This window comes from Paenibacillus sp. Z6-24 (genome assembly GCF_054161335.1).
The window spans coordinates 2,245,088-2,302,758 of the sequence record NZ_CP096398.1 but is presented as its reverse complement, the minus strand read 5'-3'; the positions used below and the strand labels follow the sequence as shown (position 1 = coordinate 2,302,758).

48 protein-coding genes (2 of these 48 running past the window's edge) are annotated in these 57,671 nt (G+C 48.0%); 8 read left to right on the top strand and 40 right to left on the bottom strand.

Annotation, left to right across the window (positions count from 1 at the left end; genetic code table 11):
- From M1D61_RS10150 to M1D61_RS10080, 15 genes are all read right to left on the bottom strand, one after another.
- Positions 1-143, bottom strand: partial view of a beta-mannosidase gene (locus M1D61_RS10150; protein ID WP_458122226.1) — the beginning only. The gene continues 2,554 nt to the left of window position 1, outside the view; 143 of the gene's 2,697 nt are visible here — the first part of the coding sequence; it begins with the start codon at positions 141-143; the stop codon falls past the left edge of the window.
- 168 nt (positions 144-311) lie between these two features.
- Positions 312-1,994 (bottom strand): helix-turn-helix domain-containing protein, encoded by a 1,683-nt coding sequence (locus M1D61_RS10145; RefSeq protein ID WP_458122225.1) that lies wholly within the window; start codon positions 1,992-1,994, stop codon positions 312-314.
- A complete protein-coding gene (locus M1D61_RS10140) occupies positions 1,972-3,774 on the bottom strand; it encodes a cache domain-containing sensor histidine kinase (protein WP_458122224.1) in 1,803 nt (600 codons plus the stop codon). Before M1D61_RS10140 ends, M1D61_RS10145 begins: the two co-directional genes overlap by 23 nt.
- 91 nt (positions 3,775-3,865) lie before the next feature.
- A complete protein-coding gene (locus tag M1D61_RS10135) occupies positions 3,866-4,744 on the bottom strand; it encodes a carbohydrate ABC transporter permease (RefSeq protein WP_458122223.1) in 879 nt (292 codons plus the stop codon).
- Between the two features lie 84 nt (positions 4,745-4,828).
- On the bottom strand, positions 4,829-5,707 hold the full coding sequence (locus M1D61_RS10130; protein WP_458122222.1) for a carbohydrate ABC transporter permease: 879 nt from the start codon (positions 5,705-5,707) through the stop codon (positions 4,829-4,831).
- A gap of 45 nt (positions 5,708-5,752) precedes the next feature.
- Positions 5,753-7,066 (bottom strand): extracellular solute-binding protein, encoded by a 1,314-nt coding sequence (locus M1D61_RS10125; protein ID WP_458122471.1) that lies wholly within the window; start codon positions 7,064-7,066, stop codon positions 5,753-5,755.
- A gap of 91 nt (positions 7,067-7,157) precedes the next feature.
- Positions 7,158-7,304, bottom strand: coding sequence for a hypothetical protein (locus M1D61_RS10120; RefSeq protein ID WP_458122221.1), 147 nt, complete (start codon positions 7,302-7,304; stop codon positions 7,158-7,160).
- A 226-nt stretch (positions 7,305-7,530) separates the two neighbouring features.
- The gene (locus tag M1D61_RS10115) at positions 7,531-8,304 is read right to left on the bottom strand and encodes a DUF4247 domain-containing protein (protein WP_458122220.1); all 774 of its coding nucleotides are present in this window, start codon (positions 8,302-8,304) and stop codon (positions 7,531-7,533) included.
- Positions 8,305-8,316: 12 nt separating this feature from the next.
- A complete protein-coding gene (locus tag M1D61_RS10110; protein ID WP_458122219.1) occupies positions 8,317-8,832 on the bottom strand; it encodes a DUF4178 domain-containing protein in 516 nt (171 codons plus the stop codon).
- Between the two features lie 44 nt (positions 8,833-8,876).
- Positions 8,877-9,281 (bottom strand): DUF350 domain-containing protein, encoded by a 405-nt coding sequence (locus tag M1D61_RS10105; RefSeq protein ID WP_458122470.1) that lies wholly within the window; start codon positions 9,279-9,281, stop codon positions 8,877-8,879.
- A gap of 187 nt (positions 9,282-9,468) precedes the next feature.
- Entirely contained in the window at positions 9,469-10,140 is a 672-nt protein-coding gene (locus M1D61_RS10100; protein ID WP_458122218.1) for a PspA/IM30 family protein, read from the bottom strand.
- Positions 10,141-10,455: 315 nt separating this feature from the next.
- On the bottom strand, positions 10,456-12,147 hold the full coding sequence (locus M1D61_RS10095) for a copper amine oxidase N-terminal domain-containing protein (RefSeq protein WP_458122217.1): 1,692 nt from the start codon (positions 12,145-12,147) through the stop codon (positions 10,456-10,458).
- A 290-nt stretch (positions 12,148-12,437) separates the two neighbouring features.
- Positions 12,438-13,466: an NADH:flavin oxidoreductase/NADH oxidase gene (locus M1D61_RS10090; RefSeq protein ID WP_458122469.1), complete on the bottom strand. Its 1,029-nt coding sequence runs from the start codon at positions 13,464-13,466 to the stop codon at positions 12,438-12,440.
- Between the two features lie 512 nt (positions 13,467-13,978).
- Positions 13,979-14,701, bottom strand: a complete 723-nt coding sequence (locus M1D61_RS10085; protein ID WP_458122216.1) for an amino acid ABC transporter ATP-binding protein — start codon at positions 14,699-14,701, stop codon at positions 13,979-13,981.
- Positions 14,688-16,145 (bottom strand): ABC transporter substrate-binding protein/permease, encoded by a 1,458-nt coding sequence (locus M1D61_RS10080; RefSeq protein ID WP_458122215.1) that lies wholly within the window; start codon positions 16,143-16,145, stop codon positions 14,688-14,690. Before M1D61_RS10080 ends, M1D61_RS10085 begins: the two co-directional genes overlap by 14 nt.
- Positions 16,146-16,459: 314 nt before the next feature.
- On the opposite strand from M1D61_RS10080, the gene M1D61_RS10075 reads away from it, so the two are divergent.
- Both M1D61_RS10075 and M1D61_RS10070 read left to right on the top strand, forming a co-directional pair.
- Complete coding sequence (locus tag M1D61_RS10075; RefSeq protein ID WP_458122214.1) at positions 16,460-17,650, top strand: M20 family metallopeptidase; 1,191 nt, start codon at positions 16,460-16,462, stop codon at positions 17,648-17,650.
- 52 nt (positions 17,651-17,702) lie between these two features.
- On the top strand, positions 17,703-18,761 hold the full coding sequence (locus tag M1D61_RS10070) for a hypothetical protein (RefSeq protein ID WP_458122213.1): 1,059 nt from the start codon (positions 17,703-17,705) through the stop codon (positions 18,759-18,761).
- A 504-nt stretch (positions 18,762-19,265) separates the two neighbouring features.
- Here M1D61_RS10070 and M1D61_RS10065 read toward each other — a convergent pair.
- Together M1D61_RS10065 and M1D61_RS10060 are read right to left on the bottom strand one after the other, a co-directional pair.
- The gene (locus M1D61_RS10065; protein ID WP_458122212.1) at positions 19,266-19,763 is read right to left on the bottom strand and encodes a hypothetical protein; all 498 of its coding nucleotides are present in this window, start codon (positions 19,761-19,763) and stop codon (positions 19,266-19,268) included.
- A 426-nt stretch (positions 19,764-20,189) separates the two neighbouring features.
- On the bottom strand, positions 20,190-20,492 hold the full coding sequence (locus M1D61_RS10060; RefSeq protein WP_458122211.1) for a hypothetical protein: 303 nt from the start codon (positions 20,490-20,492) through the stop codon (positions 20,190-20,192).
- Positions 20,493-21,659: 1,167 nt separating this feature from the next.
- On the opposite strand from M1D61_RS10060, the gene M1D61_RS10055 reads away from it, so the two are divergent.
- Complete coding sequence (locus tag M1D61_RS10055) at positions 21,660-22,889, top strand: MFS transporter (protein WP_458122210.1); 1,230 nt, start codon at positions 21,660-21,662, stop codon at positions 22,887-22,889.
- A 51-nt stretch (positions 22,890-22,940) separates the two neighbouring features.
- Here M1D61_RS10055 and M1D61_RS10050 read toward each other — a convergent pair whose 3' ends face one another.
- From M1D61_RS10050 to glgB, 4 genes are all read right to left on the bottom strand, one after another.
- Entirely contained in the window at positions 22,941-23,360 is a 420-nt protein-coding gene (locus tag M1D61_RS10050) for a hypothetical protein (RefSeq protein ID WP_458122209.1), read from the bottom strand.
- A gap of 380 nt (positions 23,361-23,740) precedes the next feature.
- On the bottom strand, positions 23,741-26,491 hold the full coding sequence (locus tag M1D61_RS10045) for a PAS domain S-box protein (RefSeq protein ID WP_458122208.1): 2,751 nt from the start codon (positions 26,489-26,491) through the stop codon (positions 23,741-23,743).
- Positions 26,492-26,825: 334 nt separating this feature from the next.
- Positions 26,826-28,259, bottom strand: coding sequence for a glycogen synthase GlgA (gene glgA / locus M1D61_RS10040; protein ID WP_458122207.1), 1,434 nt, complete (start codon positions 28,257-28,259; stop codon positions 26,826-26,828).
- Between the two features lie 58 nt (positions 28,260-28,317).
- Positions 28,318-30,237: a 1,4-alpha-glucan branching protein GlgB gene (gene glgB / locus M1D61_RS10035; RefSeq protein ID WP_458122206.1), complete on the bottom strand. Its 1,920-nt coding sequence runs from the start codon at positions 30,235-30,237 to the stop codon at positions 28,318-28,320.
- A 273-nt stretch (positions 30,238-30,510) separates the two neighbouring features.
- Here glgB and M1D61_RS10030 point away from each other — a divergent pair, with 273 nt between their 5' ends.
- On the top strand, positions 30,511-31,722 hold the full coding sequence (locus M1D61_RS10030) for a glucose-1-phosphate adenylyltransferase (protein ID WP_458122205.1): 1,212 nt from the start codon (positions 30,511-30,513) through the stop codon (positions 31,720-31,722).
- Positions 31,723-31,908: 186 nt separating this feature from the next.
- Here the strand turns inward: M1D61_RS10030 and M1D61_RS10025 are convergent, their stop codons facing one another.
- From M1D61_RS10025 to M1D61_RS10000, 6 genes are all read right to left on the bottom strand, one after another.
- Complete coding sequence (locus tag M1D61_RS10025; protein WP_458122204.1) at positions 31,909-32,976, bottom strand: GNAT family N-acetyltransferase; 1,068 nt, start codon at positions 32,974-32,976, stop codon at positions 31,909-31,911.
- Positions 32,977-33,001: 25 nt separating this feature from the next.
- A complete protein-coding gene (locus M1D61_RS10020) occupies positions 33,002-34,378 on the bottom strand; it encodes a HAMP domain-containing sensor histidine kinase (RefSeq protein WP_458122203.1) in 1,377 nt (458 codons plus the stop codon).
- Positions 34,378-35,076, bottom strand: coding sequence for a response regulator transcription factor (locus tag M1D61_RS10015; RefSeq protein ID WP_017812419.1), 699 nt, complete (start codon positions 35,074-35,076; stop codon positions 34,378-34,380). Before M1D61_RS10015 ends, M1D61_RS10020 begins: the two co-directional genes overlap by 1 nt.
- A gap of 29 nt (positions 35,077-35,105) precedes the next feature.
- Positions 35,106-36,356 (bottom strand): hypothetical protein, encoded by a 1,251-nt coding sequence (locus M1D61_RS10010; protein ID WP_458122202.1) that lies wholly within the window; start codon positions 36,354-36,356, stop codon positions 35,106-35,108.
- Positions 36,357-36,406: 50 nt separating this feature from the next.
- Complete coding sequence (locus tag M1D61_RS10005) at positions 36,407-37,132, bottom strand: phosphonate ABC transporter ATP-binding protein (RefSeq protein WP_458122468.1); 726 nt, start codon at positions 37,130-37,132, stop codon at positions 36,407-36,409.
- 213 nt (positions 37,133-37,345) lie between these two features.
- Positions 37,346-38,497 (bottom strand): MFS transporter, encoded by a 1,152-nt coding sequence (locus M1D61_RS10000; RefSeq protein WP_458122467.1) that lies wholly within the window; start codon positions 38,495-38,497, stop codon positions 37,346-37,348.
- 301 nt (positions 38,498-38,798) lie between these two features.
- Here M1D61_RS10000 and M1D61_RS09995 point away from each other — a divergent pair, with 301 nt between their 5' ends.
- Both M1D61_RS09995 and M1D61_RS09990 read left to right on the top strand, forming a co-directional pair.
- A complete protein-coding gene (locus tag M1D61_RS09995) occupies positions 38,799-39,716 on the top strand; it encodes an ArsR/SmtB family transcription factor (RefSeq protein WP_458122201.1) in 918 nt (305 codons plus the stop codon).
- Positions 39,717-39,728: 12 nt separating this feature from the next.
- A complete protein-coding gene (locus M1D61_RS09990) occupies positions 39,729-40,496 on the top strand; it encodes an HAD family hydrolase (protein ID WP_458122200.1) in 768 nt (255 codons plus the stop codon).
- Between the two features lie 50 nt (positions 40,497-40,546).
- On the opposite strand, the gene M1D61_RS09985 is transcribed toward M1D61_RS09990, so the two are convergent.
- The 9 genes from M1D61_RS09985 to pdhA all read right to left on the bottom strand — a co-directional run bounded on the left by M1D61_RS09985 (position 40,547) and on the right by pdhA (position 53,261).
- A complete protein-coding gene (locus M1D61_RS09985; protein WP_458122199.1) occupies positions 40,547-42,865 on the bottom strand; it encodes a DNA topoisomerase 3 in 2,319 nt (772 codons plus the stop codon).
- A gap of 694 nt (positions 42,866-43,559) precedes the next feature.
- Complete coding sequence (locus M1D61_RS09980; RefSeq protein WP_458122198.1) at positions 43,560-45,047, bottom strand: glutamate synthase subunit beta; 1,488 nt, start codon at positions 45,045-45,047, stop codon at positions 43,560-43,562.
- A 583-nt stretch (positions 45,048-45,630) separates the two neighbouring features.
- Entirely contained in the window at positions 45,631-46,119 is a 489-nt protein-coding gene (locus M1D61_RS09975; protein WP_458122197.1) for a dihydrofolate reductase, read from the bottom strand.
- Positions 46,120-46,451: 332 nt separating this feature from the next.
- The gene (gene thyA, locus M1D61_RS09970; protein ID WP_458122196.1) at positions 46,452-47,246 is read right to left on the bottom strand and encodes a thymidylate synthase; all 795 of its coding nucleotides are present in this window, start codon (positions 47,244-47,246) and stop codon (positions 46,452-46,454) included.
- Between the two features lie 323 nt (positions 47,247-47,569).
- Positions 47,570-47,719, bottom strand: a complete 150-nt coding sequence (rpmG, locus tag M1D61_RS09965; RefSeq protein WP_081604078.1) for a 50S ribosomal protein L33 — start codon at positions 47,717-47,719, stop codon at positions 47,570-47,572.
- 381 nt (positions 47,720-48,100) lie between these two features.
- Positions 48,101-49,525 (bottom strand): dihydrolipoyl dehydrogenase, encoded by a 1,425-nt coding sequence (gene lpdA / locus M1D61_RS09960; protein WP_458122195.1) that lies wholly within the window; start codon positions 49,523-49,525, stop codon positions 48,101-48,103.
- Between the two features lie 4 nt (positions 49,526-49,529).
- Positions 49,530-50,888, bottom strand: a complete 1,359-nt coding sequence (locus tag M1D61_RS09955; protein ID WP_458122194.1) for a dihydrolipoamide acetyltransferase family protein — start codon at positions 50,886-50,888, stop codon at positions 49,530-49,532.
- A gap of 241 nt (positions 50,889-51,129) precedes the next feature.
- Positions 51,130-52,107 carry an alpha-ketoacid dehydrogenase subunit beta gene (locus tag M1D61_RS09950; RefSeq protein WP_458122193.1) on the bottom strand — a complete coding sequence of 326 codons (978 nt, stop codon included), beginning with the start codon at positions 52,105-52,107 and terminating at the stop codon, positions 51,130-51,132.
- Between the two features lie 86 nt (positions 52,108-52,193).
- Positions 52,194-53,261, bottom strand: coding sequence for a pyruvate dehydrogenase (acetyl-transferring) E1 component subunit alpha (gene pdhA / locus M1D61_RS09945; RefSeq protein WP_458122192.1), 1,068 nt, complete (start codon positions 53,259-53,261; stop codon positions 52,194-52,196).
- Positions 53,262-53,511: 250 nt separating this feature from the next.
- On the opposite strand from pdhA, the gene M1D61_RS09940 reads away from it, so the two are divergent.
- Together M1D61_RS09940 and M1D61_RS09935 are read left to right on the top strand one after the other, a co-directional pair.
- Positions 53,512-54,240 carry an alpha/beta hydrolase gene (locus tag M1D61_RS09940; RefSeq protein WP_458122191.1) on the top strand — a complete coding sequence of 243 codons (729 nt, stop codon included), beginning with the start codon at positions 53,512-53,514 and terminating at the stop codon, positions 54,238-54,240.
- Between the two features lie 269 nt (positions 54,241-54,509).
- Positions 54,510-55,157: a thiamine diphosphokinase gene (locus M1D61_RS09935; RefSeq protein WP_458122190.1), complete on the top strand. Its 648-nt coding sequence runs from the start codon at positions 54,510-54,512 to the stop codon at positions 55,155-55,157.
- Between the two features lie 208 nt (positions 55,158-55,365).
- Here the strand turns inward: M1D61_RS09935 and M1D61_RS09930 are convergent, their stop codons facing one another.
- The 4 genes from M1D61_RS09930 to thiO all read right to left on the bottom strand — a co-directional run.
- The gene (locus M1D61_RS09930) at positions 55,366-56,430 is read right to left on the bottom strand and encodes a MoeB/ThiF family adenylyltransferase (protein ID WP_458122466.1); all 1,065 of its coding nucleotides are present in this window, start codon (positions 56,428-56,430) and stop codon (positions 55,366-55,368) included.
- Between the two features lie 71 nt (positions 56,431-56,501).
- Positions 56,502-57,269 (bottom strand): HisA/HisF-related TIM barrel protein, encoded by a 768-nt coding sequence (locus M1D61_RS09925; protein WP_458122189.1) that lies wholly within the window; start codon positions 57,267-57,269, stop codon positions 56,502-56,504.
- A gap of 1 nt (position 57,270) precedes the next feature.
- Positions 57,271-57,474, bottom strand: a complete 204-nt coding sequence (thiS, locus tag M1D61_RS09920; RefSeq protein ID WP_458122188.1) for a sulfur carrier protein ThiS — start codon at positions 57,472-57,474, stop codon at positions 57,271-57,273.
- A protein-coding gene (gene thiO / locus M1D61_RS09915) for a glycine oxidase ThiO (protein ID WP_458122187.1) crosses the window boundary here: on the bottom strand, positions 57,465-57,671 show its 3' portion. Its footprint extends 1,020 nt past the window's final position; the window shows 207 of its 1,227 coding nt (coding positions 1,021-1,227); its start codon lies off the right edge, out of view; it ends in the stop codon at positions 57,465-57,467. The genes thiS and thiO overlap by 10 nt, the downstream gene beginning before the upstream one ends.

Sequence of the window (57,671 nt, the reverse complement as noted above, 5' to 3'; positions counted from 1 at the left end):
GTGATCCAGTAGCGGTCATCCAGTCCCGGTGCAGATACGTCAACCGCTTTCATTTCTCCCGGCCGATAATGCTGAATTCTCCATGTTCCATCCAGGCTGAGGCATGATGAATCCAGATAGGTTGATGCATTGATGCTGTCCATGATGATTTACTCCCTCCTGTACTTTCAGGCATTCAGTAATGTTCACCGATATATATTACGCGTATTCCCGTTGTAGAGGAATTGTATAAATTAACGAAAAAGCTCCATCATTTTACATATTTATTGTACAGATTGGTGGATTACGTAGACAGGGTGAATCGGCAATCCCTATAGCAGCGGATAACAGGAATCGGGCGGTGGATGGCTCACCTGCACCAAGCAGCGCTCCCGGTATTCGGTCGGTGTACAGCCGCTGTACTTTTTGAACAGTCTGCTAAAGTACTTCACATCCTCATAGCCGATCTGCCCGGCGATTTCAGCTACTTTGGCCGGGGAAATCGTGAGTAGCTCGGCTGCATATTCCATTCTCCGTTTCCCTACCCAGTCACTGTAAGTCAGACCGGTCTCTTTTTTGAAAATCTCACTCAGGTGGCTGGCATGCAAATGCACATGCCGGGCAGCTGCGGCGAGGCTGATATCTCCGCCAAGATTTTCTTCGATGTACATCAGGGCTTTTTGCACATGCATGCGCGGCCCTTCACCGCAGCGGGTATGGTAAGTCCGCGAGATCCGGTGCAGCTGCTGGAACAGTTCTTCCTTCATGTATTCACCCGACTGCCAGACGATACTGCTGGCAGGTTCGACAGGCGAGGCGGCAGCTGCGGCGGTATACATACTGCTCATCGCACGTTCCAACCAGCGGTTCGCACTGAGCAGCACGGACTGCAGCGCACTTTGAACCGACTGCGGAGTGGCTTCTTCTTGATAGATCAAGTGGTCAATCCAGCGGTCCACCCAGCCTCTCAGTGCTATCGTATCTTCCCTCAGCAGAATCGAAGCCAGCAGCCGTTCTTCCTCATGGCTGCAGACCGTCTGACCACCCTGTCGGCCGGCAATCTGTTCATAAGTCCATAAGGTAGAACCCGGCAGCAGCGGATAATAATTGCAGGCTTCCAGCGCCTCCCGATAGGATGCATGCAGCTGCCGGGTTAACTGCACTGGCTGGCCCAGCGCAGCTGTAACTCTGCATTTGAGCAGATGCTCCATGCGCCGGGTTATACTTTGCCATTCGTGCAGATGGTCTGTTCCGGCCGCCGGCACAGGGACGAGTACAACGATGTGCTGCTGATACATACAGGCGGGGAGTCCCAACATATCCTGCAGCATATTATGAATGGCAAACAGCAGCAGTGCATGGTGGGTTCTATCCTGGCCCCATCCTTCAGCCTGTAAAATAACGATCTGCCAGCGTTCCGCCTCTGCCGGACTCCATCTATGCGGAATATGAAGAGTATGAGCATGATGGGAAGTATCGGGAATCCTCTGGACTGTACCTTGATTCAGCTGCAGCAGCTGCCCGAACCAGTCTTCATCCATATCCGCCTTTTGCTTATCCGTTCCTTCAATAATCCAGTGGCGGAACAGCTGCTCGGCGGTCTGCTGATGAATCTCCCGTTCCTGATGAAGGGTGGACAACCGCTGCTCGATACTGCGTTTGACCCCAAGTACCGTCTTGATAATGTCTTCCGGCGGACTGGTTTTGAGCAGGTAATCGGCCACATGCTGACGGATCGCCTGCTGGGCATAGCCAAAGTCATCATAGCCGGATAAAATAATGACTTCCAGCTCCGGTAAAAGTATCCGAGCTTCCTCTGCCAGTTCCAGTCCGGTCTTGCCGGTCATTCGAATATCTGTCAGTAGAATATGCGGCTGGTCCCGTGCCATACGCTCCAGTGCCTCTTCTGCCGATCCTGCGGGCTCCAACAGTTCAAGTCCCAGTTCGTGCCAGGGAATCACCGAAGCCAGCCCTGTACGAATAATCACTTCATCATCCACAATCAAGATTCTCACGGTATCCCTCCTTCAGTGGAATCGCAAATGATACTTTGGTTCCGGCCTGCGGGCGACTCTCAATATGCAGACAGGCTTCCTTGCCATAATGCAGCAGCAGCCGTTCATTGACATTGCGCAGTCCATACCCGGCATCCGGTTCGGTGCGCTGGGGTCCTTCTGCAGAATGGATCGTCCGGCTTAGCATGTCACGCAGCTGATACAGCCGTTCCGGGTCCATACCTGTGCCATCGTCCAGCACCATGAACCGGATCCAGCCGCTTTCCTGCTCCAGATGAATGGTGATCGTACCGGGCCCTTCCTTTTTCTGAATGCCATGGATAAGCGCATTTTCCACCAAAGGCTGCAGCAGCAGCTTGAGCATCGTATGGCTGTAAAGGCGCTGGTCCACCGCCCAGCTCATCCGTACTTTATCCGGAAAGCGGATTTCTTGTACCTGCATATAGTTGCGGATATGGTTCAACTCCTGCTCGACCGAGCAGTAGTCTTTGCCCTGATTCAGACTGAGCCTCAGAAAATCACTAAGTCCCTGCACCATCGCTCCGATTTTCTTTTCCCCGGACATGAGGGCAATCCAGTGAATGGAAGAAAGCGTATTGTACATGAAATGGGGATGAATCTGCGCCTCCAGCGCCCGCAGATCAGCTTCTTTCTTGCGGGCTTCATTGCGTATCAGCTGCTGTTTGAGCTGCGCAATATGGGCGCCGAACCGGTGATAGCTTCGACTGAGCCTGCCAATCTCATCATGCGATTCAATCGAAAAAGCGGGCAGCGGATAAGCCGGATCACTGTGATAGAGCAGCCGGGTCAGATGGCGCAGAGGCTGAACGACGCGGCTGACGACGATCCAGATCAGTACTGCACTGACCAGCACTGACACCAGGACGACGATAAGCGTCAGCTGCAAAATGAATCGGTTCTGCGCGGTATACTGATCTGAAGGAATCATCATGACCAGCGTCCAGCCGCTCTCGTGATTATGCTGGTACATCACGGTCTGCTCCGCTTCTCCCTCCCCGTAGGATAGCGAACCGTCCGCTCTATGGCCGGACCTTATAATCTGCTGCATCAACCCGGGGTAGCTATTATTCAGCGGCATCGACAGCCTTGACTTGTCATTGGTGGATAGAATATGCCCCTGATCATTAACCAGCCATACCTGTCCATGCCCGTCTCCGATTCTCGGCAGCACCGACCAGTACTGGGCCAGTACCTTTTCATTAAGACTAATCGAGAGCCAGCCGAGCGTCTGATAATCATGCGTACTGCGCAGTGGGCGAATAAATGTAATGACCGGCTGCTGACCGGAAGCGTTCTGCACCTCGTAGACACCTGTCCACTGCTTATGCTTCACTTCATTGATATTTACCTGGGTATACAGCTCTGAATGGTACAGGGAAGATGTCGATAAGGTGCTGTTCAGCTGCGGCGCATAGATCGTAATATCGGCAATGTATTTTTTGGAGGCGGCCAGATTGGTAAGTAGTCCGATGATTTCACTACGGATCATGCTGTCTTCCTGTGGACTGCTCATGTAACGCTGAATTTCCCGCTGGCTGATCATGAACAGCGATACATTTTCCACATCCTGAATCATAAACGCCAGATTGTTGTTCATCTGTGTCAGCGTGTCCATGCCTGACAGCCGGGCTTTATCTTCTGTAATATGTGTAGAAATCGCAAAAGCAAAAACGCCGAGCAGCAGCAGCGGCACAATCATGGACAGTATAATGATGACAGACAGCTTGCGCTGTAGTGATGACTGCATCCAACGTCTCATTATGATTCCTCCCTGCCTGATGATGCTCGGCTGTTGTATATGAGTTTGGTTATCAATTATTTAGTATATCGATTTCCTATTTGATGCCGCATTATCCTTTTACCGCTCCGGCGGTCATTCCTTTCATTACCTGCTCCTGGAATACCAGGTACAAAATAATGGTCGGCAGTACGGACAGTACCATCGCCGCCAGCGTCAGTCCATAATCGGTCTGATAACCGTCCGAGAAGTTGGCGATACTGAGCGGAAGCGTTTTCAGACTTGTTTTGCTGATAAAGACCAGCGCAAATGAAAAATCATTCCATGCATGCAGGAAACTCAGTATGGTAACGGTCGATAGCGCCGGTAGGGACATCGGCAGAATAATCCGGAAAAACAATCCCCACAGCCCTGTACCATCGATAAAGGAAGCTTCCTCAATCTCGCGCGGAAAAGACATCAAGTACGCGGATAGTACGAAAATCGCTGTCGGCAGGGCAAATGCCGTATACGGCAAAATGAGTGCCCAGTACGTATTCAACAGCGATATCTGCTTCATCAGAATAAACAGCGGCACCAGTGTGCTGTGAATCGGAATCAGCATCCCGACGACAAAGAAAGCAAATACCGCGCCTTTGAGCCGGAATTGAAAGCGGGCCAGAATAAAAGAAGCCAGCGCTCCAATAAATAAAGTCAATACGAGCGAACCGATCGATACGATCAATGAATTGGCAAATGCGGTGTCCAGCTTGGCCGTCTCCCACGCCCGGCTGAAGTTCGCCACATTCCACTGGGCCGGCAATCCAAACGGATGGCTGTAAAAATCTTCATTGCTTTTGAATGCACTCACAATCAACCAGAAAAACGGATACAAGGTAAAAATACCATAAACCATCAGAATCGTCCAAAAAATAATATGTTTTCCTCTGCCAAGCAGAATCGATATTCCCGATGCCTGGCGATGAGAACCGGCTGTCGCTGTCTGATTCATCACATGCCCTCCTTCCGGATACGTTTTCTGTTTGCTGCTAACAAGCCTACTCCACTCCATCTGCCTGTACGATTTGCAGATCGATCAGGAATTCCGGCTTTTTCTGCTGGTTAGCCACTGGCTCGTTCCGATCAGCAGCAGACTGATCAGCACAATCATCGTCGAGATTGCACTCCCATATCCATAACGATACGAGGTAAACGTCGAATTATACATGTAGGTAGCCAGCAGTTCTGTCGCATGTGCCGGACCTCCGCGGGTCATAATATACACCAGATCAAATGATTTCAGACTTCCCGAGATGCACAGAATGATCGCCACCTGCACAGTCGTCCAGATAATCGGCAGGGAGATATACACCAGCCGCCGCCAGCCAATCGCTCCATCCAGCTCGGCGGCATCATGAATCTCACCCGGTATATTTTGCAGTGCCGAACTGAAAATGATCAGATACAATCCGACAAAGCTCCAGATCAGCGGCGGAATCAGCGAGTAAACCGCGATTCCTGCATCCGACAGCCAGTTCAGCTTCCAGCCGGACAGCCCGATCGCATCCAGCAGAAAATTCAAAATCCCGATCTGCGGATGATAAATATACTGCCACACCATACCGATGACGACAGTGGACATGACCATCGGCAAGAAAATCGCCGAACGCAGAAATCGCTGCATCCACGTGTTTTTGTGCAAAATAACCGCCAGTGCCAGCGCAATCGGTACCTGACCGAACACGGCTGCCAGCACGAAAATGATATTGTTTTTCAGCGAACGCCAGAATGTGGAATCCTGAATAATCTCCGTATAGTTGGCCAGGCCGATATACTGCTTGTCCCCAAATCCGGACCAGTTAAAAAATCCATAATACGCCGACCAGACGACCGGCACAAATACAAACAGACCATAGATTAGCAGCGCCGGTGCCAATCCGAACATAATAAACTTGCGGCTGCTCATCGCATTCATAGCACCACTCCTCTCCTGTCAATCCGAGCCTGCTGCCGAAAAAATCTACTTGCCCAGCGCTCCTGCCTGTGCATTCTGAATTTTGGCAGCAATGTCCTGCGGGCTGCCGCCCATCATCAGTTCCTGCAGACCGTTGTTGGTCACTTCAACGGCTGCCGAGCTGAGCTTGGAATCATACACCGGACTGATTTTCGTTTTCTGGATCAGATCATACAGCTCCACGAACAGTGGATGGGCTTTGCTCTTGTCCAGATCCAGCTTGTAACTGACGAGTGTGCTGCTGTCGAGTGTAGCTTGCTGACCCTCGGGACCGGAAAGGGCATACAGCAGCTCCAACGCTGCTTCTTTTTGCTTGCCTTCGAGCTTTTTGTTCATCCCCATCCCGGTGCCGACTACACCTGCCGTCGATTGAGCTTCGCCTTTGCCGCCCGGTACAGGTGGAAGGATCGTCACATGCGTCTGATCCAGTACTTCAGCGGGGGCATTATTCACCAGGTTCGCCAGCGCCCAGCCTCCGTTAATGACCATGGCACTTTTGCCCTGGAAATAAAGCTGCATCATCTGTGTCTCATCGATACTGTCGAATCCGCTCTGAAAAGCGTTCGCTTTGCCAAGATCCTGCATGACCGTTAATGCCTGTACAAACTGCGGATCGGTAAAGGATGCACCATTTTGCTCGGCTGCCTTGAGGAACCAGTCCGTTCCGGTTACCCGGTCACCAATTGTACTGAAAATGGTAGACTGGGCAACCCAGTTGGCCTTGTTGCCAAGTGCAATCGGAATCACACCGTTCTGGTTAAACGTATCAATCGCCTTCATCAGCTCATCCCATGTCTCCGGCACTTTGACATTATACTGATCAAAAATCGCCTGATTGTAAAACAGCAATGACGATGGCGCCAGGTTCATCGGCACCGAGTAAATCTGCTCGTTCACCGTGTATCCATCCAGTGCGTTGGGGATAAAGTTATTTTTCCATTCCGGCTTGCTGTCCAGATATTCATTAATCGGCTGGATCAGATCGCCTTTGACAAATTCCTTGGTCATGGCATCCGGCCACATGACGAACAGATCCGGCATCTCATCTGCGGCCGCCGCGGTGCGCAGGCGGGTCTTCAGCCCATCTGTAGGCAGCGGCTCGTCCTCCAGTTCAATCTCCGGGTGAGCCGTACGGAAATCATCCAGCAGCTTGCGCATGGCGATTGATTTGGCATCCTGTCCGGTCCAGTTGTGCCATACAGTCAGTGAGACCGGGTCTCCTTCGGTACCGGCTCCCTGTGCATCGTCTCCTCCTCCGCAGCCCGATAGCAACAGCGCCAGTAATAGAATGGACATCATTAATGCAGTGATTTTTCTCATCATGCTCCTCCTCTGATGGTTGGAATATTCACAGTTTAATGGAAACGCTATCATTTTATAAGGTGAATCTGTTCGGTATGAGGGTAGACGATCATCGGGTATACATAAAGTTTAGCATCAGCATCAGCATCAGCATCAGCATCAGCATCAGCATCAGCATCAGCATCAGCATCAGCATCAGCATCAGCATCAGCATCAGCATCAGCATCAGCATCAGCATCAGCATCAGCATCAGCATCAGCATCAGCCGATTATACGGGCAGATCTTGGAATGTCTATACCCAAATAAAAAAAGCCATCCGGCTGCACTTATTGTGCTCTGCCGGATGGCCTGATCTTCTTTATCCTGCTTTACAGTCTATACAGGTTTACACTCTCCTATACAGGCTGAATCCTATACTGTATATGCAGCTATAGCATTTATACCTTATATTGTGTACTTTATATTCTGTTCTTCATTCTTCCTACCTTCGCCCACGCTTGCGTATCTTGCCCGAACCAAAACTGGATTTGGGTGCGCTGCCCCGTGACGGAGAGAAGAATCCGCCATCCGAGCGATTGGATGAGCCGCCACGGTTAATCGTTCCGCTGGAAGAAGGGGAACCGCGGCTTGGCGTATTGCTGTCATACTGGGATCGTTTGGACGTCGACGAGTTGCCCCGTTTGAAAACGGACCCCGATTTATTCACCGTCATCGGCGGTGCCTGCTGGATATCCTGCACGGTCGGCTTTTTGTACTGCGTCTGCGGCGGATAAACTTTTTGGCTCGCATAACCACGGTAATGACCACCGCCATACCCACCATATCCACCAAATCCGCCCAACGAACCGAACAGCTGATTGATCAGGGTCGCTGTCAAATACCCCTGCAAAAAGCTGGAGTCATAATTGCGGCGTACATATTCCTTGGAATCGACTTCAATAATCGTATCTTCCGGTTTGTTCGGATCCTGCTGTACCTGAATCAGCTCATTCTCATAGACGAGAAACATCCGCTGCGGGTCTTCAACCGACATATTTTGCGGTGTACGCTGATCGGACAGCTGCTCGGCCACTACCGGTACGGTCTGACCGGCTGCCCGGTAGACGTACGAGGTGGAACCGCCATCCCTGCTAACCGACTCCAGCGGATAATTCAGCTTGGAGTTGTTCGAGCCGATTCCACAGCCGGAGAGCAGCGAAGTCACCAGGCTGAGCACAAGTATAATTTTGACAAGCCATGATGCGCGTGATTTCATTGGATTTCGCTCCTAACTGGCACGGATGACACGAACATCCCCGTTAAGTACAAATTCACCTTCATACAATGTAAATCGCCCGCCCTGCCACTCGATCCGCAGCGGCTTGCGATCATCCGACTGGTACTGCCATACATGCTGCTCGCCGTTCTGTACTCCCGGCAGTACCGGCGTACGTCCGCTGGCCAGCACACTGCCATGATACTGTTCATCCATGTAATAGTCCGTTCCGTCCATCTCGATATGTGTGGGCACTTCATTCGGATTCTCCAGACCACCATCGATCGGCTGATACAGCGTATACCGCAGCTTTTCCTGAAGTTCCACGTGAAGGTACATTATATTTGTTCCATCCTGCAGGGTCAGCATGACCGCATTACGTGCGCGGTTACGGGCCGTTCCGACGACCTCATATGTAACCAGCGAGACTTCACAGATATCTCCTGTCTGTAGATCCAGCGGTCCCTTTTCGGGCTTTGGAGGTTCCGGCTTGGAGACCAGATTCGTAATTCGTTTCCATAATCCCATAACATGTAACTTCCTTTCCTTGCCCGGCATGTTTATCCAGAAATTTAAAGCGAGGCCGAGATGATAAATGCGCCTACCAGCTGCAGTGCACCGCCGAGCAAACCATGACTGACCATGCCCTGACGTGTTCCTTCATCCAGATCCAAGTCTGCTATTTTTTTAAACAGCAGACGGGCAACCTGCTCCAGAATAAGCAGAATGACAAAGGAAACCACGGAGACAAGCACCGCCTCCCACAGACTCCAAGACGTATTGATCGATACTGACAAAATGTATCCCTGTGCAAACAGCTTCATCGCCAGCCGGATCGCTACTGCCGTATTACCTGCTTTGATTTCGGCGATATCCTTATATTTGGTAAAAAGTGAATCCAGATACATGAGCGCAAACAGTACCACTGCTCCTACGCCTGTCCATACCAGAATCTGCAATACAATATCCCAGCTCATCATTCGCCATCCTCCACTGATTTAGCATCATCGATTATTGAAACGTATACACCTATTATTCTGCCGAACTGCCGATTTGCCCGAAACAAAAACGAAGGAAGAACTGAATGTGCTGTTCTTGCCTTCGTTTCGGTCCTGCATTACATCTCTTTCATCAGGCAGTTCCTGATTAATCCAAAAGACAGGATTAGGATTTGCTTTCGTACTGTTTCATCAGGGCTGCCAGTTCATCTTCAACCTCTTTATTTGTTCCGAGCGCATCAATCTCGTCGTCGAGTGATTTGCCTTTGTTGTTCATTTCGTTACTGGCTTCCGCTCTGGCTTCCATCTGCAGCATTTTCTCTTCCATACGGCTGAGACCTGCAGTAGCGGAATCTGCGCTGAATCCGTTCATCGTTTTGTTGATTTCAGTCTGGGCTTTGGCTGCATTGTAACGGGCAACCAGCGTCTCGCGTTTGTTTTTCATGTCGCTCAGCTGTTTGCGCATCTCATCGAGCTTGCCGCGCAGATTATCGGCTGCCGCTTTATTCTGATCGTAATTGGCTTTGTATTCATCACGCTTCGCTTCAGCGTTTTTCTTTTCTTCCAGTGCGCGGCGGGCCAGATCCACATTCTGGTTCTGGGCGGCAATATGTGCTTGTTCTTCACGCTTTTTCACCAGTGCATCCTGTTCTTCATACAACTGCTTAAATCGCTTCTCAATCGCAATTTGGGAAGCAACAGCCTTCTCGGCATCTTCCAGATCGGCTGCCATATCGCGAATATACTGGTCAGTCATTTTGATCGGGTCTTCCGCCTTCTCGATCAGAGCATATACATTGGACAGAGTAAGATCACGCAGACGTTTGAAAATAGACATAAATTAGTTCCCTCCACTTGAATAATAATATAGTTATCGTAATACGATATAGCTGCTGCTGCAAGTATGACTGCAGCAAGCGTTGTTACTAACTGGTATTACGAAGAAATGTACATAAAGTTTCAAAGCGGCAGCAGTCCGATCATTCTCCGATGCTGATCCGTTTATTGTATCAATAACCCATATTGGGCTTTTATACGCAGCTTGCTATGCATCTTCCTTGTCAAAACAGCAAATTTTATATGCAAAAAGCCCCGCCGCCGCAGCGACAGGGCCGATTTCTGTTATGGAATTGTATAAGGAGGAGATATCGATTTACATCGATTTGGTCAGTGTGATGGAACCGTCATTATTATTCCATTTTACATCCCAGCCGAGCAGTTCGGTAATTGAGCGCAGCGGAACGAGAGTTCTGCCATCTTTGTTTATCATGGCATTTGCGGACAGCTTCATGTTTTTGCCATTAACTACAACGGTATCTTTGTCAATCCAGAATTTCATCGTATTGGAACCGGCCATCACGGTCACTTCGTTAGCTGATTTGTTCCAGCTTACTTTGGCACCGATCCCTTCGCCCAGGTAGCGCAATGGAATATACGTTGTACCATTCATTACCATCGGTTCGGTATCCATCATGGTTGTTTTGTTATCGATCTTTAGGGAGCTGCTGTTCAGCTTCATCCAGATGGTCATCATGCTGCTGCCCGAAGCGGCCGGCATGGAAGCCTGCGGCTGCTCTGCAGATAGCTGTGGAGCTGCTGGCTGTGCTGCTGTTGGAGTGGCAGGCTGAGCAGCAGCCACCATGAACTTATCCGGGTTCTGTTTGACGATGGCTCCACCCAATGCTTCGCCGATGCCAAACATCGCTTTGTAGCCTTCACGGTCAGCCTGATAGGCAGCTGCATAGTTTTTGACAGCATAGTTGTCAATCACTTTTTGTACTTGCTCTTCATGGGTCATCAATGCTTGTTCAGCGGCTGTCGCTGGCAGGTTATTCGCTGTTGCTGTGCCGAGGAAAGCGGCGAATTCCTTGGTAAAATCGGTAATCCGGCTTTTCACCATATCCAGTGCGGGCTTGTCGCCTTTTTTGAGAGCATCGACATAATCGCTCTGGGCTTTGATGTGGTTGGTTACCCAGATTTTCTCAAACTGGTCAGCTCCGGCATTGCCATAGATGGAAGCGATCGCTGCTTTGAAATCGGCCGTGTTGCCGGCTTCGGCATCAATCAGTGCCTGGGAGTCGGCTTTGCCGTCATATTGCTTTTGCATTTGCAGTACAGACAGGGCAAAATGCTCTGCTGCCAGATGATTCAGTGCGGAACGCAGATCGGCAGCCGGTGTGTCCACCGTTCCATTTTCGAACATCGATGGATTCTGGGATACGATTGCGCCGGACAATGCCTTGCTGATCGTGAACATCGTATTCAGGCCTTCACGGTATTCGGTATAGGCCCCCTGGTAATCACCGGCTACGTATTTCTCGAATACATCCTGTACTTCATCTTCATGCAGGCGGATAGCCTGTTCGGCTGCCTGCTCGGGAAGCTTGCCGCCGGTCGCTTTAGACAGGAATTCCGCGAATTCATCGACAAATCCCTGTACATTGGCTTCCGCCTGCTTGACGGCTTCCTGGTTGTTCATTCTGGTCGCTTTGACCAGGTCATCTGTGTATTTGTTATGGGCGCGGAATATACGCCCGAACTCGGCAGCCGCTTGTTTGCCGTAGATAGATTCGATCGCAGGCTGCATATCGACTGCATTCTGGTCAAGTGCATCGTAGGCTTCCTTGGCATCCGGCGCGCCCTCATATGCTTTGGTCATTGCAGTGACAGCCAGTGCAAAATGTTCGGATAACAGATAATCCAGTCCTGCACGTAAATCAGCTGCTTTGGTACTTACGGTAGGGGTCATCGATGGGGCGGATATATTGTCTGCTGCGAATGCTCCTGCTGCCGGGATGAGCAGGGATAACGATAGTACAGGTGCGATAATTTTTTTCATCTTCATAAATAAGCTCCTTTGTAAGTTGGATTGGTATTGACCATGCTTACTCCTATCAACGCGGGGAGATTATTTCTGGATCACTTTATTTTTAAAATTTTATTCATTACCTGCTGGTTCAAACTGTAAAACAAACCTGAATCCTGATCACAGCAGGCTTTGAAGCGGTCTGAATCATCTGCTGTAGAGCCAAAATCAAATGATGATCCGCAAGATTAAAATGCAGTAAAAAATCCATTATTTTCCGTTAGATAGAAAATAATGGCTTTTATTACTTTTGTATTTTAGTTCTCTGCTTAATGACGATATCCCCGCAGATACTGCACAGGTACATCCACTTCTGCGTGTAGCGCTTTGGCTGCATGAACAGCCCAGTATGGGTCACGCAGCATTGCGCGTCCGATTGCTACCAGATCGGCCTGATCTTTTTCCAGTACCTGCTCGGCATCTTCGTACTCATCCAGAATACCGACAGCAATAACCGGCATATCCAGTGCCTGCTTGAGCTGAGCGGCCAGTTCCACCTGATAACCGGGTCCTACCTTCATACCGCCGGAACCTACAGGGCCTTCACCACCGGAGGACACGTGCATAATATCTACACCGGCATCACAATAGCGGCGGCAGACTTCGGTAATATAGTCTACATCATAGCCGCCATCCACATATTCACGGGCAGAGACGCGCATAATAACCGGCATGTCTGCAGGTACTACTTCACGTACCGCCTGAACGACCCGCTCGCCGAACAGCGGCAGATCCTGACCGTATTCATCTTCGCGCTGATTGACGAGCGGCGAATGGAACTGATGGATCAGATAACCGTGGGCACCGTGAATCTCTACCGTATCAAAGCCTGCTTCGACCGCGCAGCGCGCGCCTTCACGATAAGCGATGATCATTTCTTCCACTTCGGCAGTTGTCAGCGCACGCGGCTCTTTGTAACCTTCGCCATCATAGCGTACTGCGGATGGAGCTACCGGCGGATTGGCATCTTCCGCTTTGCGGCCGGCATGACCGAGCTGGATCCCAATTTTGGTTCCATAGCTGTGAACAGCGTCTACGATCTGGCGGTAAGCCGGAATGAAGCGATCATCCCAGATACCGGTATCCTGGTCGGTAATGCGTCCATCCGGGTGTACAGCTGTCATTTCCACAATGATCAGACCGGTGCCGCCAACAGCGCGGCTAATATAATGAACATGGTGCCAATCGTTCGGCATGCCGTCCTTAGTATCTACAGAATACTGACACATCGGCGGCATGACGACACGATTTTTAAGCTCCAGGTTTTTGAGTTTGTACGGGGTAAATAATTTGGCCATCATTAATTCCTCCAATAGAAGATATATGTTATGCAACTAAATCAACAGTTATGATTATATAGCATATTACGAAATATAACAAAGTTTTCATAGGAAAAGTTATCCGATACAGCAGAATAAATAGTATCCCCTCTCTTCTGTACCCATCTGCCGGACAACGTACTCATTTATGAATATGCTAAAGACAGAAAATGAACTGTTCTATCACTTATTCATTTATGCAGGGAAATATGCACTCTTATATAGAAAAGCAATAACTTGATGCTTACCTGATATGCTTTTGCCCATCCATTCATCTGTCTGTTTGTCTCAAAGTATACAAAAAAGCATATGACCTCCAGTAGTTGTTATTCGACCGGAGATCATATGCTTTACTGTATATCTGGGCAATTCACCACTATTGTGCTTTAACCTGTCACCTGTTATTTCATATATCATTCTCTGCCTATTGGATGAAGAAATAATATATGCCGGGCTGCTCTGTAGGAGCACACCGGCATATGATTTACATGTTACAGCACTTTGCTCAGGAAATCCTGGGTACGCGGGTGACTCGGAGCTCCAAATACCTGCTCCGGCGGTCCCTGTTCCACGATCTGCCCGCCGTCCATAAAGATGATGCGATCGCCCACTTCACGGGCAAAGCCCATCTCATGCGTCACGATTACCATCGTCATGCCTTCATGAGCGAGCTTCTGCATAACTTCCAGCACTTCCCCGACCATCTCGGGATCGAGCGCCGAAGTCGGCTCATCGAACAGCATCACATGCGGCTGCATCGCCAGCGCACGCGCAATCGCGATACGCTGCTTTTGTCCGCCGGACAGCTGGTTTGGATACGTATCCCGTTTGTCTTCCAGACCTACCGTGTGCAGCAGTTCCATGGCGATCTTTTCCGCGTCTGCCGGGCTGGTCTTTTTGACCTTGATCGGAGCGAGCGTTAGATTCTGCAGGATTGTTTTGTGAGGAAACAGATTAAAATGCTGGAATACCATGCCCATCTTTTTGCGGGCATTATCGATATCATATTTACGCTGGGTGATCAGCTCATCTTCGAAATAAATCTCCCCGGCGGTAGGCTGCTCCAGCAGATTCAGGCAGCGCAGGAATGTACTTTTGCCCGAGCCGCTCGGTCCAATGACCACGACTACCTCACCTTTGGCGATATCGACATCGATTCCGGTCAGCACTTCATTTTTACCAAATGACTTTTTGAGTCCTTTAACGTTTATCACTTACACTCCATCTCCTTTCCAGCATTCCAAGCAGCTTGGAAAGCACGAACGTCATGATAAAGTAAATAGCTGCCGCGATCAGCAGCGGGTTGAGCGCCGAATAGGTGATACTCCGTACGGCCTGCGCCTGGAACATCAGATCGGCGACCCCGATAAAGGAGACGATCGACGACTCCTTGATAATAACGACGAATTCATTACCGATAGCAGGCAGTACACTTTTGACCGCCTGTGGAATAATAATGCTGCGCATCGTCATCCCGTGGGACATTCCGAGTGAACGTGCCGCCTCCATCTGCCCACGATCCACACCCTGAATACCGGCACGGAAAATCTCCGCCAGATAGGCCGAGCTGTTAATGGATAGTGTAATAATACCCGATTCCAGTACGGTAAATTCAATATGGAACGTCTGGGCGATACCATAGTGGATAATTAACAGCTGTACGAGCATCGGCGTACCGCGCAGAATCTCTGTATAAGTCACTGCGATCCAGCGCAGCACTCCCATATTCGACAGGCGGAACAGGGAAATGACCAGACCGATCAGGAAGCCGAACAATACTCCGGCTGCAGACAGCAGCAGAGTGTACTGAATCCCTTTGGCATAGTACTGGCGGTAATCCCAGAAGATGGTGAAAATATTGTTGGACTTTTGCTGTTCACCGGAGTTCAGTGCGGTTGCATCCTGAACGAACTTTTTCACCTGATCACCCTGCTTCAACTGGGCGAGCGTACCATTGATATGACCGAGCAGCTCGGCATTGCCTTTTTTCACGGCAATCGCCATCTCGGTATCGCTATCCGGAATGGTAGCAGATGTAATTGCCAGATCCGAATGGTTGGCTACCTGCCCTTCAGCTACAGGTCCTTCCATAACGGCGGCATCAACACGACCGGATTCAAGAGATAATACGATATCTGCGATGCGGTCTACCGAAGTCAGTTTGGCACCTTTGATATCCTTGGCAATGCCTTCCTGGATTGAGCCTTTCTGTACACCGATCGACGCGCCCTGCAGGCTGTCTACAGATGTATATTTATCCTTGTCTTCCACACGGGTCATGATGACCTGGCGGGAAATGTAATACGATTCGGAAAAATCAACATTTTGACGACGTTCTTCTGTCGGTGTCATACCGGAGATGATCATATCGATCCGGCCGCTGTCCAGTGCCGGCAGCAGACTGTCAAATGGAATGTCCTGAATTTGCAAGGTGGCTCCCATATCGGCAGCAATTCGCTTGGCAATCTCTACATCCGACCCGACAATCTGGTCCTTGCCATCTATATTTTTGTGAAATTCGTATGGCGGAAAGTCTGCGCTCAGACCGACCGTGATTACGTTCTGGTTGTCCTGTGCCGCAGAAGCCAGCGGGATCACTGTAAAGAACAACATGAGCATGCTCAGGCAGCATGCAAACCATGGTTTTAGTGCTTTCAACCTTCTATCTCCTTTACTCTGTCAAATTAATTTGGTATTTCCAAGTGTATTTTATGCCTTACTCGCATATCACTCAACCGGGTTATTATAAATGAAATTGTATGATTATTCAATCATTTTATGTACATTACATTCATTTTTATAAGATAACGGTTTCATATATAGGTTGGCTGCATGCTATACTCAGATTATAGCCAACATGGCATATTGATCCGATATAATGAATGATGCCCCCGAGTCGGTTCACCTGCCATTTGACGGATGACCCTTGTTGGTGCAAGCTATACCATTATACATAAAAGGAGTATACATCCATGAACCCTACCCAACTCAAACCCAGAATCAGCGAGCATATCCAGCAGCACGCCGAAGCTTTCAAAGCCGTCTCCACCTATATTGGGCAGAATCCCGAACTCGGTAATGAAGAATACAAAGCTTCCGCCCGGCTCAAGCAGGAACTGGAGTCGCACGGATTCCGGATCGAAGCTCCCATCCTCGGGATCGAGACCGCATTTATCGCTACGTATACGTCTGCCAAGCCTGGCCCGGTCGCTGCCTTTATGTGTGAATATGATGCACTGCCCGAGATCGGTCATGCCTGCGGCCACCATCTCATCTGCATGATGAGCGCAGGCGCAGCGATTGGTCTCAAGTCGGTTATCGACGAGATCGGCGGTACGATCCGTGTCTATGGCACACCAGCCGAAGAAACGCGCGGTGCCAAAGTACCGATGGCAGCGGCCGGTCTGTTCGATGATTGTGACTTTGCCATGATGGCCCATCCGTATTATGCGTACGAGGAATCCGGAATATCCCTGGCAATGGATGCCCTGCAGTTTGAATATTTCGGCAAATCCGCGCATGCCGCAGCCAGTCCGCAGCATGGTATCAATGCACTAGATGCCATTTTGCAGCTGTTTAACGGCATCAATGCGATGCGTCAGCAGACACGCAGCGATACACGCATCCACGGTATTATCAATCATGGCGGCGTCGCAGCCAATGTGATTCCGGATTATGCTTCCGCCCAGTTCTATATCCGTTCCGGCAGCCGCAGCTATACCAATGAACTGGTGGAACGGGTCAAGCAGGTCGCCCAGGGCGCAGCCATGCAGACCGGATGCCGACTGGAAATCTCCAACTATGAGTATTCCTATGATGAGCTGGTGACCAACCAGGCACTATCCGAGACATTTACCCACAATCTGCTTAATCATGGAATCCGCCGGGAAGATATCCATTCCGGCAAAGATGCAGGTTCACTGGATCTGGGCAATGTATCGGTACGCTGTCCGGCGATTCATCCGTATGTGCAGATCACGGATGAGAAGCATGAACTGCACAGTATCGGCTTCCGCGACCGGGCGCAGGAGCCTCAGGCGCTGGAAGCGATGGTATTCGCCGCCACCCTGCTCGCCGAGACCGCATTTGACGTGATCACCCAGCCCGAACTGCTGGCACGCATCCGGGCGGAATTTGAGTCCAAAGTAGCTGCTTCAGTATAGTATGAGTCGTATAATAGATGGGTAAGGGTGCATCAAGACTGGAGGTTTGCATATGACAATACTATTTTTTTTGCTGCTGGCTGTGCTGGTCATTCTGTTTGTGCGTTCGAGAAATAACCGAGCTGCCGGCCGTACAGGCAGAGTCAATGAGCGCTTTTTTCGAAAGGTTGGATTGCCTCCGGTGCATATCGTTCCCGAAGGTCATCCCTGCGAGCCGCTTGCCCGTAGACTGGAGCAATCGCTGCCATCCGATTATGAGCATCAGCTTCGGCAGCGTGTATTAACCGAACATCCTGAGCTGAGTGAAGAGGAGTGGGCCTGGCGCTGGATCGAGATGAAGCGTTATCTGCTGATGTGTGCATTGTTTCGTCAGATGCCAATGTTCAGTTCCAGAGTAGATGATATCTGGCATGAGATGCTGATGTTCACGAGAGAGTACCAGCAGTTCTGTGACCACTTTTACGGATATATGCTTCACCATTCTCCGCATGGGGGATCGCTGTTCCAGCCGGATCAGCGGGCTCTGTTCGATTGGGCATATGGAGAGCTGTTCCCGATCACACGCGGGAATGCCTATGTATGGGGAGGATTTTTCCAGTATCCGCTGGATAAGGATATGATGAATAATCTGCTGGCATTTAACCCGCATCAGGCCGAATATTCACTGTTTAACAGGGCTGCCTATACGAATATCCCAGAAGCCCGTGACGGGATTGATTATCTGGTTCAGCAGTTCCGTACGCACAGTCAGGCAGTGCTGGATCGTAGACCGCCCCGTTCGCGCACGGATCGTTCACGCCGGGACAGCAGCAGTGACAGTGCCTATCTGCCGACCTATACGGATAGCTATGGACTTGGTACGGCGAGTGCTGCTGCAGTCTATTACTCCCATGACAATCCATGGAATTTCAGTTCCATGATGAATTCCCATCTTCCACCAGATGTACAGCAGCAGCATAACAACTCTGGATCTTCCTGTGGTACCGGGTATTCAGCAACGAATGATACGTACGGGCATCATGGGCATGATCACTCTTCGGGAAGTTCGTGCAGCGGGGACAGCTCCTGCAGCAGTGGTGGTAGTTCCTGCGGAGGTGGAGGCGGTGACTAGCCGCTGCTGATGTCGTATGTATCATTTTTGTATTCGGAAAACTTTCAGGAAATGAAAATAACAAAAACAGGTCAATTATCGTATTAAACCAAGATAATTGACCTGTTTAGTATTACCTACGTACACATAATTATTTAATGTCAGTGGATTACTAATTTGTCCTTCATACGTATCTTCATTCAGAAAGCGTCTCTGAGCAGGATTGCAGTATCTAGTTTTTAAATAATCCAATCCTACTTCTGCATCTTATGTCTCACCGGCATACTTGAACTCGTTCGCTACCGCTTCTTTTTGCTGAGTTAAATTGCCCTCATCTTCATACTAATAGCTGATCATAAGACTACTATCAGTTCTTATCATCTGGACTACATAACCATGTCTATTATAAAAATCATAATAATCTTTTTAGTTAGTCAGGTCTTTCTTCGCTAATATGCGAATGATTCTAAATTTAAAGAACTAAAGAACCTCAAAGATAAAAATTTATCTCTGAGGTTCAAGCTATTATTGCAAAAGGATTCTCATCATACTTTTAACATCAATTTCATCTTTAGTAATCTCTACTAAACAATTATCTTTATCATATGCAGACTCAAAACCGATTTTAATTTTAGGAATATTAAATTTGATTTTTAAATTAATAAGGAAATGCAGCAATTTTGTTATTCTTATGCTTATTTCTGACTTTTCACCCTTATATAATTCTTTTTCCGAAAAATTAAATGTAATATCTCCTAAAATTTCATCAAAAGAAAATATCATAATTACATCATGCACTTCATATCCCAGTTCTATACTATAAAGAAGTATATTCCCTGTCCCAAGCGGAGAAAGCAATTCTTGAAAACTTTTAACTTGATAAAATTCAATATCTTTATTACTCTCTTTATCAAAAAAATGCGATGATTTCACTGGCAGTTTATTTAAACTCAACTCTTTAAAAATCAAATTATCTAATTGATCTTTGTTAAAATCCTCTAAAATTATTTCTAGATTTTCCATATTATCCCCCCTCTTTTATTGATCTATAAAACCTTTAAACGTCCCGTTTTGATTAAGACGTACACCTCTACCATCAGGTAATTTTTTATCTAAAAAAGTGACTACTCGCACATATGTATAAACATTCATACAAGGTATGATTATCAATCTGCCTTTCCACCGTATCTTCATTTAAAATTATCCAATATTCGAACCATGATACCTTATAGAATTAGTTAGAGCAAAATTGTTGAATACTACTTTTTACTTTAGAAATTTGTATAGTCATTCAACATATTGTGACTGTCCATTTTAATAAAGGTTTGTAGACACATACTGAAAATTGTAATTTGCTAAAATTAAAAAATAACTTTACTTTTACACTAATTCATATTACCTAACAAGCTTTTAATCCCTATTCAAGAAATACATTATCCACAAATGAATTCATATGTTTTCATAAACTAGCTCTATAAATCTTTGTAACATTTCTTCTATTTTTTCTTTATTCTTAATTTGTTCTGTTTCTTTTGGAAACTCCCACTCATCATCTTTTATTAAACTAATCACAAAACTTTTGTTGCTGTCATACCAGCCTATATCAATAATGTACTTATTATTAAAATATGACAATGATAACATATCTTCACTAAGAAAATATTCATCTTCTTGCAGAGAAGACTTATAGTCTATTTTTCCAAAATAATTAAAATTAATTTTTCCATCTTTAAAATCAAATTTTTCCAACATATTAAGCTCCTTTACTTTAAATATTTTTATAACGCTGCTCTGCAATGATGACTATGTATTTCTCCAACAAAGTTCTTTTTCACTCGCCTATATTTAGTTTTAGAGCCATCACTTTCCCCTATAACATCTTTAAATTCCATTACTTTAAAGTCCTCTCTATTTTTTTGTGGGTGTACCCTATTCTTATGCATAATGTTCAGCAGCTTCAATATCGACTTCTGGTTTATATTTTGCTGCACCACCGTTCTTCATAACATCGACAAACATTTCTCCACCCTGACTTACTACTTTAACGTCAGGTAGAGATCCTACTAGTATAAGCGATTTTTGCACTTCAGATCCATTGGGATCAAATAAGAATGGTACATCATTAGCAAAAAGCTGGTAATCACTATATAAAATACTGACTCCCGATGTGAAGTTTAAATAAAAATTAATCGCTGCTTTTGCAAAAATACTCTATCCACTTTAAGTAAAAGTAGACCCTGCTCAGCAACCAGATACTACTTGACATTCCATATGTTCTGTAGGATCAATGTATATCAAAGGGTTATTACTTAAATACGTTTATATGTTTGTAGTCAATGAATTATCAATCTGCTCTTCCACCGTAGGTTGGTACACATAGGCCTTTTTAGCTGGAATTGGATTTATGATATTCCTATAATCTCCTTGCTCTACCTGCTTATTGAGTAAGTTGCCGTTTTTATCGTAAGAATAAGTTGTTTTCTGGGTTGTGGTGTACATCGTGGTTAATCTTCCATTTTCGTTATATTGATAGGTACACTGGTTTGCTGCAAATATTATGAATGTTAGTAAAATAATACAAGAGATACTTAGCATTAAACTAATTTTGGGATAGGGTAAGTAATTATACTTACTTTTTCATTCTCATCGCTATTATTTTACATGTTTGAAATATTTTTTAAATTAAATTGTAATAATGATATTTAATATTTCATTTCCATAGGATAAACAGTATAAAAAGACCTTATGGTACAATAAGATCAATGTTGTAAATTGAAGGAAAATTGAGGCTAAAGAAGAACAGCTTTTAATCCATACAGCCAAGCAATAATTATCATAGTAAAAGGGGCAAAACGCTGAATTGGAACCCCTTCTATCCGATCTACCATTTTACTTACATAACGGAGGAACTAACACACCATGAGACGCACTTTTTTTCCGCGCCTGCAGGGCAATAGCCGGGGCTGCCTTGCTTTTGAACCATTTTTCCTGATTCCTTACAGTATGGTAATGACGTACGCCACCCTGTATATGTACGAACTGGGTGTCAGTGAGACCGCGATTGGCTGGATTACGACACTGAGTCTGATCGTCCAGGTGTTTTCCTCTTTTATCAGCGGTTATCTGACCGACCGGATGGGCCGCAAAAAGGCGGTTCTGTATTTTGATCTATTGAGCTGGAGTCTGGCGGCCATACTATGGGCAGTCTCGCAAAATGTCTGGTTCTTCGTTGCTGCAGCACTGGTCAATGGATTCCAGCGGGTGCCTTCGACCGCCTTTTACTGTCTAGTCGTGGAAGACACACGCCCTGCCGACCGTACATATGTATTTACTCTACTGCAGATTATTAGTGTGATTGGCGGTCTGTTCGCTCCGCTCGGCGGTCTGCTGGTGTATGCCTACGGCCTCGTGCCGGGGACGAGAATTATGTATGTGATTGCCTTTCTGCTAATGACGTTTCAGTTTGTCGGGCGGCATCTGACAACCCGGGAGACCGAGATGGGCTACCGGAAAATGAAAGAAACCCGCGAACTTGGCCTCGGCAAAAGTCTGCTCGACTATGCCGGCGCCATCAAGGAGATTACTGCAAGCAAAACGCTGCTGCTGATCTTCAGCGTATACGTACTGTTTAACTTTCAGACGACGCTTAAGACGACTTATCTGTCGCTCTATATGGCCGATTATCTGCATGTGGACAGTGATCTGATCTCGCTCGTACCTGCGGTCTCTTCGGTCGTTATGCTGCTCGTACTCTGGCTGCTGACACCGCGTATTCCGGAAAAGGCGATTTACAAGTCCATGATGGCGGGATTCCTGCTGTCCGTCCTCTCCAATCTGATGCTCGTGGTCGGGCCGATCACCCATCTGGCCTGGATTGCTGCGAGTACAGTTATTGCTGCCGTAGGCATGATGATCAGTTCTCCCTATCTGGAAGCTGCGGTTGCCAATGCGATTGACGATGAGAAACGGGCCAAGATTTTTTCGATGCTGTCCGTGCTCATTCTGCTGATTACCTCACCGGCAGGCATTATTGGCGGCTGGGCGTATACTTTTGATCCGCGCATTCCGATTGGGCTGATTATTCTCGCTTTTGCAGCAGCCTATCTGCTGATTGTCCGTTATCAGAACCAAAAAGTGCCGCCTACTTAACAGGCAGCTGCGCACATTTTGGATATGGGATCATTTATGAAGAGAATTGTATTATTTGAACGTTACTTTGCTGTTGATCAGATCCAAGGCATTCTGTCCGATTTTCTCGGCAGGTATGATTCCGCGGAAACGGGCCCTGATATTGCGGTCCACCATGTACACATGATTGCTTTTGACCGCCTTCAAGTTATTCCATACCGGCAGCTTTTTCCATTCGTTGGTGATCGCTCCGGAATCATCGGTAGCGATGAAGATCAGATCCGGCGCAACAGTGGAAATTATATCCGGATCCGGTATTTCCCGCTCGCCCCATGGCATGTATTCGATCAATTTGCCAGCCAGTTTGTTCATCGCTTCCGGTTTGTTATTATCGGCGATACCTGTCGGTGTCATCCCGAGTGCCAGCAGATCATCGCAAATGACTATTCCAGAACGACTGCATTTTGGCGGGTTCCTTGAGCTCGGTCTCACCCATATCATGCTTTATCGTAATAACGGAAGCTGCCGAAGCCAGCCAGCACGGCTGTACATGTGCCTGCGATGAGCAGACGTTTGATCCATTGTTGCATGTTCATCACTTATTTCTCCTTCATATGTAAACTCAGTTCATTTGATAATTATATTATTATCAAATTTTGTAGTATAGTGATTCATCGCTTTAAAGTAAACCTTTAATGCAGACATTCCCCAGCATGATCTGCTATCGATCTGCGTTCTTGCTGCGATCTCTCATTGCATATAAAAAAGACGCCTGTCATGTGACAGACATCCTTTTCTTCTTTATATCAATCAGTCTGTATCAACCATTCGCCTGTTATTCGGAATATCTGCACCTTATCATCGGCTTCGATTCAGAATCTGCGCCGCTGAATAACAGTCGACCACCGCTCCAGACTATGCTCTATATCACTAATCCGCAGCGGCTTGGAGATGAAATCTTCCATTCCACTCTCCATACACAGCTGACGCTCTTCTTTACGGGCAAAAGCCGTCACGGCGACGATTATAGGCTGATGTGCAAGCTCTGTCAGCTTCCGGATCTGCCGGGTGGCCTGCAGCCCGTCCATATGAGGCATATTAACATCCATGAAAATGATATCATACGTTTGTTGACGGACAGCCGTTACCGCTTCCTGTCCGTTATAGACCACATCCGGCTGATAACCTTTTTTGGTCAATATTGTACGCAGCAGCTTCTGATTGACGATATGATCTTCGGCAATCAGAATACGAAGCGGTCCGTATTTTCCTGTCTTCATCTCCTGCTCCGGAAGATACTCGGGAATTATTGTACTTAATCCTTCATAATCTTCCACATTCAGCATTAGAGTAAAGGAAAAAGTAGAACCCTTTCCTTCCCTACTCTCCATCTGAACGTCTCCGCCCATCAGTTCAATTATTTTTTTGCAAATGGAAAGACCAAGACCTGTACCTCCATGTCTGGCTGTACCAATCTGGGAAAACGGCTGGAACAGCTTGGCCTGCTGATCTGCGGGAATGCCCATGCCGGTATCCTGCACGGCAAATTCAATCATAATCCGGCTGGCATCCGGCTGAGGCTTCATTTGTACCGACATCATGACGCCGCCCACATCGGTAAATTTGACAGCATTGCCGACCAGATTGATTAGTATCTGGCGCAGACGGTTGCCATCACTGATAATTGATTCCGGCAGTGCCGGGTCCAATCTTGTGTTGAGCGTAATGTTTTTATCCAGTGCCGGCTTCTCGAACAGCTCGGTAATCTGCCCCAGCAATTCCTGCAAATAAACAGGCTCATACTCGAGTTCCATCCGGCCGGCTTCAATTTTACTGAAGTCGAGCAGTTCATTTACTATTTTCAAAAGGGCATTGCTGCTATCCATGACAATATCCGCATAGTCCTGCTGTTCCGGGGTCTCCAAAGTATCGCGGAGCAGATCCAGCATACCGATCATACCGTTCATTGGTGTTCGGAGTTCATGGCTAATAATGGCCAAGAATTCCGATTTGGCACGATCTGCCTGTTCCGCCACTTCACGTGCCTGGATAATCTTGTTCTCCTCTGTACGATCTCGGATCACGACTACCGCCCCAATACGCTGTCCATGATCAATAATGGGCGTCACTTGATACGAAGCCAGGAAGCTGGTGTTATCCTTGCGCCAGAGTACAGCCTCGTCACGCAGCCGCGTCTCTCCCTGCTGGAGCGCCTCCAGGATCGGCGTATTGCCCGACAAAATAGGGCTTCCATCCGGCTCGCTCTGCTCCATATGATGGAGCAGCTTGAGACCGAGCATCTCCCCTTCTTCATAACCAAACATCTTCACTGCTGCCGGATTGGCAAATGTGGTCTGTCCGTCCAGACCTATACCAAATATGCCTTCGGATACAGAACCCAGAATCAGCTTCTGCTCGTTGCTCAGTTTGTAAATCTTATTAAGATTCTGCTTGCTTTCCGTAATATCCTGGACGATCGCATAGACGCCTACGAGTTCATCCCCTACATAGATCGGCACATTGGTCACTTCCACATCCACCAGATGCCCTTGTTTGTGAATCGTCCGCAGCTGATATAACCGGGTTGCTCCCTGCTTGGCCTGTTCAAAGTTGGATGTGGTCCATTCCAGATCTTCCGGATAGACCAGCTTCTCGAATGAACTTCGCTTGAGCTCTTCTTCCGTATATCCCAGCATACGCTGGAAGCTGGCATTGGCGGATAGGTAGTATCCATCCAGGCTGAGTGCATGGATGCCCAGCGGATTGAACTCAAACAAGGACTTGTACCGGCTTTCACTTTCTTTCATTCTGCGTGCCTGCTCCCGCCGTTCATGGATATCCCGTGTCACGCCAATAATGTATTCCCGTTCGCCCTGCTCGTTATAAATATACCTGCAGGTACTTTCTACCCAGATATAATTGCCATCCTTTAACCGGTACCGATAGCTGACTGCATCCCGTGCGGTTGTCAGCTGGCCATGACCTATATTTTCCAGATAGTCCCGGACATGAGGCAGATCATCCGGATGAATATAGCTCAATCCATCCGTGCCCATCACCTCTTCCACCGTATAGCCAAATAAAGGCTCACATGCCGGTGAAGCATACACAAAGGTTGCTCCATGATCTGCCTTGTGCTGGGACAGAAAGTCTGTCGTATGATTGGTCAGCAGTCGCAGCTGACGTTCCCGATCCTGCAGCCGCTCTTCCATTAGCTTGCGTACACTGATATCACGAATAATAGCCAGTAGTTCAATCTCCTTGCCGTTCACGTCCTTGACCAGACGACAGATCGCTTCTGCCCAGAACCATGAGCCGTCTTTGCGCAGATTGCGATAGACCACAGTCACCGAATGGTTGTCCACCAGACCCGCTTGAATCGTATCTGTTACATATTTCTTGTCATCAGGATGTACATAATCAAATCCACTATTGCCCAGCAGTTCATGTGGTTCATATCCCATCAGCTCTATGCAGGAAGGAGAAACGTCCACATAAGTATATCTTTCATCCAGCAAATGGCGGCTGATGAGGTCACTTGTATAATTCATAAGGCTTTGATAATGATGCTTGATCTGCCGGAGCTCAGCATATTCCTGGCTGCTAATCGTCACTTCATTCATATTTTATATACTCTCCCTCTTAATGGGCAAATCACTGCTTGACTGCTACTTTTACCAGCTGCATTTTGGTCTGCCAGGTTATGCCTGTTCGCCTGCTACTGCCGGATTATATCACCAGCATAAGGCAAATATACAGACATGGATCACATATATGGCTACTCTTCACCATAAACTTCTATCTGTGAATCAACGACGTCTCTCCACATAAAACAACACGGCTGCTTCCTACATATGAATCGTTGTAGAAAAACAGCCGCATGTTTTGTCAGGAAAATAGTCATATATGGATAATAGCCTATGCAGTTAAGATAAGCCATACTCAGCAAGCAATCGATTATTCCTGCTGTGCTTCACGGTACACTTCCAGGTACTCTCTGGCAGAAGTCTGCCAGCTGTAATCGCCGCCCATTGCATTTTTCATAACCTGCTTCCAATGCTTAGGCTGATGATAAAAGGAAAGCGCACGACGTATCGTATACAGCATATCATGAGCATTATAGGAATGGAAAGTAAAACCTGTACCTTCACCGGTCATTTCATTATAGGAATGGACCGTATCATTGAGACCCCCGGTTTCACGTACAATCGGAATACTGCCGTAACGCAGAGCCAGCAGTTGACTGATTCCGCATGGTTCAAATTTGGATGGCATCAGGAACATATCAGTGCCTGCATACATCCGGCGGGCTACCCCTTCACTGAAGCGAATCTCTGCCGCCAGCTTACCGGGATGCCGGTAGACCGCTTCACGGAACCAGTCTTCATAAGCCGCTTCTCCGGTACCGAGCAGCACAAATTGCACATCATCATAATACAGCAGCTCATCCAGTACCCGGCTCACCAGATCCAGTCCTTTGGATTCGACCAGACGGGTAACCATCGAGATGACCGGAATCTTGGGATCTACGGGCAGACCCAGCTCTTCCTGCAGTGCTTTTTTGTTCTCCAGTCGTTTGCTCGTACCGCTGCGGTAGTGAGAAGCCAGATACGGATCTGTTGCCGGATTATAACTTTTGGTATCAATCCCGTTAACAATCCCGCGCAGCCGTCCGCCCAGTGAGCGCAGCAGACCATCCAGACCATAACCATAATACGGCATCTTGATCTCTTCCGCGTATGTAGGGCTGACTGTAGTTACCCGGTCAGCAAACACAATACCTGCTTTCATGTAACTGACATTTCCATAATACTCGACCCCTTCGGCATGGAAATAACGATCATCCAACCCAAACAGAGACCATAATACCGAATAGGGGAACACACCCTGATACAACAGATTATGAATCGTATATACCGTACGTATATTGGAATAGAATGGTACGGATTGATACTGCGCCTTGAGCAGCAGCGGAATCATACCGGTATGCCAATCATGCGCATGAATAATATCCGGCTGGAAATCTACCGCCGGCAGCATATCGAGGACCGCACGATTGAAAAAGGCAAACCGTTCCGCATCATCTCCATAGCCATATACCCCATCGCGTCCAAAATAATATTCATTGTCCAGCAGATAGAAGGTTATTCCATCCTGCTTGAACTGCTTGATCCCGCAGTACTGGCTGCGCCAGCCGATCTGAACCTGAATAACGGTTACCAGTGTCGCCTGATTGCGAATCGACTCGCTGATACTTTTGTAATTAGGCATCACGACGCGCACGTCGCATTTTTCCTTTTTCAGGGCGGTAGGCAAAGCACCAATTACATCCGCCAATCCCCCTGTTTTGATAAAAGGGTTGGCTTCCGCTGCTGCAAATAAGATATTCATCCTTCATATCCTCCTTATCATTGGGTTATCTGTATCGTTCACAGGAATTCAGTAGAGATCAGGCTTTTTTGCGTCTGCCTGTGCCCCGCTTGATAATAATCGCGCTCAGCGGCGGCAGATTCAGGGTAATGCTGTTCTCCTGCCCATTCCATTCGACTTTCTCGGAGGCGGCGGTCTGGATCGTTCTGCCGCCGGTTCCGCCGAATCTCGGTTCATCACTATTCCAGATTTCCGTATAGGTACCTGCTTTCGGTACACCGATTCGGTAATTCACACGCGGAACGGGCTGGAAGTTGATCGCAATCAGCAGCGTGTCGGATGGCTTTTTGCCTTTACGCATATATGTGATTACGCTGTTCTGCGCGTCATCCGCATTGAGCCACTCATACCCTTCCCAGTCATGATCACGTTCCCACAGTGCAGGTGCACTGAGATAGAGCTGATTGAGCTCCCGTGTATAATCCTGCATTTTACGATGCATGTCATAATCCAGCAGCAGCCAGTCCAGCTGATCCTGATCTTTCCATTCGATAAACTGGCCAAATTCGCCACCCATAAACAGCAGCTTTTTGCCCGGATGGGTCATCTGGTAAGCCAGCAGCAGACGCAGACCGGCAAACTTCTGTTCATACGTACCCGGCATTTTATCCAGCAGCGACTTTTTGCCATGGACCACTTCATCATGCGATAGCGGCAGGGTGAAGTTCTCCGAATAAGCATAGACGAGCGGGAAAGTTAGCCGGTTATGCTTGGACGGCCTTGCTTCAAAGGAAGTTTCCACGTAATCCAGCGTATCATTCATCCAGCCCATATTCCATTTATAGTTAAAACCGAGACCATTTTCATGTGCAGGTTTGGTCACGCCCAGCCATGCACTCGATTCTTCCGCCATCATCAGCGCATTCGGATAATAATGAAAAATAGTCTTATTCAGCTGTTGTAAAAAGGAGATGGCTTCCAGATTCTCTACACCGCCATGCTGATTCGGACGCCAGCCTCCGCCTTCACGTTCAAAATCAAGCCGGATCATGCTCGTCACTGCATCTACCCGCAGTCCATCAAAATGATATACATCCATCCAGTACAAGGCGCTTGAGATCAGGAAGCTGCGTACCTCAGGCTTCCCAAAGTCAAAGGACAAAGTGCCCCAGCCTCGCTTCTCCGCCCGCTCCGGATCGGCATATTCATAAAGAGGAGTTCCGTCAAACATGCGCAGCCCATGTGCATCCTTGGTGAAATGCCCGGGTACCCAGTCCAGCAGAACCCCGATTCCCGCCTGATGACAGGTATCTACAAAGTACATCAGTTCCTGCGGCGTACCATAGCGGCTCGTCGGTGCAAAATAACCGGTACTCTGATAGCCCCAGGACAGATCATACGGATGCTCGGTCAGCGGCATCAATTCCACATGCGTATAGCCCATATCCACCAGATAAGGAACGAGCAGTTCGGCCAGTTCGGTATAGCTGTAGAGACTGCCGTCTTCCTTTTGCCGCCATGTGCCAAAATGCATCTCATAGATGTTCAACGGACGTTGATAGGCAGAACGACGCTTGCGCTTCCATGCTGCGTCTTTCCATTTGTACCCGTCCAGCGACTTGACCACTGAAGCCGTAGCCGGGCGCACCTCTGCATGAACGGCATAGGGATCTGCTTTGAAGAAGATCTCTCCCTGCTGCGAGGTGATCACATATTTGTATAATGTTCCCTCGGTAATACCCGCGATAAATCCGCTCCATATTCCCGATTCATCCAGCTTATGTAAAGGATATTCTTCTCTATCCCAGTTATTCCAGTCTCCTGCCACACTTACCTGTGCTGCATGAGGTGCCCATACCGTAAACCGTACACCCTGCTGCCCTTCTTCGGCAGTTAGATGTGAGCCAAATTGACGATACGCATGGTAATTGGTGCCTTCATGAAAAAGATAAATTTCTTCTGCAGTAGGTAATTTATATTCCGTATATTTTTTTACCAAAATATCACCTCCACTAGTAGTAAACCGTGCCGAAGCCTGCTGGCTATAAGGCTATAAGTTTTTAGCCTTAACTATTACCCTATTCTAGCACGATTGAAAATAGGGAGTCACCGTAAATTCTGTTTCTTCATATTATGGCAAAAAAAGGGGGGGAACAAAAATTCGACTCTGATAATATTTTACAATCCTGTTGTTTCAAGGGCCGCACCACAGGTTTATAAAACTAATACATTGCCAACTGAGCGTTGTCATGAAAATGGGAGGGAAAACGACATGAAAAATACAAAAAAAGAATGTATCGCTATGTTGCTGGCCGGAGGTGAAGGACGCAGATTGGCACCTTTGACGTCCATCGTTGCGAAACCTGCCGTGCCATTTGGCGGAGACTACAAAATTATCGATTTTCCTCTTAGCAACTGTGTGAATTCCGGAATTGACACGGTAGGTGTACTGACTCAATATGAAGCGGAATCGTTGCACGATCATATTGGTCAGGGAGATTCCTGGTCCACCGATGCACTGAAAATGAACATTACCCTGCTGTCTTCCGAGACCACAGGTGAATATATGGGCACTGCAGATGCCATTTACAAAAACCTGGAATATATTGATGCCCTGGACCCCAAAGATGTTCTGGTTCTGTCCGGCGATCATATTTACCATATGGATTATAGCGAGATGCTTCAGTACCACCAAGAACATAATGCCAAAGCGACCCTTTCCGTAGTGGAAGTGCCATGGGAAGAAGCAAGCCGTTTTGGTGTAATGAGTGTGGATGATAGCATGACTATTACCAAGTTCTCCGAAAAACCAGCCGATCCGGAAAGCAATCTGGCTTCCATGGGGATCTACGTGTTTGATTGGCAGTACCTGAGACAGCATCTTGTTGCGGATGCTGAAAAGGCCAACTCCAATCGTGACTTTGGCAAAGACATCATCCCGCAAATGCTTGCTGATGATGAAAAAGTGGTAGCTTACGAATTCCTCGGCTACTGGAGAGACGTAGGTACAATTAACAGCCTGTGGGAAGCTCATATGGACATTCTCTCCCACAGCAAACAATTCGAACTGAAAAGAAGCGAATGGCCAATGTTCTCTGCCGATCTGGATATCGTCTCCAATCAACAGAATGCGGCAGCACCGGATTGCTCCATGATCAGCAGCAAAGCAGTTCTGGAAGGCAAAGTTGAGCGCTCTGTCGTATTCAATGACTCCACAATCAGCAAACAGGCTAAAGTGATTGAGAGTGTAATCATGCCTGGCGCATTTATCGGTAAAAATGCCCATGTGGAATATGCGATTATCGCTGAAGGTGCAGTGATCAAGGACAATGCTGTTGTTCAGGGTAGCAAAGACGAGATCAAAGTTGTCGCTCCTTACGAAACCGTATACGCCAAACCATCTGTACGTACTCAACCGGCTATGCTGTTGAAAGAAGTCTATGACAAATCCGGACGTGTCCGTGCAGGCGGCATCTCTTCTTAATCGAACACAGGTAGAACAACCGATCAGCATGGCTGATGAACAGAATAAAAATGGAAAATTGAAATACAAAAAAGGCGGAGCATATGCTTCGCCTTTTTTGATATGAATACGGCTATGGATACTATTGATATGTTTACTTTTGAAAATAAGCCCTTAGCTTCTACCTGTGAGGCTGTATCACGCGCTTCAGAGCGAGGTAGCAGCTTGCCATTCGTCTTCCAGTATACTCATCTCATATATGCTGTAATACCGATCATTCAACTTCATGGTATCACGCAGATAACCTTCCTGCTGAAAACCACAGGATTCGTACAACTGTTTGGCTGATGTATTATAATCGAGTACTGCCAGTGTAATACGATGCATTCCGAGCGCATCAAAGCCGATTCGCAGTGCTTCCTCGATCATTCGGCGTCCGTAGCCTTTACCTCTTGCTTCCGGATCGCCGACCAGTACGCGGGAAATACGGGCTGAACGGTTATCCCGGTCGATACGGGTCAGGGCAATATGCCCTACCGCTCTGCCGCTGCTGCGTTCAACAGCGGTGTAGATTAACTGCTCCGAATGGGAAGGATCATTAGCGTTCTGCAGATAGGCATCCAGATCCGTCGTCTGCAGCGGATACTTCCACTGCGATCCACTCCATTGCAGCAAAAATTCCGCATCCCCTGACCAGCTGAGGAGCTGATCATAATCCTTGGCTGTAAAGTACTGCAGACGAATATCATGCTCCCGGGCAGGCGGCAGCTTCTCGTACAGACTGGCCAGCTTGCCGCTTACATGATGCGTGCCCATATAACGAAAATCCTGCTGCTGATAAAAACGGTTCAGCGGCAGCAGATCGGCCATGCAATCCAGTCGCAATCCTTTACCTCCCTGCTGGTTCGCATACTCCTCCGCCCATCGCAGCATTGCCGGCCCCAATCCGATCGAACGAAACCGGGAAGCTACAGTCAGTCTATGCAAATACAGATAATTCTCATCATTGCGATGCTGCCAGTATTCTGCATCTCCGGCTTGCAAAGTAAACATACCGGCAGGCTCTCCAGCTACCTCGGCGATATATACTTCCCGCTCCATAAAGTAGCTTTGAATTAGCTCGGGAGTAAACATCCCGCGTCTCCACTTTCCAATCTGCCTGGATTCCATCCAGTCTGCTGCTTCGATAAGAAAGTGCCTAACCTGTTCCTGTTCGGACAGCTCAGCTCTGCGGATATGCACAGCCAGCTGATCTTTGATTTCTGACAGACTCATTTTCCTGCCTCCCTGTATACGCCCGTTATCCTGCCTGCTGCTGATTATCGAGCAGCGGCAGATCTACACTTACCGTGGTTCCCTGATCCAATTCGCTCTCAATATGCATTTCGCCTTCATGCAGCTTGACGATCTGCTGCGTTATCGCCAGTCCAAGTCCGGTACCGCCCTGGTTCGGATTGACCTGGAAGAACCGGTCTTTTACCTTTTCCAGAAATTCCGGACTGATCCCGATGCCCGGATCTTTGACCGAGATGCGTACCTTGTCGGGAGCCATCTCGGTGATCATCAGTGCAATCGTCGAGCCGTCCGGCGAGAATTTGATCGCGTTATCGACCAGATTCAGGAACACCTGCTTGAGACGGTTACCATCCGCATAGACGATAAATGGACGCTCACCCGGCTGCAAGCTGAGACTAATATGCTTTTGCTCGGCTTTGGCCCATACATTCAGCATCGTCTCCTGCAGCAGTTCCTTCATATTGACTTCGCCCATCACCAGTTTCATCTGGTTTTGCTGCAATTTGGAGAAGTCCAGCATTTCTTCGACCAGTCCGATCAGACGGTCGGTCTCTTTGGAAATGATGCTCATGCCCAGCTTGGTCTCTTCCGGATCGAATCCGCCGGAGACCAGCGTTTCGCTCCAACCCTTGATGCCTGTCAGCGGAGTACGCAGCTCATGAGAGATCGAAGAAATAAAGTCATCCTTGACCTGGTTGCTTTGTACGATTTCGTCCGCCATATAATTCAGGGTTGAAGCCAGATCCCCGATTTCATGGGGGTAATTGCCCTTGATCCTGACATTAAAGTCCCCCTTCGCCATAAGGGTAGAGACATTGATAATATTGTTAATCGGCTTAACAATCGAGTTGGCCAGACCGACACTGACAATCAGTACGATAATCAGAATAATAATCCCGATACCTGTGGATACCAGCGTAATATAAAACAGCTTCTGATTCACCAGCTCGAGCGATGTGACATACCGGACCAGATACGATTTATCGCCGTTAATCTGAATCATCCGGGTGACCGCCATTACATCTTCACCAGTTCCCGCCTGCTTGCCGATCCAGCGCCCGGTTGAGCCGGTCAGTGCCTGCGGAATATCACCGGTCTGAATCGGTTTATCCAATCGGAACGGCGTGGAGTTCTGGATTACATTTCCTTTTAGATCAAGCACCTGCACTTCGGCTTTGTCCAGCGTATAGGTGGAGATCAGGTCTCTGGAATTGGTCGGTGGATTCGTATTATCAAACGAAGACTGCAAGTAGTTGGAGATCCCATCGTAGTAATACGTACGAATCGCGAACAGAAAGACCATCTCGACCAGAAGAATCGTCAGAAAGACGACTAGAAAGTAATGCAGAACGATCTGCCGGGTCATCCCCTTTTTAATCATTAGGACTCCCGGCCTCTCCATTTATAACCATGTCCCCATACAGTCTGCAAGAATTCCGGCTCGGACGGATTGTTCTCGATTTTTTGGCGAAGACGTCGGATGTTAACATCAACGATTTTGGGGTCACCCATATAGTCTTTGCCCCATACATGATCCAGCAGCAGATCACGGCTGAGCGGCGTATTCTCCTTTTCAAGGAAAAACTGGACCAATGAGAATTCGGTTGGTGTCAGTTCAATCATTTTACCGTTTTTCTTGAATTGCTTGGAGATCAGATCCAGCGTAAACGGACCGGACTCAAATGATACTTTGGTATCCGACTCCCGCTGCACATTGACGCGGCGCAGCAGCGACTGGATACGCGCGATCAGCTCGGTCGGGCTAAATGGCTTGCTCACATGGTCATCCGCTCCGACAGACAGCGCATAGACTTTGTCCTGTTCCTGTACTTTGGCTGTCAGGAAAATAATACCGATCCGTTCGTTCTTTTCCCGGATACGGCGGCATACTTCGAAACCATCGATCCCCGGCACCATAACGTCCAGCAGAGCGATGTCAATATCCGGAACAGTCTCCAGCATATGAAGTGCCTGCTCTCCATTCTCGGTCTCCAGTACTTCGAAACCATTACGCTTGAGGTTAATAATAATAAAACTGCGGATGGACTCTTCATCCTCCATAATCAGTACTTTACTCATGCAACTGCTCCTCCTTGTTCATCCTGTACTTAATTTTGAATAATATTTACTTTATCATTTTCCCAGAGTGCGATAACCTGCCCTCTGTTCTCGGCGATAATCTCCCAGTCTCCATTATGGTTGTTCCACTCATTTTCGCTAAAGAACCGCACTTCGGCTACCTTTTCACCGGTATCCTTTAATACAAAACGCAGATCCTTATCCTTGTTGGACTTGGTATCGAGTGTGATTTTTTCCATCCAGTCACTGGCAATTTTGATGACAAAACGGCCTTCTTCATCCCGATACTGCTGACTGACCAGCTTTTCCAAAAATCCGCTACCGGTCCATTGATAATAGTTGGTGAACATTGGCGTCTCTACAGGCGCAATATTTTCCCAGCCGGTCGGAATCTCCAGCATTCCGATCTCCAAAATGCCATCATTGTTGATATCTTCACTGACAATCTGCAGGTCTTTCCATGTTGCCTGCCGGCTGAGCTGGAAGGCATCCTCCAATTTGCCGTTTCTCATAATGAACAGATGCGAGAAGCCTGATTTGCCAAGCGCCTGATCCATGATAATACCATTCTGATCCGGAGATACTTTACCTGCCACCACATTATAGGCACTTACAATATTATTGAGATCGATGGAATCCAGCTTTTTGAATCCATTATCATAATTGTAGACGGTAACAGATACATAATCAGGATTGCTGTTCATCGTCATCGTCGTCAAATTATTGATCCCGTCTCCATCCATATCAATCGTCTCATAATAGGAGTAAGGAATATCCGTTTCTTTTTTCAGCTTGCCATTATTGTAATCATAGACAACCAGGGTCTTCTGCGTATTCTCACTGCCGGCAGTATCATTCGAATAGCCGACCAGCAGATTGCGTCGTCCATCGCCTGTAATGTCGGTAATCTCTACACTCTCCAGAGTAAATCCTGCACCATTAATATCCAGCTGCTTAACCCAGGTATCTCCGGACTGCTCGAAAATCATTCCGTTGATCCGGCCATTGGTCGTCTGGTAAAACACGATCGTCTCGCTCGTTCCATCCCCATCCAGATCCACGGTCTGAATCCGGCTTGTATTGCCATTTTTGGGACTCTGGATACTTGCTCCCTCGGGCAGTTCCGCGCTGATTACGCTGCTCAGCGTCTGCTTGTCCGAGGGAAGTTCCGGTGTCTGAATCAATGTCTTCGGATCAGACAAAGGGTTAAAGCTGCAGCCGCTTAGCAAAAAAAGCAAGCCTGCCACCGCCAGCATCCTGAGCCATATCATTCGGTTCATTCGTATCACTCTCTTCATCGGCCTGCCGTATCGCTGGGAGGCCATTTTGGTTATAACAATCTCCGTTCTGCGCTCGTCAACCTTCTTCCATTAATATCAAAGGAAATCCGGCCTTCCTGCAGGCCAATAATCCGGGTTGCATAACGCTCTGCCAGTTCCAGCGGAATTACACTGATCACCGTCAGCCGCTCGCTACTGCACAGTGAGCGAAGCGTCTTGATGACCTCTTCGCCTGATTTGGGATCCAGACCGGTTACCGGCTCATCCGCCAGAACCACCTTGGCACCATGAGCAAGAGCCCGGGCAATAGCAACACGCTGTCGCTCTCCACCGCTGAGCGTACCCGCTTTTTGATGAGCTTTGTCCAACAGACCGAGCGTCTCCAAAATATCCATCGCTCCCATATAATCATCGGATCGTACCATTCCGGTCAGCATACGCCAGACAGGTGTCTGTCCGGACTGTCCGATCAGCACCGTCTTGAGTGCAGTACGCTCCGGATGCAGCTGCGGACTCTGCTCCAGAAAAGACCATTCCCGGCTGATTTTGCGTTTGCCACTGAAGCCTGATTTATGGATGTCCGTATCACCGACCCGGAAGCTTCCCTCCGTCCAGGTCTCCCGCATCGCCAGACATTTCAACAGCATACTTTTGCCGCTGCCGCTTGGGCCGACGAGTGCAATCATTTCGCCATGCTGAATTTCCAGGCTGATGTCATCGAGTACTCTGGTTCTATCTTCTCCGACTATTTTTGTCAGATGATCTACGTGAATCATAGACATTGCTGCGACCGCCCTTCTGCGACTATTCATCCCGACTTGTTTTGTGGACTGCCGGATATTCATTTCCATTACGTTCCTGATTTCCCTGTTCCATACGAGCCCGATATCCACATTCCGACCGGCAACTCTCTTTCATATCAGCAACATTATTGCTCCTATTGTATAGTTTAGGGGAAAAAGCAGAGAAATGCCATCTGCGCATGGATTTTATTTTGCTTTTTCACGGAATACAAATCCCATCGCTGCAAAAAGAATATAACAGCTGCCCAGTACCCAGAACAGACTGGAAGCCGACCCCATCTCGATTCCCTTGCCGCCGATTGCCGGCCCGACAATACTGCCGAAGTTAAAATGAAAGGATGCCAGTACGTTGGCGGCAGGCAGATACATTTTCGGCAAAATATCCGCCGCATAAGCGAGTCCCAGCGAGAAAAAGGAACCGATCAGACCACCGGCGGCAGCGAACAATACTGCTGTTGCCCAGATATTCGTTCCGGCGAACGGCACAAGTACAAACAGCAGTCCGCCTATACTTCCGGACAGCATCAGTATCGTTTTGCGTCCGAACCGATCGCTCAGCATCCCGAGCGGCAGCTGCAATATAAGACCGCCTATGCCGATAAATGGCAGCAGGAAAGCAATCGCGTCTGTCGTAAAGCCGATGCGCAAACCATACACCGGGAAATTGCTGTTCATCGCCGCTTCCATATAGCCGTATAACAATGCGGGGATAAGCGCATACCAGGCCCACCGATAGCTGCGGCCAAACCGGCCTTTCTGTGGCTCGGAGCCTTCTTCTTTTTCCGGTTTGCCATCCGGCAGTTTCACCCATACCAGTACGGTTACTATAAGGAAAAGAAGTGTCATAATCAGGAATGGTGCCATCATGCCCCAATCCAGCAGCTGGATGCCCAGTGGACCGATACTGAATCCGATTCCGTAGGACATTCCGTAAATGGAAAGATTACGGCCTCTCTTCTCTGCCGGTGCTGCCATCAGCACCCACAGCTGGGCCGAGTAGTGAATCGCACTGTCTCCAATACCGACAAGCATACGCAGCACAAACCAGAAGGCAATGCTGGGATACAGCGGAAACAGCGGCAGGGTAATAATGACCAGCAGCAGTCCGCAGAGCATTAATTTTTTGAATCCGAGCACGCCGAGCAGACGCTCTGCCGCCAGCGTCATGGCAAAGGAGCCGACGTATAAAGCGGCCGCGTTCAATCCGTTGACCGTAGATGATACGCCCATCTGCTCCAGGAAGATAGCCAGTACCGGCAGAAGCATGCCCTGGCTAAGACCTGCTGTGATAATGGCAATAATCAGAATCACAAAATTAGAGGTCTGGTTGGAATAAATAGATGAACGATTGGATGTTGTTGTCTCAGACACGATATTTCCTCCATTTTTATGTAGCAGCATTTTACAAAACGCTGTATCTATGCTGTAATTTGATATAGTGGATCGGATGCAATAAATTGCAATTCCCGCCTTGTTACCAGGGAACCGAACAGATGCCTGTAAACCCGGACCACCCGAACATTATAGTGGACAATCCGTAAGCAAACAAGCCATAATAAGCACAACAGGAAGTTAGGAATCAAGCCTGTTAAGTGAATGCACGATTAATGATGATTATATTCTGGGAGGTTCTCGTTTCATGAACTATCAAGTGAAAATAGACGTTTCCCCCATTTATGATCTGCTCGGAAGCTTCATGGTCTATGTCACCAAGAAATGGATACGGGATATCGATCTCGGTACTGAGTGGATTCGGGAAATTGACAATACATTAAGCCCTGGAGTGCGTCTGGCGATATTGGAAGCCTCCTCCTGGCCGTTTGACGATTATGATGCACTGTACGCCTGGGCCAGCTGCCGCCAGCCGGAAGGTTCGGTGCGCCATTTTTTGGAGCATCTTGAGAATACTTCGGAAACCGGCATGTGGGATGAGATCCACCCGATGATGCCTGGACTGTCGCTGAATGACAGCATCCGGATTCAGAAAAGTTATGCCCCGCTTCTCAAGCTGTGGTACGAGCATTACTTTCACCAGATCGAAGGCCAGATTCTGCCGCTGATTACAGAAGACGGCGAAGAAAAAATCGGCCTGCTCGATAAAATGGAACCGGAAGCGCTAATCGAGTATGCTTCCGGTGGGCTCGTCGTCTCTCCGATGCCTGGACTGCATACCGTTATTCTGTTCCCTACCGTGCACAACCGTCCGATCAATACGTACTGCTTTTATGATGGGGTGCTATTGATTCAATATCCTGTCGATGTACCCGAAGAGGGCGAGGAAGAACCACCCAATATGCTGCTGCGCCTGACGCGGGCGCTATCCGATCCCGAACGTTTGCGGATGCTGCGCTATATTGGCGGTGAACCCCGTTCACTGCAGGAAATGGCGCATGATCTGCTGCAGCCGCAGGAGACGCTGATGCATCATCTGATGATGCTGCGTGTAGCAGGACTGCTGCGTATCCATCTCGGTAGAGAAGACATTGACCGCTTCAGCCTGCGCCAGGATGGAGTATCCGAGCTTCAACTATTTCTGGAATCGTATATCCGTATTTAAGGAGTGAACTTCATGAAAAACATTCGGCACCAGCATCTAATCTTCGATATGGATGATACGCTGATCTACTGTAACAAATATTTTAATCTGATTCTTGATGAATTTATCAGCCTGCTGTCCGGCTGGTTTGCGGACGAAGGACTACAAATGCATGATATTCGCCAGAAGCAGATCGAGATCGATGTCGCCGGCGTGCACCAGGTTGGATTTGCCAGCGAGCATTTCCCGCGTTCACTCGTCGAGACCTATCACCACTTCAGCCATCTGTACAACCGGCCGACGTCCGAACTGGAAGAGCGCCAGCTGCGGCTGCTCGGCAGCAGTGTCTATGAAAAGGAAGTGGAAGCGTATCCCGGCATGGTCGAGACGCTGGAGATGCTTCAGCAGGCTGGACATACGCTGTATCTGTATACCGGTGGTGAAGATGCGATCCAACAGCGCAAAATCGATCAGATGAAGCTGACTTCGTATTTTGACTCCCGCATCTTTATCCGTCAGCACAAAAATGTCAAAGCACTGGAAGAGATTATCACTTCCCATCTGCTGCCCCGTCAGGATACGTGGATGATCGGCAACTCGCTCCGCTCAGACGTACAGCCTGCGCTTCAGGCCTCGCTGAATACGATCTATATCAAGCATGAACTGGAATGGGCTTATGACATTATCCAGCTTCAGGCGGAGACAGAGCAGTCTTTTCATACGGTATCCAAACTGACCGAGGTACCGGATATCATTCATCAGAGCCTGCGCATTCATGAGAAAAAACGGACTTCGGGATAAATCCCGGGTCCGTTTTTTTATGCATTCTGATCTCTGCAGGGCGGCAGGGATCAAGAATGCACTGCTTCCACCATCAGCTTGCCGGTCTCCCGCTCAGCCAGCTTGATTCTCCCCTTGTGCGTTTGTCCGCCTTTCTTGAACGAGAGCACCTGGGTCTCTCCTTTTTCGAGCAGGGCTTTCAGCATCGTGACAGAGATATTTTTGCCGACATATTCTTTCCAGATGACAAACTTGCAGCCCTGTTTGAAATGGGAACAGCCATAGCCTTTGCGGCCCTCGATGATGACACCGCCGCAGCCGCTGCATGGACATTTGCCCAGCGCTGCATGGTCACCGGCTGCGCCGAGCGATACTTTCTGCTCTGCAGTTGCCGTTGCGCCACTCGAAGATGTACGACGGCTGCTTCCGCTGGATGCCGAACTGCTCTTGCCAACTGCTGATCCGGACGATGTAGGTGTACGGCTGGGTACAGCTCCCGCGCTGCGTTTCCCTTTGCCTCTGGAGCGGCTGCCTTCATCGCCGAATGCGCCGGCGGCTGCCGGAAGCTGCGTGCTTACTTTATCAATAACAGAGACGGCGAACTTTTTGACACTTTCCAGAAAACGGTCCGGATCGGCTTCGCCCCGGGAAATCTGGTTGAGCCGGCGTTCCCACTGTCCCGTCATCTCCGGAGAGGTCAGCAGCTCTACCCCGGCAGCGCGAATCAGCTCGATCGCAGCGCGGCCTTTGAGGGTGAGCTCGATCTTTTTGCCGCTGGCGGTTACGTAACCGACCTGCTTGAGACGCTCGATCGTCGCGGCGCGTGTCGCCGGTGTACCGAGACCGGACTCTTTCATCGCGTCACGCAGTTCTTCATTTTCGATCTGCTTGCCGGCACTTTCCATGGCTTTGAGCAATGTGCCCTCGGTGTACGGCTTCGGCGGCTGTGTCGCTTTTTCCTTTACATCCGCTTTGCGGCAGAGAACAGGCAGCTGGCTATCTATAACAAACGGCTCCTGGACCTCTTCTTCCTGATCTTCTTCCTTGTCCGAATTTTTGCGGGCAGAGGATTTGCCTTTGGCTTTGTCCTTATCCGGCAGCGTTACCTTCCAGCCGAGGAACAACAGTTCTTTGACTGCCGTCTTGAACGTCTCCTGCTCGACCACTGTCATAACGGTATGATGCTTATACTCTGCCGGCGGATAAAATTGTGCAAGAAAGCGGCGCACGATCAAATCATACAGCTGCTGCTCTTCCTTGCTCAGCGTACCCGGCTTTTTGAGTGTAGGCAAAATGGCGTGATGATCTTCCACCTTGCTCGGATTGCAGACCGCTTTGTTGTTCACATGTACCCTCTTGCCATCCGCACCGCCTGCCAGTTCTTCATACGGCGTATTTTTAAGCATACCGAGCACTTTATGCATGCCATCGATATTTTGCTCGGTGACATAGTTGGAGTTGGTACGCGGATAGGTGATGACTTTATGGCGCTCATACAGCGCCTGGGCTACGTCCAGCGTCTTTTTGGCAGAGTAGCCGAACTTGGCGTTGGCATCCCGCTGCAGCAGGGTAAGATCGTACAATTTATACGGAAATTCCTTACTCTCGCGAATATCGTACTTCGTAATCCGGCCTTCTTTGCCTTTCACCTTGTCTGCGATCGCTTCGCCTTTGGCTTTGTCGGTGATCCGATCTCCCTGCCATACCCCTTCATACGTTTTTTCCTTTTGTTTGAAGCTGGCTCTCACTTCATAAAAAATCTGGGAATCAAACGCTTCAATTTCCTTTTGCCGATCATAGATTAGTGCCAATACCGGCGTCTGTACACGTCCGACCGATAGCAGATTATTATGCTTGGTCGTAAAGGCGCGTGAAGCATTCATCCCGATCAGCCAATCCGCCTCACTACGGGCCCTTGCCGCTCGGGTTAGATTCTCAAATTCACTGCTGTCACGCAGCTGATCAAAGCCTTTACGTATACTTTCCGCTGTCAGATCCGAGATCCACAGTCGCTTAACCGGCTGACGCAGCTTCAGCTGACGCTGGATGAGGGCAAAGATATGCTGCCCTTCCCGTCCGGCATCACACGCGTTGACGATACGGTCACAGCGCTTGGCCAGCTCGCCAATTACCTTGAGCTGATCCTTGGTACGCGGATTGGGTACGATTTTGAACTGATCCGGAATGATCGGCAGATCCTTGAAGTTCCACTTTTTATATTTGGGATCATAGGCATCCGGCTCTGCCAGTCCGATCAAATGACCGATCGCCCAGGTGATAATGTACTGATCCCCTTCGAGATGAGTCCGCTGGTTGCGTGCTTTTGGTTCGATAACAGTGGCGATATTGCGTCCCATATCCGGTTTTTCTGCAACTACTAAGATTTTCATGCTTTCATTCCTTTCCGGGAATGGACTACCATCATTTTGAATACATTTGGATGTTGTTTTGTTGTTGTCTTTGTTGGCAAAGTCTTAGTTTTCGATATTTCGGCAAAAAAGGAGCTACACTCTGGAGTGCAGCCCCCTTTCTCACGTACGTATTACTCATTTGTATTATAGCATAATGTGTTTTAGAATTCGACGGTAGAATGCTTGTGATGGACGTTCAATAGAAGTTGGATGATTAAGCTGGGTGGATTGGATGATCGTTTGGATTCGTTGGATTAGAAGAAGGGCTTTATATCGTACAGCTTTTTGCAGTTTGTGGAGGTGAGGCATCATCCACTTTAGAAAGGAATAATGGTACGTCCTCCGGTTAAGCCTGGAGATTTTGAACAGGTTATAGTAAGGCGAATCTCCAGGCTTAAAGGTCGCCCTTTACCATTATTTCCTTTCTTCCGTTATGTGCGTTGTTGCAATCCGAATGATTACTCCCTCTCCCATTATTTGTCTGCAAAAAAAGGACTGCACCTAATAGTGCAGCCTCTTTCTTATCTATTTCTTGCATACTTTTTTATTCGTACGTATTCATAGTTCATAGCTGCTGTCATACGTCCATACGTCCATACGTCCATACGTCCATACGTCCATACGTCCATACGTCCATACGTAAAGTATATGGCTTCTGTCCGTCAAAGCAAACTTAGACCAGTACAGTTGCACCCATGAGGTATTTATCCACTTCACGCGCAGCTTCGCGTCCTTCATTGATCGCCCAGACGACCAGGCTCTGGCCGCGGCGCATGTCGCCGGCTGCGAATACCTTATCGACGTTTGTGTTGTATTTGCCGTAACGGGCTTTAACATTGGTCCAGCGGTCGGTTTCGAGACCGAGCTGCTGAGCCAGTGTCTGTTCCGGTCCATCAAAGCCGATCGCGATCAGGGCAATATCTGCCGGGAATACGCGCTCTGTACCTGGAATGGGCTGATAGATTTTACGTCCGGTTTCATCAACAATACGCTGAATCTGTATCGTGTGAAGTTCTTTCAGGTTACCATTTTCATCACCAACAAACTTGGTGGTCATGATGGAGAATTCACGCGGATCGCTGCCAAAAATAGCTTTGGCTTCTTCCTGTGCATAGTCCAATGTGTAGACATTAGGGAACTGCGGCCAAGGGTTGGCGATAGGATCGCGTTCCAATGGGGCCTTGTCGTGTGTACCGAATTGGGTAACACTGCGGCAGCCGTGGCGCAGCGAAGTCGCTACACAGTCGGAACCGGTATCTCCGCCACCAATAACGATTACATCTTTGTCTGTAGATGAAATGTAATTGCCATCTTCCAGATTGCTGTCCAGATAGCTCTTGATGGTGCCATTCAGGTAATCCATGGCATAGATCACACCGTTTAGCTGACTGCCTTCGATATTGAATTCACGCGGTTTGGTTGCACCGCCGCAAAGCACGACCGCATCATAATCGTCTACCAGCTGCTGAGCCGGGATGTCTTTACCGATCTCGGTGCTCGTAATAAACTCGATACCTTCTTCTCGAAGCAGGTTCACACGGCGCTCTACAATCTGCTTATCCAGCTTCATGCTCGGAATACCATAAGTGAGCAATCCCCCGACACGATCGGAACGCTCGTACACAGTAACCGAATGACCTGCCTTGTTGAGCTGTGCAGCACATGCCAGTCCTGCCGGACCGGATCCGATCACAGCCACGCGGCGTCCTGTACGCTTGTCCGGCGGCTCAGGAACAACCCAGCCTTCGGCAAATCCGCGTTCAATAATGGATTCTTCAATCGTCTTGATGGTTACCGGCTGGCCGATCAGGCCAACTGTACAGGAACCTTCACATGGAGCCGGACAGATGCGGCCGGTAAACTCGGGAAAATTATTTGTCTTATGGAGGCGTTCAAGCGCTTCCTTCCACAGACCACGGTAGACCAGATTATTCCACTCGGGAATCAGGTTATGAACAGGGCAGCCAAAGGTGGACCCTGCCATATTCATACCTGTATGACAGTACGGTGTTCCGCAGTCCATACATCGTGCACCCTGCGTACGCAGTTCGTCTTCAGACATATGCTTATGGAATTCTTCCCAGTCTTTTACGCGTTCAAGCGGATCGCGATCCGCGGGAATTTGTCTTTTGTATTCCATAAATCCAGTAGGTGTAGACATATTAACAGTTCCCCCATCCGTTCTATACGATGCCGAGTTTCTTTCGATCACCAGCTTGCCGTAAGTTTATTTTCAAGAGTAGCATTGAGACAATTGAATCACAAATGGATTAAGCGCATGATTATTTGTACTTTTTACATAGAGATTACACCGTGGTGAAACATCTTGCAATAACTTTTCTTTTACTTTCACTTTTTCTGCATAATATTAAGCTTACTGGACAAGCATGTTCCCTTCTGATAACAAAAGAAAATCGTCTTTTGGCAATATATAAAAGTCATTCTCTGTATGAATGCAGCTACTTCGGCTGCTATCGTAAAAAGCTGTCTTCCTGTTTAAACCCACCACTATACAGAAAGCATATAAACTTTTTGTTATATTTATGCATTTTTAATTATAAAGCAAGCATTTTCAAAGTCTACGGTCCCTTTATACCTGATAATTCCTTTACTGCTGAATCGCAATTGTACTGCACGCACCTATTATTCGTGCATTCGTGCATTCGTGCATTCGTGCATTCGTGCATTCGTGCATTCGTGCATTCGTGCATTCGTGCATTCGTGCATTCGTGCATTCGTGCAAATTATACGCGGCGATACTCTTCAAACCGGTAATCATAATCATTTTTCTCATCACGAACACCTGGTATCGTATTCACCAGTTCCCATGCCGACCAATCCACTTCAGGAAAATACGTATCTCCCTCGAAATCATTTTCAATTCGGGTTACGAGCAGACGATCCGCATGGCTCAGAAATTCCTTGTAAATCTGTGAGCCGCCGATAATCATTAATTCTTCTTCCGCTCCAGCGAGCCGCAGTGCTTCCTCTACCGAATGCACTACCTCAGCTTGTGCAGCTTCAAACGCTGTATCACGGGTCAAAATAATATTCCGCCGGTTTGGCAGCGGCTTGGAACCAAAGGAATTCCATGTTTTACGCCCCATGACAATCGTCTTCTGCTGTGTCTCCTGTTTGAAATAAGCCATATCTCTGGGCAGCTTCCAGGGCATGTCGTTGTCTTTGCCGATAACACCCTGACGTGCCTGCGCCCATATGAGTGTAATTGTCATTGTGGCTGTCCTCCTATCATCCGGATATTCATCCAGATAGGTTTATTCTATATCATATCATTAAAACCTATCATTCTGCATCAACTTCTTGTAATATTTCACGAATGTTTGTCCTAATGTATTAACTGATTATCCGTTAAAAAGCAAGATATCAAATGTTTTATAAAAGGCTATTCATAAATTTGATCAGCTACCTATTTAGGCTGGATAACAAAATCCGGAGACAGTTTTAATGGGAATTGCTCAACCGCTGCCTATCACAGCTGCCGTCTATCCTAAAAACCAGTCTCCGGAATGGATGATGCTGTTATTCAATTGTGTAACCGACAAAATCAGATGGCAATTGGTGCCTTGATCCCCGGATGATACTCATAATTTTCAAACTGGAAATCTTCAAACTTGTAATCAAAAATCGAATCCGGCTTGCGCTCGATCCGCAGCTGCGGCAGCGGATAAGGCTCACGTGTAAGCTGCAGCTTCACCTGCTCCAGATGATTATTGTAAATGTGTACATCTCCACCAGTCCAGATCAGATCACCCACTTCCAGGTCACACTGCTGGGCCACCATATGTGTCAGCAGCGCGTAGGAAGCCAGATTAAACGGCAGCCCCAGGAAGGTATCCACCGACCGCATCTGGAACATGCAGGACAGCTTGCCTTCTGCTACGTAGAATTGAAACGCATAATGACATGGAGGCAGTGCCATATGATCGACTTCTGCTGCATTCCATGCATTCACGATATGACGGCGTGAATTCGGATTGCTCTTGATCTGCTCGATCACGGCCGAGATCTGATCAATCACTTCGCCGCCAGGACCGCGCCATTCTCTCCACTGGGAGCCGTATACACGCCCCAAATTACCTTCTTCGTCCGCCCACTCATCCCAGATCGTTACGCCGTTTTCCCGGAGATACGTAATATTGGTATTCCCGCTTAGGAACCAGAGCAGTTCATGGATAATAGACCGGGTATGCAGACGCTTGGTAGTCAGCAGGGGAAATCCCTCCTGCAGATTGATACGCATCTGCCGTCCGAATACGGAGATGGTTCCCGTACCTGTCCGGTCTCCCTTTTCCACTCCATGATCTATAATATCCTGCAGCAATTCCAAATATGCTTTCATTAATTTACACCTCATTCATACGACTTGTCTTGACTGAATCTTGAAGATTTCATTATGTATAACTGCCAACCCTATGAGGATATCGTCACATGACATTGTAACAGTGTCTTGATCCCAAGTACTCTTTTTGCAGTTGCCATTTTACATAATCATCCCTACGATACAGCCAATTTCAGTTTTAAGTTCACCTGTAATATTGTAACACAGATGAACCACTGAGAAGAAATCAAAATAAGGAAAAGCATTCGGTAAAATGGCAAAATAAAAATAAACACCCGGCTATGTAGCATAGCCGGGTGTTTATCTCACACGCTAATTCCGAATTAACGAGTTTCGCGGTGAAGCGTGTATTTCTTCAGACGTGGGCAATATTTTTTCAGCTCAAGACGCTCCGGATGGTTCCGTTTGTTCTTGGTTGTAGTGTAGTTACGATCGCCAGTCTCTGTGCATGCCATAGTAACGATAACGCGCATGTGAATTCACCTCACTTCATTGGTAATCAAAAATTATTCAACTATACTAATTTACCTTAATTACAATAAATGTTCAACTGAGATTTATTGGAACTGTATAGTCAGTTAATAATCCGCAAACATTAATTGAAATGCCTTATTAATTTTATCATATACTGGAATGAAATCCAAGCTATTTTTGCGAACATGCATTCACATTTCACCGATATATTCATTCGCCACAAATTTATGGCATATCAAAAGCCGCCAGGAGCTCTCCGGCGGCTTTGATATAAGCATCTGATATCATAATCAGCCCGCAATGAGGAAATCAGGTACAACAAGTGGTACAACTAGGCTGCGATTAATGGCTAGTACGGGCTGACTCATTTAAATCAATCCTTACTTTTTGCGCGGAGCGATAACGTGGATCGGATGACCCATAACCAGCTCAGCTGCTTCCATAACGATCTCACCCAGTGTTGGATGCGCATGGATAGTCAGTGCCAGATCTTCCAGTGTCGCGCCCATTTCGATAGCCAGGCCCATTTCAGCGATCATGTTGGAAGATTCCAGACCTACGATCTGGCTGCCCAGTACAACACCTGTTGCTTCATCAGCTACGATTTTCACGAAGCCTTCTGTGTTGTTCAGGGAAGTTGCGCGGCCGTTACCAGCGTAAGGGAATTTACCAGCGGATACTTTGTATCCTTTGGCTTTTGCTTCAGTTTCAGTCAGACCAACGCTTGCACATTCAGGATCAGTGAATGCTACAGCTGGTACACATTTGTAATCGATAACGGAAGGCATACCAGAGATAACTTCAGCTACCACTTTAGCTTCGTAGGAAGCTTTGTGTGCCAGTGCCGGACCTTCAACGATATCACCGATTGCATAGATGTGCGGGATGTTCGTGCGTCCCTGATGGTCGATTTTTACCAGACCGCGATCAGTCAGTTCCAGATCGATCAGATCCAGACCCAATTCGCCGTCAGTGTTTGGACGACGTCCAACAGTAACCAGCAGATAGTCTGCAGTTACTTCTTGCTCTTTGCCGTCTACAGTGAATTTCACTGTAACGTCATTTTCGGTTTGAGTAGCACTTTCCGCTTTCGCGTTTGTGAAGATTTCCGCACCGGATTTCTTCATGTTTTTGGCTACCAGGGAAGTCATATCTTTATCGAAACCTGGCAGGATTGTATCCAGACCTTCAATGATTGTAATTTTAGTACCAAATTTGGCATACATTTGGCTCAGCTCGGCACCGATGTATCCACCACCGATAACGATCATGGATTTAGGGATTTCCGGCAGGTTCAGTGCTTCTGTGGAAGACAGAATGCGACCTCCAAACGGGAATGCTTTCAGTTCGATTGGACGTGAACCGGTAGCGATGATGCAGTTTTTGAAACGGTAACGTGGAGATTCATGATCATTGAACAGACGCGCTTCGTTCTGGTTGATGAACATGCACTCGCCGTGGAATACTTCCACTTTGTTACCTTTCAGCAGGCCAGTAACACCACTGGTCATTTTTTTAACAACGCCGTTTTTGAACTCTTGTGTTTTGGCAAAGTCAACTTTTACGTCGCCTACAGTTACGCCGAAACCTTCGCCGTGTTGTGCAGATTCAAAATGATGAGCTGCAGCGATCAGGGCTTTGGAAGGAATACAACCACGGTTCAGACACACGCCGCCAAGTTCAGATTTATCAACGATCAGGACTTTTTGTCCCAGTTGAGCAGCGCGGATGGCGGCTACATAGCCACCAGGTCCCGCACCAATTACCAACGTTTCAATATCGATAGAAGCATCTCCTACTACCATTGAATTACACCTCCATAGTTAACAGCTCAGGGTTGCCGAGCAGTGATTTGATATGGTTCATAAAGTGTTGTGCTGTTGCGCCGTCGATGATACGGTGGTCAAAACTCAGAGACAGTGCCATTACTGGTGCTGCTACCACTTCACCGTTTTTGATTACTGCTTTTTCGCTGATACGGCCAGTACCCAGGATCGCAACTTCAGGGAAGTTGATGATTGGAGTAAAGAACATACCGCCGGCAGAACCGATGTTGGAGATCGAGATTGTGCTGCCTCTCATCTCGTTAGCTGCCAGTTTGCCATCACGTCCACGAACAGCCAGATCGTTGATGGTATCAGCGATCATGAAGATGCTCTTACGGTCAGCGTCTTTAACAACCGGTACGATCAGGCCGTTAGGCGTATCTGTAGCAATACCGATGTCATAGTGTTTTTTGTAAACAATTTCTTCTGTTTTTTCGTCGATAGAAGCATTCAGAGCCGGGAATTGACGAGCCGCGGACACCAGTGCTTTTACGATGAATGGCAGATAGGTTACTTTTGTACCGCGTTTTTCAGCCAGTGGTTTCATGCGAGTACGGAAAGCTACCAGTTCAGTAACGTCAACTTCGTCCATGATCGTTACGTGTGGAGCTGTGTACGCGGATTTAACCATAGCGTTAGCGATAACTTTACGGATACCTTTGAAAGGTACACGCTCTTCGTCGCCACCAGCAGATGCTGTGGATGCGGAAGATGGAGCTGCTGCAGAAGCTACAGGTGCTGCTGCTTTTTCGTCAGCTGCCGCCGCTTGCGTAGTACCGGAAGCCTGGCCGCCACCTTGCTTGAAGGATTCCACATCTTCACGAGTGATTTTGCCATTGCTGCCGCTGCCTGTTACTTGGGACAGGTCAACACCTTGCTCACGTGCAAATTTGCGAACGCTTGGTGTAGCCAGTACATCTTTGTTAGGTGCAGCTGGTGTGGAAGCGTTGGTTACTTGTCCTTCTTTTGCTTCTGTCGGGCTAGAAGATGCAGGGGAAGAATGCGTATCTACATTACCGATGTTAGCATCTGTTTCCTGTCCGCTCTTCTGCTCAGGAGCACTTTGTTCAGCCGGCTCTTCATCTTGCTCAGGCAGTTCGCCTTCTGCTTCGATGATTGCTACCGTTTCGCCTACGTGGCAAACCTGGCCGTCTTTAGTCAGTACTTCTACTACAGTTCCGTCTACTGGACAAGGCACTTCAACTACAGCTTTATCATTTTGTACTTCCATAATAATGCTGTCGTCTGTTACTTTGTCACCTGGTTTAATGTGCATCTTGATGATTTCGCCTTCGTGCAAACCTTCACCAAGCTCTGGAAATTTATATACGAATCTTGCCACTTGCAAAACCTCCCTGATTAAAATTGTTGAATAGGACTTAAAACAGTCATGCCTTCAACAACGTCTGATAAGTATTTCTGTATTCTCCTATGCTCAAAGCCAAAAGGCGTCCGTAGAAGAGTATTCCACTTTCCAACAACACTCCCGGGTCGGATATTGAAAAGTAGAACACAATCATGCAAACCGCCTCTTGAGCCTTGAACGTTTAATTCATTCATACATTTCCAAGATAAAAGTTATCTTAGAAGTTCATTACTTTGTTAACCGCATCGATAACGCGCTGTGGCGTTGGCAGCCATGCGTCCTCGATTTGAGCGAACGGATAGATTGTATCCGGCGGGCATACACGCAGTACTGGAGCTTCCAGATGCAGAATCGCTTTTTCGTTGATCTGAGCGATTACTTCTGCAGCTACGCCAGCGCTCTTTTGAGCTTCCTGAACCATAATTGCGCGGTTTGTTTTCTTCACGGAAGTTATGATTGTATCGATATCGATCGGGCTCAGTGTACGCAGGTCAATGATTTCCGCATTAATCCCTTGTTCTGCCAGCTGATCAGCAGCTTTGGTAGCTGTATGAACAGTCATGCCGTAACCGATAATTGTTACATCGGAACCTTCGCGTACTACGTTGGCTTTACCGATTTCTACAGTGTAAGCTTCTTCCGGTACTTCTGCACGGAATGCATGGTACAGGTTAAGATGCTCCATGAAGAATACCGGATCGTTTTCACGGATTGCAGCGACCATCAGGCCTTTTGCATCATAAGGGTTCGAAGGGATAACCACTTTGATACCCGGAGTCTGAGCCAGCAGACCGGACAGGTCGTCAGTGTGCAGCTCAGCCGCTTTAACACCGCCGCCGTAAGGTGTACGGAATACGATTGGTGCATTGTAGCGACCGCCGGAACGGTAACGCAGACGTGCTGCCTGAATCGCCATTTGATCCAATGCTTCAAAGATAAAACCTACGAACTGGATCTCTGCGATTGGACGGAAGCCCTGGATACCCAGACCGAATGCCAGACCGCCGATTGCGGACTCTGCCAGAGGAGTATCGAATACACGCTCCTCGCCAAACTCTGCTTGCAGACCTTCTGTCGCACGGAATACACCGCCGACTTTACCTACGTCTTCACCAAAAATGAGCACGTTAGGGTCATTTTTCATCTCAACGCGGATTGCGTCGCGAATCGCTTCTTTCATATTCATTTGTGCCATTTGCTTCATTTCCTCCTTAAACATTTCACTGTTCATGTTCACGCATCAAGGATGTGCTGCGATCATAGTATCACTTCAAAAACCTCTTATTGGAAATCCGCTTTTTGCTCTTCCAGATCATGAGGTGTTGTTTCGAACATGCTGTCGATCAGGCCAGTAACAGTCATTTTCTCTGTTTTCTCGGCTTTTTTGATCTCTTCGTTTACTTTTGCTTTGGCTTCTTCTCTTACGCGCTCTGTATCTTCATCAGACCACAGACCTTTTTCAGCCAGGTATTTTGCCAGACGAGCGATAGGATCTTTCTCGCTCCAGATACCTTCTTCGTCTTTGGTACGGTATTTGCTTGTGTCATCCGACATGGAGTGCGGACGGAAACGGTAAGTCAGAGCTTCGATCAATGTAGCACCTTCACCGTTACGAGCGCGTTCAGCAGCTTCACGAACGGCTGTGATAACAGCGAATACGTCCATACCATCGATTTGCACACCTTTGATACCAGCGGAAACTGCTTTGTGAGCGATGGACAGTGCAGCTGTTTGTTTTGCAAATGGAGTTGTGATGGCGTAACCATTGTTTTGTACAAAGAAGATAACAGGCAGTTTGTAAGCACCTGCGAAGTTCATGCCTTCGTAGAAGTCACCTTCGGAAGAACCGCCATCACCTGTGTAGGCGATAACAACCTGTTTTTGTTTTTTAAGTTTGTAACCCATTGCCAGACCCATTGCATGCAGGATTTGTGCACCAATGATGATCTGTGGCATCAGAACGTTAACACCCTCAGGGATGCGTCCGCCTTCTTGATGTCCGCGGGAATACAGGAATGCTTGATACAGTGGCAGACCATGCCATACCAACTGCGGCATATCGCGGTAACCAGGACATACGAAATCTTCCTTGTCCAGTGCGTATACGCTACCAACCATTGTAGCTTCTTGTCCGGATACCGGAGCATAGAAACCAAGGCGTCCTTGACGACCCAGGTTAACAGCACGGTCATCCCAAGTGCGTGTAAATACCATACGGTACATAATTTCTTTCAATTGATCATCAGTCAGCTCAGGCATTTTGTCAGGGTTGACAATTTTGCCTTCTGGGGAGAGAACGGAAAGTGCTTCCACTTCTTCCGTGTAAACTTCATATGGAACCTTGCTCATTTTATTCACCTCAATAAAAAATTTGAATATCATGTTCCGCTGTTATAGAATTATTATACACCTGTTCTACTCCGTTCGTCAAAGCATACATTGAAATTAATAAGGCAGCCGTGTCGTTGTATGTATAACAGGTTATTTAATTTTGTATAACAGTTGAACCATTTCAAAATAGAATGTCTTAAAATCACACGACTCAATCTTAACCCATTGTTGGTTTCTTTGCAAAAATTTTAACGAAAAGGTGATCACTATGACAGATTCCCGTTACTTGAAAAGAACGATATTAAAGGAAGAAATTGAGAGCCGCCATCTCGGCGAATCACGCACGCTGCGCATCTATCTTCCACCCGGTTATAATGAACTTCTCAGCTATCCGGTTGTATATTGCCAGGATGGCGAAGAGTTTTTCAACTTTGGTCGAATTGCCACCTATGCGAATGAACTTATACTCGATGACAATATCGAACCTTTCATTATTGTAGGTGTAGAAGTGAACACCAAGATCCGTACGCAGGAATATGCTCCGTTTGGCAGCCGCTTTGCAGCATATACCGCCTGCTTTGCCGAAGAAATTATTCCTTATGTGGAACAAAAATATCCCGTTCGCCGCACACCGGATCAGCGCATTCTTGCCGGTGACTCTCTTGGCGGCAGTGTCTCCATGCATATCGCCCTTCTCTATCCGGAGCTGTTCAGCCAGATCATCAGCCTGTCCGGGGCCTATTATAAAGAAAGCCGCGCTCTGATTGCTGCCGAAAAGGATTTGTCAGCGCTTAACGTATTCATGATCGTCGGTCTGCAGGAAACCGATTTCCGGAGCGACACCGGCGTCTATGACTTTGTTGAGCTCAATCGCGCCACCCGTGATTTGCTGCTTGAACGCGGCGCGACCGTCCGTTATGCTGAGAAAGACGGAAAACATCTGTGGGGATTCTGGCAAAAGGAACTACCTGCTGCCTTAAAATACTTCCTTCAGTAATCAGCTTTAGTAACCAGGCTGTATGATCTGTCATTACTTATTACATTAAAAAGAGAAGCTTCAAACGGATAAAGCTGATGTTTGCGCTTACAAACCAATAGATTTGCTGCTTCTCTTTTTCTTTTCAGGGAGTGATCTGCAATTCGGACTCCCAACGTCTATTGTATCGGTGTAGGTAAAAATTACGCAACTGAAATTTTCACCTTTTAACAGATATAAGACGGTTATACAGGCATTCAACTCATTTATTAGGGAAAGGGGGAGATTTCATGGCTGCAAAACGCGCTCTTATCTTCTCAGGCGGTCTGTTACATCCTGATTTTTTAAACGAAATTCGTGATACCGATCTGATTATCGGTGCCGATCGTGGCGCATTATTTTTAATTGAGCATGGTATCCGCCCTCATCTGGCAATTGGCGATTTTGATTCATTGACCGATCATATGACTGATCTGCAACGGATTGAAAGCAATTCCGATGAACTGGTTGTATTTGATCCGGTAGACAAGGATCTGTCCGATACCGAAGCGGCTTTTGAAGCGGCGATGGAGCGGCATATGGATGATATTCTGATTTTTGGCGCTGTAGGTACACGTTTTGATCATACGCTGGCCAATGTGCAGCTGCTCGTGCGGGCACTGCAGCACCAGGTACATTGTGCAATTCAGGATATGAATAATTACATATCGCTTACCTCTACCACTTCTGTCATTTCCAATATGGGCTATCCGTATGTCTCTCTGCTGCCGATGACTTCCGAAGTAACCGGGATTCGTCTGAAGGGATTCCAGTATCCACTGGAAAATGCCACCCTGCGGATGGGGCAGTCACGCGGGATCAGTAATCATCTGGCTGCCGAACAGGGTATGGTCAGTATTGAAGGCGGTCTGCTGCTGATTATTCAGAGCCGTGACTAACTATTGTCGTCCATATGTGCCACAGCCTATCTGTTATGTATACTCTAGATAGCTGATGTATCCTTGTGGATATATCAGCTACTGACTCCATGCTATTCCGTTCGCTTCGGGATTATTACTAAAATAACAGTACCGTAACACAAAAAAGCAATACCCTACCAGTAGACTGGAAATAAGGGTATTGCTTTTTTGTGTTGGGCAAATGCAATTATCCGAAATAGCGGTGGTACAGACTTCGGGCTTCTGCGATGTCCTTGGTACCATGCACCATAACCCGACCATCCTGGAATACGACTATCCGGCGCCCCTGATCGATCGTCATGGACAGCAGAAACGGATTGACACTGATCTCGTGCTGTTCCAATTTTTGCAGTCGGCGGGCCGTTTGCTGCAGATCAAGTGTCTGGCGATGGGCCGGGCGAATCTGCACCGTATCCCGTCCGCACAGCACTTCAGATTTGCTCTGTCCTTCGTGGCTCAGATGCGGGTAGGTCGGATGAACTCCACAGGATGGACAGTCCGGTTTGCGGGCTGCATTCATTTTAATGGAGACCTGCTCATTTTTCCACAGATCAAAGGAAAGCAGTGTACCTCGCAGCTGATCGTGGTTACCGCTCAGCAGCTTGATCGCTTCGGTCGTCTGATGGGCGACTACCATTTGAACAGCTGGTGGAATAATACCGGATGTATCACAGGTATCTCCACCGAGCGGCGCCGATTCCATCAAACACTGCAGACATGGGGTAACACCCGGTACGATTGTAAAGGTGATTCCGTAACTCCCTACACACCCGCCATAAATCCATGGAATATTATACTTTTGGGAAATGTCATTAATCGTGAGCCGCGTCTCAAAATTATCGGTAGCATCCATGATCAGATCCACACCCAAGGCAAGCTCAGCCAGCTCATCCGCTGTCACATCCGCGATATGCGCTTCGATCTTGACAGAGGAATTAATCTTTGTCAACCGATCACGGGCAGCGATTGCTTTGGGTGTACGATTGGCCGCGTCCTCTTCGGTAAACAGCTGCTGTCGCTGCAGATTGCTCCATTCCACATAATCCCGATCTGCAATAATTACTTTTCCTACACCGGCTCGTACCAGCGTCTCCGCTGAACTGGAACCGAGTGCTCCTGCCCCTACAATCAGTACCGAAGCACGGGACAGCTCATTCTGACCTGTTTTGCCAAGCGGAGCGAACAGCTCCTGTCTGGAATAACGATGATGCGGATCAGCCAGCTGCGTAGATGCATCTGGCTGCGGTATCATTGCTTCCTCCTGATTCTCGGCTGCGCTGAAGCTGCTGATAAGATCAAACTCCTCTTCTGTATGTTCAAGATTCAAGTCGTAATCATCCCTTCTACCGGGCTGCTTGCTACAGCATAATTACGTACAGGGATCATGCCGGCTTCCTTTCCGAGTCGTCCGGCTTGTACAGCCAGCTTCATCGCCAGTGCCATTCGAACAGGATCACTCGCTCCGGATACAGCGGTATTAAGCAGCACTGCATCTGCTCCCAGCTCCATGGCATAGGCTGCATCTTTGGGTGAGCGGATTCCGGCATCCACAATAACAGGTACCCTGGCATCTGCGATGATCCATTCCAGCATGGAAGGGTTGAGAATACCGCGACCGGACCCAATCGGGGAAGCTCCCGGCATTACGGCATGTACGCCTATTTGCTGCAACCGCTTGGCCAGCATATAATCGTCGGAAATGTACGGCAGCACCGTAAAGCCTTCCGCAAGCAGAATCTCACAGGCTTTGACCGTTTCCAGCGGGTCCGGCAGGATCAGCTGGTCATCCCCGATCACTTCGACCTTTATCATATCACATAATCCGGATGCTCTGGCCAGTCTGGCGATACGTACCGCCTCATCTGCCGTGCGAGCACCTGCCGTATTGGGCAGCAGTTTGTATTTGCTCAGGTCCAGACGTTCCAAAAAGTTCGGTTCATCCGGCTGATCCAGGTTTAGCCTCCGTACTGCGAATGTCAGCACTTCCGTTTCGGATGCTTCCACTGCTTGAGCCTGCACATCCAAATCACTGAATTTCCCGGTTCCCAGCAGCAGCCGGGATGTAAATGTATGTTGTCCTATCGTTAACAAGTCATCCACCTCCTACAAAATGTACAATCTCCAGTGTGTCTCCACTGCCAATCATCGTTGTACCATGCTCTTCCTTCTGTAAAATTTGTTGATTCCACTCGACGATAACGCGTTTCTCTCCCAGTTGCAGGGATTGAAGCAGCTGCTCGATTGTGCGAACGTCCGGCGATACCGAGCGGCTCTTTCCATTGATCATCAATTCCATACTGGTGTCCCCCCTTCCGTCTCCGGTTGCAGTCTCAAAAGGTGTTGCAGTGCACGGCCCGGAGCAAAACTTGCCGGGATGGAAGAACTCTGACCGGATGCTATGGCTTCCGCCATAATCCGTCCGGTTCCGGCTGCCAGCAGGATGCCATTACGATAATGCCCGCAGGCCATCCATACACCCGGCAGCGGTGTCAA

Excerpts from the sequence above, each read along its gene's own strand:
- M1D61_RS10140 (WP_458122224.1), bottom strand. The coding sequence starts at position 3,774 with ATGAGACGTTGGATGCAGTCATCACTACAGCGCAAGCTGTCTGTCATC.
- M1D61_RS10135 (WP_458122223.1), bottom strand. The coding sequence starts at position 4,744 with ATGAATCAGACAGCGACAGCCGGTTCTCATCGCCAGGCATCGGGAATA.
- M1D61_RS10130 (WP_458122222.1), bottom strand. The coding sequence starts at position 5,707 with ATGAATGCGATGAGCAGCCGCAAGTTTATTATGTTCGGATTGGCACCG.
- M1D61_RS10125 (WP_458122471.1), bottom strand. The coding sequence starts at position 7,066 with ATGAGAAAAATCACTGCATTAATGATGTCCATTCTATTACTGGCGCTG.
- M1D61_RS10120 (WP_458122221.1), bottom strand. The coding sequence starts at position 7,304 with ATGCTGATGCTGATGCTGATGCTGATGCTGATGCTGATGCTGATGCTG.
- M1D61_RS10115 (WP_458122220.1), bottom strand. The coding sequence starts at position 8,304 with ATGAAATCACGCGCATCATGGCTTGTCAAAATTATACTTGTGCTCAGC.
- M1D61_RS10110 (WP_458122219.1), bottom strand. The coding sequence starts at position 8,832 with ATGGGATTATGGAAACGAATTACGAATCTGGTCTCCAAGCCGGAACCT.
- M1D61_RS10105 (WP_458122470.1), bottom strand. The coding sequence starts at position 9,281 with ATGAGCTGGGATATTGTATTGCAGATTCTGGTATGGACAGGCGTAGGA.
- M1D61_RS10100 (WP_458122218.1), bottom strand. The coding sequence starts at position 10,140 with ATGTCTATTTTCAAACGTCTGCGTGATCTTACTCTGTCCAATGTATAT.
- M1D61_RS10095 (WP_458122217.1), bottom strand. The coding sequence starts at position 12,147 with ATGAAGATGAAAAAAATTATCGCACCTGTACTATCGTTATCCCTGCTC.
- M1D61_RS10090 (WP_458122469.1), bottom strand. The coding sequence starts at position 13,466 with ATGGCCAAATTATTTACCCCGTACAAACTCAAAAACCTGGAGCTTAAA.
- M1D61_RS10075 (WP_458122214.1), top strand. The coding sequence starts at position 16,460 with ATGAACCCTACCCAACTCAAACCCAGAATCAGCGAGCATATCCAGCAG.
- M1D61_RS10070 (WP_458122213.1), top strand. The coding sequence starts at position 17,703 with ATGACAATACTATTTTTTTTGCTGCTGGCTGTGCTGGTCATTCTGTTT.
- M1D61_RS10065 (WP_458122212.1), bottom strand. The coding sequence starts at position 19,763 with ATGGAAAATCTAGAAATAATTTTAGAGGATTTTAACAAAGATCAATTA.
- M1D61_RS10060 (WP_458122211.1), bottom strand. The coding sequence starts at position 20,492 with ATGTTGGAAAAATTTGATTTTAAAGATGGAAAAATTAATTTTAATTAT.
- M1D61_RS10055 (WP_458122210.1), top strand. The coding sequence starts at position 21,660 with ATGAGACGCACTTTTTTTCCGCGCCTGCAGGGCAATAGCCGGGGCTGC.
- M1D61_RS10045 (WP_458122208.1), bottom strand. The coding sequence starts at position 26,491 with ATGAATGAAGTGACGATTAGCAGCCAGGAATATGCTGAGCTCCGGCAG.
- glgA (WP_458122207.1), bottom strand. The coding sequence starts at position 28,259 with ATGAATATCTTATTTGCAGCAGCGGAAGCCAACCCTTTTATCAAAACA.
- M1D61_RS10030 (WP_458122205.1), top strand. The coding sequence starts at position 30,511 with ATGAAAAATACAAAAAAAGAATGTATCGCTATGTTGCTGGCCGGAGGT.
- M1D61_RS10025 (WP_458122204.1), bottom strand. The coding sequence starts at position 32,976 with ATGAGTCTGTCAGAAATCAAAGATCAGCTGGCTGTGCATATCCGCAGA.
- M1D61_RS10020 (WP_458122203.1), bottom strand. The coding sequence starts at position 34,378 with ATGATTAAAAAGGGGATGACCCGGCAGATCGTTCTGCATTACTTTCTA.
- M1D61_RS10015 (WP_017812419.1), bottom strand. The coding sequence starts at position 35,076 with ATGAGTAAAGTACTGATTATGGAGGATGAAGAGTCCATCCGCAGTTTT.
- M1D61_RS10010 (WP_458122202.1), bottom strand. The coding sequence starts at position 36,356 with ATGAACCGAATGATATGGCTCAGGATGCTGGCGGTGGCAGGCTTGCTT.
- M1D61_RS10005 (WP_458122468.1), bottom strand. The coding sequence starts at position 37,132 with ATGATTCACGTAGATCATCTGACAAAAATAGTCGGAGAAGATAGAACC.
- M1D61_RS09995 (WP_458122201.1), top strand. The coding sequence starts at position 38,799 with ATGAACTATCAAGTGAAAATAGACGTTTCCCCCATTTATGATCTGCTC.
- M1D61_RS09990 (WP_458122200.1), top strand. The coding sequence starts at position 39,729 with ATGAAAAACATTCGGCACCAGCATCTAATCTTCGATATGGATGATACG.
- M1D61_RS09985 (WP_458122199.1), bottom strand. The coding sequence starts at position 42,865 with ATGAAAATCTTAGTAGTTGCAGAAAAACCGGATATGGGACGCAATATC.
- M1D61_RS09980 (WP_458122198.1), bottom strand. The coding sequence starts at position 45,047 with ATGTCTACACCTACTGGATTTATGGAATACAAAAGACAAATTCCCGCG.
- M1D61_RS09975 (WP_458122197.1), bottom strand. The coding sequence starts at position 46,119 with ATGACAATTACACTCATATGGGCGCAGGCACGTCAGGGTGTTATCGGC.
- thyA (WP_458122196.1), bottom strand. The coding sequence starts at position 47,246 with ATGAAAGCATATTTGGAATTGCTGCAGGATATTATAGATCATGGAGTG.
- rpmG (WP_081604078.1), bottom strand. The coding sequence starts at position 47,719 with ATGCGCGTTATCGTTACTATGGCATGCACAGAGACTGGCGATCGTAAC.
- lpdA (WP_458122195.1), bottom strand. The coding sequence starts at position 49,525 with ATGGTAGTAGGAGATGCTTCTATCGATATTGAAACGTTGGTAATTGGT.
- M1D61_RS09950 (WP_458122193.1), bottom strand. The coding sequence starts at position 52,107 with ATGGCACAAATGAATATGAAAGAAGCGATTCGCGACGCAATCCGCGTT.
- pdhA (WP_458122192.1), bottom strand. The coding sequence starts at position 53,261 with ATGAGCAAGGTTCCATATGAAGTTTACACGGAAGAAGTGGAAGCACTT.
- M1D61_RS09940 (WP_458122191.1), top strand. The coding sequence starts at position 53,512 with ATGACAGATTCCCGTTACTTGAAAAGAACGATATTAAAGGAAGAAATT.
- M1D61_RS09935 (WP_458122190.1), top strand. The coding sequence starts at position 54,510 with ATGGCTGCAAAACGCGCTCTTATCTTCTCAGGCGGTCTGTTACATCCT.
- M1D61_RS09930 (WP_458122466.1), bottom strand. The coding sequence starts at position 56,430 with ATGATACCGCAGCCAGATGCATCTACGCAGCTGGCTGATCCGCATCAT.
- thiS (WP_458122188.1), bottom strand. The coding sequence starts at position 57,474 with ATGGAATTGATGATCAATGGAAAGAGCCGCTCGGTATCGCCGGACGTT.